The 57671-nt window shown below is 68.2% G+C and carries 42 protein-coding genes (2 of these 42 running past the window's edge); 25 read left to right on the top strand and 17 right to left on the bottom strand.

All coding sequences use genetic code 11. The features are described 5' to 3' along the window. The 3 genes from KF715_13690 to KF715_13680 all read right to left on the bottom strand — a co-directional run. Window positions 1–712, bottom strand: partial view of a 2-oxo acid dehydrogenase subunit E2 gene (locus KF715_13690; protein MBX3737745.1) — the 5' end (the start) only. The gene continues 2477 nt to the left of window position 1, outside the view; the window shows 712 of its 3189 coding nt (coding positions 1–712); the start codon lies at window positions 710–712; the stop codon falls past the left edge of the window. Between the two features lie 104 nt (window positions 713–816). Next, on the bottom strand, window positions 817–2823 hold the full coding sequence (locus KF715_13685) for an enoyl-CoA hydratase/isomerase family protein (GenBank protein ID MBX3737744.1): 2007 nt from the start codon (window positions 2821–2823) through the stop codon (window positions 817–819). A 239-nt stretch (window positions 2824–3062) separates the two neighbouring features. Next, entirely contained in the window at window positions 3063–3860 is a 798-nt protein-coding gene (locus KF715_13680; GenBank protein MBX3737743.1) for an RNA pseudouridine synthase, read from the bottom strand. 136 nt (window positions 3861–3996) lie between these two features. Between KF715_13680 and KF715_13675 the strand changes: the two genes are divergently transcribed. Beyond that, entirely contained in the window at window positions 3997–5580 is a 1584-nt protein-coding gene (locus KF715_13675; GenBank protein MBX3737742.1) for a GH3 auxin-responsive promoter family protein, read from the top strand. A 271-nt stretch (window positions 5581–5851) separates the two neighbouring features. Here KF715_13675 and KF715_13670 read toward each other — a convergent pair whose 3' ends face one another. Together KF715_13670 and KF715_13665 are read right to left on the bottom strand one after the other, a co-directional pair. After that, window positions 5852–7531, bottom strand: coding sequence for a DUF4177 domain-containing protein (locus KF715_13670; GenBank protein MBX3737741.1), 1680 nt, complete (start codon window positions 7529–7531; stop codon window positions 5852–5854). A gap of 60 nt (window positions 7532–7591) precedes the next feature. Further along, window positions 7592–8752 (bottom strand): alpha/beta hydrolase, encoded by a 1161-nt coding sequence (locus tag KF715_13665; protein ID MBX3737740.1) that lies wholly within the window; start codon window positions 8750–8752, stop codon window positions 7592–7594. A 121-nt stretch (window positions 8753–8873) separates the two neighbouring features. On the opposite strand from KF715_13665, the gene KF715_13660 reads away from it, so the two are divergent. Then, window positions 8874–9569, top strand: coding sequence for an rRNA pseudouridine synthase (locus tag KF715_13660; protein MBX3737739.1), 696 nt, complete (start codon window positions 8874–8876; stop codon window positions 9567–9569). 18 nt (window positions 9570–9587) lie between these two features. Here KF715_13660 and KF715_13655 read toward each other — a convergent pair whose 3' ends face one another. Both KF715_13655 and KF715_13650 read right to left on the bottom strand, forming a co-directional pair. Further along, a complete protein-coding gene (locus KF715_13655) occupies window positions 9588–10385 on the bottom strand; it encodes an energy transducer TonB (GenBank protein ID MBX3737738.1) in 798 nt (265 codons plus the stop codon). Window positions 10386–10632: 247 nt separating this feature from the next. Further along, complete coding sequence (locus KF715_13650; GenBank protein ID MBX3737737.1) at window positions 10633–11424, bottom strand: TonB family protein; 792 nt, start codon at window positions 11422–11424, stop codon at window positions 10633–10635. Between the two features lie 304 nt (window positions 11425–11728). Between KF715_13650 and KF715_13645 the strand changes: the two genes are divergently transcribed. Next, window positions 11729–12037, top strand: coding sequence for a YhbY family RNA-binding protein (locus KF715_13645; GenBank protein ID MBX3737736.1), 309 nt, complete (start codon window positions 11729–11731; stop codon window positions 12035–12037). Here the strand turns inward: KF715_13645 and KF715_13640 are convergent. From KF715_13640 to KF715_13630, 3 genes are all read right to left on the bottom strand, one after another. Next, entirely contained in the window at window positions 12020–14401 is a 2382-nt protein-coding gene (locus KF715_13640) for an immunoglobulin domain-containing protein (GenBank protein ID MBX3737735.1), read from the bottom strand. The genes KF715_13645 and KF715_13640 overlap by 18 nt on opposite strands. 246 nt (window positions 14402–14647) lie before the next feature. Further along, window positions 14648–16411, bottom strand: a complete 1764-nt coding sequence (locus KF715_13635) for a PQQ-binding-like beta-propeller repeat protein (protein MBX3737734.1) — start codon at window positions 16409–16411, stop codon at window positions 14648–14650. A 177-nt stretch (window positions 16412–16588) separates the two neighbouring features. Beyond that, the gene (locus KF715_13630) at window positions 16589–17446 is read right to left on the bottom strand and encodes a TonB family protein (GenBank protein MBX3737733.1); all 858 of its coding nucleotides are present in this window, start codon (window positions 17444–17446) and stop codon (window positions 16589–16591) included. A gap of 113 nt (window positions 17447–17559) precedes the next feature. On the opposite strand from KF715_13630, the gene rsgA reads away from it, so the two are divergent. Continuing rightward, complete coding sequence (rsgA, locus tag KF715_13625) at window positions 17560–18639, top strand: ribosome small subunit-dependent GTPase A (protein ID MBX3737732.1); 1080 nt, start codon at window positions 17560–17562, stop codon at window positions 18637–18639. A 104-nt stretch (window positions 18640–18743) separates the two neighbouring features. Beyond that, window positions 18744–19604, top strand: coding sequence for a DUF4339 domain-containing protein (locus KF715_13620; protein MBX3737731.1), 861 nt, complete (start codon window positions 18744–18746; stop codon window positions 19602–19604). Window positions 19605–19656: 52 nt separating this feature from the next. Here KF715_13620 and KF715_13615 read toward each other — a convergent pair whose 3' ends face one another. The 3 genes from KF715_13615 to KF715_13605 form a co-directional block, all read right to left on the bottom strand. Next, window positions 19657–21444, bottom strand: coding sequence for a thioredoxin domain-containing protein (locus KF715_13615; GenBank protein ID MBX3737730.1), 1788 nt, complete (start codon window positions 21442–21444; stop codon window positions 19657–19659). A gap of 116 nt (window positions 21445–21560) precedes the next feature. Further along, a complete protein-coding gene (locus KF715_13610; GenBank protein MBX3737729.1) occupies window positions 21561–22022 on the bottom strand; it encodes a DoxX family protein in 462 nt (153 codons plus the stop codon). Window positions 22023–22200: 178 nt separating this feature from the next. Next, window positions 22201–22740 carry a GNAT family N-acetyltransferase gene (locus KF715_13605; protein ID MBX3737728.1) on the bottom strand — a complete coding sequence of 180 codons (540 nt, stop codon included), beginning with the start codon at window positions 22738–22740 and terminating at the stop codon, window positions 22201–22203. Between the two features lie 133 nt (window positions 22741–22873). Between KF715_13605 and mgrA the strand changes: the two genes are divergently transcribed. Continuing rightward, complete coding sequence (mgrA, locus tag KF715_13600; GenBank protein MBX3737727.1) at window positions 22874–23869, top strand: L-glyceraldehyde 3-phosphate reductase; 996 nt, start codon at window positions 22874–22876, stop codon at window positions 23867–23869. A gap of 143 nt (window positions 23870–24012) precedes the next feature. Here the strand turns inward: mgrA and KF715_13595 are convergent, their stop codons facing one another. Continuing rightward, window positions 24013–24936: a response regulator gene (locus tag KF715_13595; GenBank protein ID MBX3737726.1), complete on the bottom strand. Its 924-nt coding sequence runs from the start codon at window positions 24934–24936 to the stop codon at window positions 24013–24015. Continuing rightward, window positions 24933–28817, bottom strand: coding sequence for a response regulator (locus KF715_13590; protein MBX3737725.1), 3885 nt, complete (start codon window positions 28815–28817; stop codon window positions 24933–24935). Before KF715_13590 ends, KF715_13595 begins: the two co-directional genes overlap by 4 nt. A gap of 188 nt (window positions 28818–29005) precedes the next feature. Here KF715_13590 and KF715_13585 point away from each other — a divergent pair, with 188 nt between their 5' ends. The 17 genes from KF715_13585 (at window position 29006) to KF715_13505 (ending at window position 53463) form a co-directional block, all read left to right on the top strand. Then, complete coding sequence (locus KF715_13585; protein MBX3737724.1) at window positions 29006–31036, top strand: M13 family metallopeptidase; 2031 nt, start codon at window positions 29006–29008, stop codon at window positions 31034–31036. A 136-nt stretch (window positions 31037–31172) separates the two neighbouring features. After that, the gene (locus tag KF715_13580) at window positions 31173–31412 is read left to right on the top strand and encodes a hypothetical protein (GenBank protein MBX3737723.1); all 240 of its coding nucleotides are present in this window, start codon (window positions 31173–31175) and stop codon (window positions 31410–31412) included. Between the two features lie 151 nt (window positions 31413–31563). Further along, a complete protein-coding gene (locus KF715_13575; protein ID MBX3737722.1) occupies window positions 31564–32541 on the top strand; it encodes a D-2-hydroxyacid dehydrogenase in 978 nt (325 codons plus the stop codon). 175 nt (window positions 32542–32716) lie between these two features. Next, window positions 32717–33634 carry a LysR family transcriptional regulator gene (locus KF715_13570; GenBank protein ID MBX3737721.1) on the top strand — a complete coding sequence of 306 codons (918 nt, stop codon included), beginning with the start codon at window positions 32717–32719 and terminating at the stop codon, window positions 33632–33634. Window positions 33635–33852: 218 nt separating this feature from the next. Continuing rightward, the gene (locus KF715_13565) at window positions 33853–34758 is read left to right on the top strand and encodes a LysR family transcriptional regulator (protein MBX3737720.1); all 906 of its coding nucleotides are present in this window, start codon (window positions 33853–33855) and stop codon (window positions 34756–34758) included. Between the two features lie 9 nt (window positions 34759–34767). Then, a complete protein-coding gene (locus KF715_13560) occupies window positions 34768–35688 on the top strand; it encodes a LysR family transcriptional regulator (protein MBX3737719.1) in 921 nt (306 codons plus the stop codon). A gap of 274 nt (window positions 35689–35962) precedes the next feature. Beyond that, on the top strand, window positions 35963–41254 hold the full coding sequence (locus tag KF715_13555) for a hypothetical protein (protein MBX3737718.1): 5292 nt from the start codon (window positions 35963–35965) through the stop codon (window positions 41252–41254). A gap of 270 nt (window positions 41255–41524) precedes the next feature. Further along, the gene (locus tag KF715_13550) at window positions 41525–42190 is read left to right on the top strand and encodes a histidine kinase (protein ID MBX3737717.1); all 666 of its coding nucleotides are present in this window, start codon (window positions 41525–41527) and stop codon (window positions 42188–42190) included. Continuing rightward, entirely contained in the window at window positions 42187–42987 is an 801-nt protein-coding gene (locus tag KF715_13545) for a response regulator transcription factor (protein ID MBX3737716.1), read from the top strand. The genes KF715_13550 and KF715_13545 overlap by 4 nt, the downstream gene beginning before the upstream one ends. A 163-nt stretch (window positions 42988–43150) precedes the next feature. Next, window positions 43151–46090 carry a TonB-dependent receptor gene (locus KF715_13540; GenBank protein MBX3737715.1) on the top strand — a complete coding sequence of 980 codons (2940 nt, stop codon included), beginning with the start codon at window positions 43151–43153 and terminating at the stop codon, window positions 46088–46090. Window positions 46091–46344: 254 nt separating this feature from the next. Beyond that, a complete protein-coding gene (locus tag KF715_13535) occupies window positions 46345–48024 on the top strand; it encodes a transporter substrate-binding domain-containing protein (GenBank protein MBX3737714.1) in 1680 nt (559 codons plus the stop codon). Window positions 48025–48266: 242 nt separating this feature from the next. Then, a complete protein-coding gene (locus tag KF715_13530; GenBank protein ID MBX3737713.1) occupies window positions 48267–48590 on the top strand; it encodes a hypothetical protein in 324 nt (107 codons plus the stop codon). A gap of 152 nt (window positions 48591–48742) precedes the next feature. Beyond that, the gene (locus tag KF715_13525) at window positions 48743–49615 is read left to right on the top strand and encodes a DUF692 domain-containing protein (GenBank protein MBX3737712.1); all 873 of its coding nucleotides are present in this window, start codon (window positions 48743–48745) and stop codon (window positions 49613–49615) included. Then, window positions 49615–50547 carry a putative DNA-binding domain-containing protein gene (locus KF715_13520; GenBank protein ID MBX3737711.1) on the top strand — a complete coding sequence of 311 codons (933 nt, stop codon included), beginning with the start codon at window positions 49615–49617 and terminating at the stop codon, window positions 50545–50547. The genes KF715_13525 and KF715_13520 overlap by 1 nt, the downstream gene beginning before the upstream one ends. Before the next feature lie 63 nt (window positions 50548–50610). Continuing rightward, entirely contained in the window at window positions 50611–52029 is a 1419-nt protein-coding gene (locus KF715_13515) for a hypothetical protein (protein ID MBX3737710.1), read from the top strand. A 97-nt stretch (window positions 52030–52126) separates the two neighbouring features. Further along, window positions 52127–52897 carry a hypothetical protein gene (locus KF715_13510; protein ID MBX3737709.1) on the top strand — a complete coding sequence of 257 codons (771 nt, stop codon included), beginning with the start codon at window positions 52127–52129 and terminating at the stop codon, window positions 52895–52897. After that, a complete protein-coding gene (locus KF715_13505; GenBank protein MBX3737708.1) occupies window positions 52894–53463 on the top strand; it encodes a hypothetical protein in 570 nt (189 codons plus the stop codon). The genes KF715_13510 and KF715_13505 overlap by 4 nt, the downstream gene beginning before the upstream one ends. Window positions 53464–53467: 4 nt before the next feature. Here the strand turns inward: KF715_13505 and KF715_13500 are convergent, their stop codons facing one another. Continuing rightward, complete coding sequence (locus tag KF715_13500; protein ID MBX3737707.1) at window positions 53468–55888, bottom strand: ABC transporter permease; 2421 nt, start codon at window positions 55886–55888, stop codon at window positions 53468–53470. A 220-nt stretch (window positions 55889–56108) separates the two neighbouring features. On the opposite strand from KF715_13500, the gene KF715_13495 reads away from it, so the two are divergent. Further along, window positions 56109–56483, top strand: a complete 375-nt coding sequence (locus tag KF715_13495) for a hypothetical protein (GenBank protein ID MBX3737706.1) — start codon at window positions 56109–56111, stop codon at window positions 56481–56483. Between the two features lie 15 nt (window positions 56484–56498). Here KF715_13495 and KF715_13490 read toward each other — a convergent pair whose 3' ends face one another. Next, window positions 56499–56771 carry a hypothetical protein gene (locus KF715_13490; protein ID MBX3737705.1) on the bottom strand — a complete coding sequence of 91 codons (273 nt, stop codon included), beginning with the start codon at window positions 56769–56771 and terminating at the stop codon, window positions 56499–56501. Window positions 56772–56899: 128 nt separating this feature from the next. On the opposite strand from KF715_13490, the gene KF715_13485 reads away from it, so the two are divergent. Further along, window positions 56900–57671 carry the 5' portion of a hypothetical protein gene (locus tag KF715_13485; GenBank protein ID MBX3737704.1) on the top strand. 680 nt of this gene lie beyond the right edge of the window, so the window shows 772 of its 1452 coding nt (coding positions 1–772); it begins with the start codon at window positions 56900–56902; its stop codon lies off the right edge, out of view.

Genomic DNA, 57671 nt, shown 5'->3' with positions numbered 1-57671 from the left:
CGACCTTGGCCCAGAGAAACACCGGCCCCTCGCCCGCGCGGAGCTGCGCGATGGCCTTCCGCGTCTCGGCGTGCACGACCTCGAGGTCGGAGCCGTCGATCACGCGCCACTGCGACTTGTTGAGCACGTCGATCGCGAGCGGGTTGGTTTTCCGCGTCGGCGTCGAGATGCCGTAGGCATTGTCCTCGACGATGAAGAGCACCGGCAGCTTCTTCTCCTGCGCGAAGCTGATCGCCTCGTAGAAATCGCCCTGGCGCGACGCCGCATCGCCGATCGAGGTCACGACCACGCTGTCCTTGCCATCGAGCTTCATGCCCCAGGCCACGCCGCACGCCGGCAACAGCTGCGCGCCGAGCGGCGTCGGCACGCTGACGATGTTCAGCGGACGGGAGGAAAAATGCGACGGCATCATGCGTCCGCGCGACGACGACTCGCGCTTCGCGAAATACTCCAACGCCAGTTCGCGCGTGTTCATGCCGCGCCCCATGCACAGCCCGCGGTCGCGGTAATACGGCACGATGAAATCGCCGTCGCGCAGCTGCGCGCCGAGCGCGCTGAACGCCTCGTGGCCGCGGCCCGAGACGTGGAAATGCCCCTTGCCCTGCCGATTCAGACTCTCCTCGCGGAGGTCGCCGTGCCGGCTCTCCAGCATCGTGCGCAGCAGGTGGCGGCGCTGCTCCTTGTTCAGAGTGGAGTTCGTGGCTTTGGCCATGGCGAGACGTGGGGTAGGTTTCGGAAAACGATTCCTGCGGCAACGGCAATTCTGGATGCCGCGATGCAAGGTTGCGTGGAGGAACTGTGCCGCTAAGCGCCGCGTCAGCCGCGTCGGTGTGCGCGCGCGTAGCGCATCAGGCCGCCGCGGAACGCCGGGAATCCCGTGCCCATCAGCAGCGCGAAGTCCGCGTCGTCCGCGGTCTTCAACACGCCTTCGTCGAGCACACGCTTCGTCTCGGCGATCATCACGCCGTTGAGATGTTCCGCGATCGCCTGCGCGTCCATCGTCTTCACCGCGGCCGGCGCGAACGACGCCATCGCCGGATTCAACGCCTCCTTGCCGCCGTCGTAGACGTAGAAGCCGGTCGACGCGCCGTTCTTCCGGCCCTTCATGCCGGCGGCGAGCATCTGGCCGCACACGCTCGTGCTCCCGAAACGCGCCGGGAAATAGTGCTTCATCTCGCCGTAGATGAAATCCGTCACGTCCACGCCGACCTCGTCGATCAGGCGCATCGGGCCCATCGGCCAGCCCCAGTCGCGCATCGCGCGATCGATCGTGTCCGTCGGCACGCCTTGCTCCCAGAGTTCGCACGCGGCGTTGAGGTAGAAGAACAGCACGCGCGTCACGAGGAAGCCCGGCGAGGAGCGGCAGATGACCGGCGTCTTGCCGAGGTGCTTCGCGAACGCCAGCACGCGGTCCGCCGTCTCGCGCGTCGTGTGCGGCGAGAGGACCATCTCGATCAGCGGCATGCGGCTGACCGGATTGAAGAAGTGGATGCCGATCGTGCGGCCGGGTTGCGTCGCCGTCGCCGCGAGTTCCTCGATCGGCAACGCCGAGGTGTTCGACGCCAGCACGCAATCCGCACGCACGACCTTCGACAACTCCGCGAACAGCGCCTGCTTCGCGGCGACGTTCTCGACGATCGCCTCGACCACGAGGTCGCAGTCGGCGAATGCCGCCAGCTCCGTCGTGCCCTGCACGCGCGCCGCGCCCTGCGCCGCGGCGTCGGCGGACATCTTGCCGCGCTTCGCCGCTTCGTCGAAGAGGCCCTTGATCACCGCGAGGCCGCGCTCGACAAACTCCGGTTTCACGTCGCGCATCACGACGCTGTAGCCGCGCGCTGCGCACCACTGCGCGATGCCCGAGCCCATGACGCCGGCGCCGATCACGCCGATCTTCCGGAACGGCGCGGGCGCGACGGCCTCCGCCGGTTTCTGGAACCATGCGTCGACCGTGAGCTTCTTCACCGCATCCTTGAGGAAGAACACGTGCACCATGTTGTGCGCCACGTCGCCGGCGGCGATTTCGCCGAAGAGCGACGCTTCGATCTCCAACGCCGCGTCGAGGGAAACCCCGGCGCCCTTTTCCACGGCTTCGAGCACCGCGGCCGGCGCGGGTTGCCCGCGCATACGCGAAGCGGCAATCTTGCGCTGCTCCGCGAAAAACGTCGCGTCCGCGGTCGGCGCACCGGCGCGCGCGGGCTTGCCGTTCGCGGCAAGCTTCAGCGCGGCGGCTTTCGCACGCGCCTTCAACTCGGTTGCCGGCACGAGTTCATCGACGAGTCCGGCCTTGTGCGCCTCGGCGGCGGGCAGCAGCTGCGCCTTCAGGATGTGATCGACCGCGGCTTTCGCCCCGATCAGTCGCGGCAGGCGCGCGCAGCCGCCCCAGCCGGGAATCAAACCGATGCCGACTTCCGGCAGGCCGATGACAGTTTCCTTCGCGTCGCTCGCGACGCGCCAGTGACACGCGAGCGCGAGTTCGTAGCCGCCGCCGGCGCACGCGCCGTGAATCGCGCACACGACAGGCACCTTGAAGTTGTCCAACAAGCCGAACAGTGCGTGCCCTCCGCGCGAGGCGTCCTTGCCCTCCGCGGGCGTCGCGATCTTGCCGAGCCATTTCAGATCCGCGCCGGCGATGAAGATTTTCTCTTTCCCGCTCGTGACTACGACCGCCTTTACCGGCTGCGCCGCGAGCGCCTCGACTGCGGCGCGCAGTGCGGCCTGGGTCGGGGGATTGAAGACGTTGGCGCGACTCGTGGGGTCGTCGAAAACGATCCAGCCGATGCCGTCGGCATCGACGGAGTGGGAAACCGTAGCGGGGTTACTCATGGGGGAAAGAGTGGCGCCAAGGAACTCCGCACCACGACCACTCGCAACGCCAAGGCCAGCGCGCCCGCCAACTATTAGCCGCTGTATGACAAATGTAAGCCCGTCCGCCCACCCCGCATCGCACCACAAAGTTCTTAATGGATAACAAAAACTTCGCGCCGACGCCGGAGCTTTCTCGGCATGCGGCTTTGCGCGGTGCAACGCTGCCACGGGGCGATGGGCCCGGCCCGCGCGACCACTCAACGCCGCCGGGCGCCTGGACCGGCGAATTTGCGGAGGTATTTCTGCGCGATCTCGAAATCGTGCGGCAACGGCGCGGAGACCGTGACGCGTTCGCGCGAGAGCGGATGCGTGAACGTCAGCGCGCGAGCGTGCAGCGCGAGGCGCGCGATCAGCGGACGCTCGTCGTCGCGCCCTTTGTAGCCGCGCTTCAGGTCCGAGAGCAGCAGCCGCGTGTCGTTGCCGTAGAACGGGTCGTTGAGGATCGGCCAACCGCTCGCCGCGAGATGCACGCGAATCTGGTGCGTGCGACCGGTCTGCGGCCGGCATTCGAGCAGCGTGAACGCACCGAAGCGCTCGCTGACCTTGAAGTCCGTCACCGCACCTTTGCCGTGCTTGCGCACGACGCACATGCGTCCCGGCTGGGCGTCGTCTTCCTTCAATACGAGTTCGACGGTGAACGCCTCCGGCAAGCCACCCGTCGCGTCGGCGATCGGCGTCGTGCCCCCCGCCCATGGCGCGGCGCACGGGCCGGCCGCGACGACGAACGCGAGATAGAGCTTTTCGACCGTCTTCGACTGAAACTGGCCGCTCACGAAATCCAGGGCGGGCTTCGTCTTGGTGCATAGCACGACGCCGCTCGTGTCGGCATCGATGCGATGGACGTTGGCCACGCCGTGCCCGAGCGCCGCGTGCACCTGGTCCATGAGGTTCGCGCGCGACTTATCCCAGCGATCGGGCGCGATGAGCAACCCGCTGGGCTTGTCGAAGGCGATGAGCGCCTCGTCCTCGAAGATGACCGGCGGCAACGACGGCATGCGGCGCGTGTTGAACGGCAACGCCGCGGGCGCGGCAACGTTTATCCGCGCCGCAAACCGGCGCTTTTAAAAGAATTTCGCCGACCATCCCCGCTCCACTCTGGCTTCGCGCCGCGTAATCCCTTCACTTGCCGCCATGACGCTCGCGCCGCGCTTCCTCGTGAAACTCATCGCGAGCTACCGCATGCGGCACCTGCAACGACGCCTGCGCGGCCGCGACAGCGCCGGCCAGCAACGCGCCTTCGCCGCGCTCATGGCCGCGCACGCGCACACGGAGTTCGGCCGCCAGCACGGCCTCGGCCCGCGGACCGCCTACGCCGACTATCGCACACAGGTGCCGCTGCGCACGCCGGGGGATTTCAAGGGCTGGGTCGAGCGCATGGCCGCCGGCGCCACCGACGTGCTCTGGCCGGGCCGCTGCCGCTTCTTCGTCTACACCGCCGGCACCGTCGACGGCACGCCCAAGCCGCTGCCCGCCACGCCCGCCATGCTCGCGCACTACCGCGCCGCGCTGGGCGACGCCCTGCTGTTGCACGCCGCGCAAACCGGGCAACCCGAACTCTTCGCCGGACGCCATCTGCACATCGGCGCGAGCACGGCGCTCAACGAATCCGGCGGCGCCTACGCCGGCTACCTCGACGCGATGGTCCCGCTGGCGCTCAGCGAGTGGAGCGAGAAGAATCTCTACGCTCCGCCGCGCGCCGTCGCGCGTCTGCCAGAAGGCGAGGAAAAGATGCGCGCCGTCGCCGAGAAATGTTCGAACTGGGACGTGCGCCTCGTCGCGGGCACTCCGTCCTCGCTCGCCGCCCTCGCCGAGGCGACACGCGCACACCATAGCACCGACAAGCGGCGGGTGCAGCACCTCCGCGCCGTCTGGCCGAAGCTCGCCTGCTGCCTGCACTCCGGCTCGATCCTCGGCATTTTCGCCGACGACCTGCGCGCGAACCTCGGACCCGACGTCGCGTTGCACGAGCTTTATGCGGGCGCCGAGGGCATCTACGCCGCGCAGGATGGCGACACAGGAGCCGGACTCCGTCTGCTCACGGATCACGGGCTGTTCTTCGAATTCCTCCCGGCGCGCGAACTCGCCGATGCCGACCTCTCGACGCTCGGCAACCGATGCGTGTCGCTGGCCGACGTGCAGCCCAACGTGGAATACGCCCTCATCGTCTCGACGCCCGCCGGCCTTTGCCGCTGCCTCGTGGGTGACACGGTGATGTTCGTCTCCACCAAACCCGCACGCCTCGTCTTCACCGGCCGCACGAAACTCCAGTTGAACTCCTTCGCCGAACGGGTGAGCGAACGCGAAGTCACCGCGGCGCTGCTCGCCGTGTGCGCGCGCAACGAGTGGACGCCGGTGAATTTTCACGTCGCGCCGTATTTCACCCGCATGGTGCCGCGCCCGCAGGGCTGTCACGAATGGTGGATCGAACTTCGCCCGGGCACCGTGCGCACGCCGACCGGCCCGCTGCTCGCCGCGGAACTCGATCTCGAACTCAGCCGGCACCAACTTGACTACACGGGCCGTCGCGCGAACGGCGCGCTCGAAGCACCGCTCGTGCGCCTCGTGATGCCGGGGACGTTCAACGAATGGACGCGCCTGCACGGCCTGCGCGAAGGCGCGGGCAAATTCGCCCGCTGCCGCAGCGACCGCCTCGTGGCCGACCAGCTCGCCGGCATCGCCCGCTTCCACACGCAGCCGCCGGTTCGCTCGAGCTGAGGACGCGCGACTGGGCGCCGAGGGCAAAAAGCTTTCCGGGCGGCGGAGATGAATCCGTCGCCCGGCGTTTCCCTGGGGTCCTTGAAACTTGCGCACACCGCGGACCCCGACCCCTAAGGCGTGCGTGCGCCGGGATTTTCCCACATCGGGCCGTGAGCCGCTCCGCGTTTCTTGCCGGGCGGCCCGGGCCGTTTGTAACCAACAAATGCGCGGCGAAAAAAAAGCGGAGCCGTGCGGGCTCCGCTGAAAGAGGTGCGTAGTCGCGAATCGCTCAGTCTTCGCTGCTGCCGTCGTCGTCGGACGAGTCTTCGCCCTCGTCCTTCTTCTTCGAACGGGCGCGTTTCGCCTTCGAATCCTTGGCATTGAGCCAGAGGTCGCCCTTGGCGTTGCGATTCAGCCAGAAGATCTCGCCGTTGCGCTCGCCGAAGGTGGGCTTCGCCTTGGCGTCATCGGGGACATTGAGCCCGGCGGCGACGAGCGCCTCGAGAATCTCGATCGCGGGGCGGCCGATCTGCGTGGAAAGATCGTCGATCTTCGCCGTGACGCCGTCGCCGCGTTTCTTCGGTTGGAGGAGCAAACGGAGCGCTTCGAGCGTGTCGGCCCGGACGCGTTCGGTCGCCGGAACGGGAGCCGAAGCCGGTTCGGGCGCCGTGGCGGTGGATTCGACCGGCGCCGGTGACGCTGTGGCCGCGGGCGCGCCGGTCGGCTCGACGGCCGACTCGGGCGCGCCGGGTTCGGCGGCTTCATCGCCGCCGGCGTCGGTGCCGTCGGGTTTCTGGCCGCCGCGATTCTTGCGGGCGTTGATCCAAATTTCACCGCGCTGGTTCTTGTCCATCCAGTAGAGGAAGTCGCCCTCCTCGTGGAAAAGCGGCTTCTCGACGCCGTCGTCCTTCATCTTGAGGCCCTGCTCGGCGAGTTGCGCGAGCAAGCCCGCGTCGTCGGTGCGGAGCGCCTTCGTGAGGAAGCCGAAACTGCCCGACCAACCGTGGCCACGGCGATTGCGACGCATGAGGCCGCGGACTTTGTCGAGGAAGGTCTTGGGCGCAGGCGGCTGCGTCGGTGCGGCACCTTGCGGCGCGGCATTCGGCTGCGACTCGCGCGGCTGGGCGGCAACATCGGATTGGCGCTCGGCGCGCGTCTCCTGCTGCTGACGGCGTTCTTCACGCTGCGCAGCGGCGGGGTCGATCGGCGCCTCCTCGTCGCTGAGGCGCTTGCCGGCGGCGATGCGGAACACCGGCTCGGGTTTCTCGCGGGTGTTGATCCAGATCTCGCCGCGGCGATTGATGTTCACCCAATAGATGTCGCCTTCGAACTCGACGTAGACGGGCTTGGCGTTCTCGTCGGCGGGAATTTGCAGGCCGCACTCGACGAGCGCGCCCTTGATGTCCGACTCCTCCATCTTCCACTTCTTGGCGAGGTAGTCGACGCCCACGCTCATGCCCGGGCCGCGCTGGTTCTTGCGCATGTGCGGACGCATGGCGTCGAAGAACGTCGGCAACTCGTCCTCTTCGGCGAGCTTGTCCCAATCGTCCTCCTTCTCGCCACCCTCTTCTTCCGCGGCGTCGCGGTCGTCGTCGCGCGAGGTGTCGCGGAGGCGGCGCAAACCGTCGTCGGCGCCGACCTTTTCCTCGGCGAGAAACGTGTCGCCGGCTTCCTCGGCGGATTGGGCGGGGGCGTTGCTGTTGCCCGCCTTGAACTTCGCCTCGAACTCCGCGCGCAGCTTGTCGGCCTCGGCGCGGGCCGCGGCCGCCGCGGCATCCTCGAGCGTCCAGTCCCGTTGCGTCGTGCGACGCACGAGGCCGGTGAACGCCAGCAGATTGTCGGGTTGCGTGTGAAAGTTGATGATTTCCCAACCTTCCTGACCGAGATCGTTGAGAAATTTTTCCAGCAATGCCGGCGACGCGAAGCCGCCCTTGCCGCTGGTGATGACTTTATATTCCCAGTTGGACATGTGAGCGGCCATCAACCCGGAACCGCCGCACCGTGGCCAGCCTAAACTCGGCGGCGGCCCTCAGTCGCGCATCACCGCGCGCAGGAAAAATCCGATCGCGTGGTCCGCCAGCTGCCCGCCCGGCCCATCGGGGTTGAAGTCGAAGGCGTGCGTCGCCCACGGCAGCGAGAGAAAATAGTGCCGCACGCCGGCCGCCTGCAGCGCCGCGGTCAGCCGCTCGCTGTGCCGGTGCCAGACGAGCGTGTCGGGCGCGCCGTGCAACAACAGCGTCGGCGGCGTCTCCGGACCGATCATCGCCTGTGCGCTGGCGCTCAGGTAGCGCGCTATGCGCTCCGGCGAATCGGGCGGACCGCCGAGATACTGGCGCATGAGATTCACGGAATTCAGCGCATCGTCCTCGCGCGACACGCCCCACGCGAACTCCATGTCCTGCGGCGCGTAGAACGAGACCACGCCGCGAATCGCCGGATCGTGCGCGCCGTAGGCCACTGCCGTGGCGATTTGCCCGCCAGCCGAGCGGCCGAGCAGAACGAACCGCGCCGCATCGACGCCGAGTTCGCGCGCGTGCGCCTTCAGCCAAGCGATCGCCGCGAGCACGTCTTCGCGCTGCGCCGGCCAGATGAATTTCGGCGCCAACCGATACGAGATCGCCGCCACGGCGTAGCCGCGCGCCGCCCAGCGGTGATCCCACTCGGGAATTTGCTGCCGGTCGCCGCCATCCCAACCGCCGCCATGCACGACCACGATGCACGGTGCGCCCGCCGCACCCGACCGCGCCGCGCGATAAAAATCCAGTTTCAACTCCTCGCCCGCCGGACGCGCAAAAACATGCGTCTCCACCGGCACCATCGGCTGCTCCGGATGAAACACGAGCCGCACCGGCGAAAACGCCGCGCGCGCGCCGTCCCCATCCGGCACACCGAAGGCCGCCGCCAGCTCCCGCGGCAAGCGTGCACCGATCGCGAGCGCACCCGCCACCGGCCGCAGCAGCGCCACGACCGCGAATCCGCACAGCGCCACGAGAGTCACCCGCAGCCCGTCACCCGTCGTCGCCCACGCGATCGCGCCCAGGCCAAACGCGAGCGGCAGGAACCAGACGCCGTATTCGCCCACCGCGAGCGCGACTTTCCAAATCCACGACCACAGCGGCGCGTGATGGAGCGTGAACGACGCCGCGTAGGCGCCGGCGACGATCACCGCCGCGAGCAACAGCTGAAACATGCCCCTTGTTACGCGGGAAGCCGGCGCGCGGACGACATTATTTCAGCCTCGCCCCGCCCGCCCCGTCTCCTGTCCTCTTTCCTCCACCTCCGGTTCTCCGTCCTCAGTCTTCCGCTCTCCGATGCTCCGCCGTCTCGATCAACTGCTCGCCAACCTCGGCTACTGTTCGCGCCGCGAGGCGCGCGATTGGATCGACGACGGGCGCGTGACGATCGCCGGCCAGACCGCCGACGATCCGGGCGAGAAAACCTCCGCGGCGCTCGTGCAGGTCGACGGCGAGCCGCTCGACCATCCCGACGGCTTGCTGCTGCTCATGCACAAGCCGGTCGGGCTCGTCTGCTCGCACGACATCCGCGAAGGCCCGAGCGTCTACAGCCTGCTGCCGCCGCGTTGGCAGCGGCGCAACCCGCAGCTCACGACCATCGGCCGCCTCGACAAGGATACGAGCGGCGTGCTGCTGCTCACCGACCAGAGCGACCTCGTCCATCGTCTCACTTCGCCCAAGCACAAGGTCCCGAAAATCTACCGCGCCACCGTCGACGCCGATCTGCCGCCCGGCCTCGCTGAGCTTTTCGCGAGCGGCACGCTCGTGCTGCGCGGCGAAACCGCGCCGTGCGCGCCCGCCGAGCTGCGCGTGCTCGGCCCGCGCGAGGCGGAGCTCACGCTGACCGAAGGCCGCTATCACCAAGTGCGCCGCATGTTCGCGAGCCAGGGCGGCGAAGTGCTCACGCTGCATCGCGCGCGCTTCGGCCATCTCGAACTCGGCGAGCTCGCGCCGGGCACGTGGCGCGAGCTGCCGTTGAACACGTTCGCGTGAGCGACGCGACGCGCGCGCCTATTCGCGCGCGGTGAGGTCGAACTTCAGCGGCACGGACATCCGCGTCGCCACCTTGCGACCCGACAGGACGCCGGGGCGGAATTTCCACCGCGCGACGCCGGCGAGCGCAGCGTGGTCGAATTCGTGGGCGTTCGAGCTCGCGATGCGCGGCTCGAGCACGCGGCCTTCCGCATCGACGATGAATTCCACTTCGACGACCACCCGATCGATGCCGACAAGGCGGACGCCTTTCGGGAACGCCGGCATCGGCTGCGCGATCGGCTCGGGCACACGGTCGAGTTGCGCGAGGTTGAAAATGGCGCCCGCGCCGCCGAAGCCGGCGCCGCCGCGTCCGCGGAGAACGGGAATCGTCATCGACTTCAGCGCGCCTACGTCCGCGTCCACGCGCGGGCGCAAATCGACCGTCTGCGTGAAATCGCTGAGCGCGACGCTGGTGGGCAACTCCGCGAGCTGCGGCACCGCGACCGCCGCGGCGGATTGGTCGACGAGTTCGCGGGGCGCCTCGTCGGCTTCCTCCGGCGGAGGTGGCGGCAGCGCGATCTGGATCGTCGGCTCGGTGTTCGTCACGACCGCGCGGACGGCGCGCGGCGGAGGTTTGGGCAGGGCGTAGAACATCGCCGCGTGCAGGCCGAGCGCGGCCAGCGCGCCGACGACGAGCGCGCCGCCAGTCTTCGGCGTTTTCGGGTAGCGCCAATCGCCGCGAGCGGAGGAGAGCGGGACTCGCGCGTCGAGCGGAGCGAGCGGGAAATGAGCGCGCACACAGCGCGTGGAACGGAGAAGATCGTGAGTTTTCATAGGCATTCGGGAGGCGCCGGGATTCCGGCAGCGCACACAGAGGGATGAACGGAACGAAACTCAAGTGACCTCCCCCGCCGTCACCGAATCTTCGCAAATCCCGCCGCAATTTACCCGCGGTCGCGCGACAGGGCGGCGCACAATGTGACTTTTCCGCAACGCCTGCGTGTCAGGCGGAACCGTCGCCCGGATAAAAGAAGCGCGCGCCGGCGTTCGCGGCGCGCGACCCATTTCCCGGTGGGAAAACTCAGCCCTGCGGATCGGTCAGCACGAAGCGGATGGGCACTTCCATCAGCGTCGCGACCTTGCGGCCACCCTTCATGCCGGGGCGGAATTTCCACTTCTTCACCCCGCTGATCGCCGGGTTCTCGAACGCGTGGTCGGTGGCGTCGACAATCTTCGGGTCGCGGACGTTGCCGTCGACATCGACGATGAAGCTCACGCGCACGACGCCGCCTTCGAGTCCTTGATCCTGCGGAAACTGCGGCTCCGGTTGCGCGACGACCTGGGGCACGCGATCGAGATCGGACAGCTTGAAGATGTCGCCGCCGTGCCCGAGGCCGTTGCCGCCGCGGCCGTGATTGACCGGGATGGTCATCGAGCGGAGCGCGTTGGCGTCGACTTCGGTCTTCGGGCGCAGATCGATCGTCTGCGTGAAATCCGTCAGCGAGACGCTGGTCGGCACCTCGGCCAGCTGCGGCACCGCAACGGTGGGAGCAGATTCCTCGGCGAGCTCGGTGGGCTTGTCCTCGGTTTCCTCGGGCACGACCGGCGGCATCTCGAGCTGGATGACCTGCTCGGCCGTTTGCGGCGCCGCAGCGCGCGGGCGCACGGGCTTCGAGTTGAAACCGTAGAACATCGCGGCGTGCAGGCTGAGCGCGGCGACGATCGCGAGCGCGAGACTCCAGTGCGCCTTCGGTGCGGACGGATAGCGCCAGCTGCCAGCCGGCGCGGGCGTCATCGGCAGCGCCGTGGAGGCGCCGCGCGGAAAATGCGGACGGGCCGGGCGGGATTTGCGGAGCGTGTTCGTGGTCATCATGGGAAAAGTGGGCGGGAAGTCTTGTTGCTAGTCTCACCCCGCAAGCGGCGCGGAAGTTTCAGAAACTGAAAAGCGCGGCGCGGGCGGATGGTGCGCTTCCCTTTTGCAATGGACGTGCCAACGCGCGGCGACGGCTGGAAGCGCACGCGCGCTCAACGAGTTAAATTTCCGCTTCGCCTTTCGGCCCCCGGCCGGAATCCGCGCGCACGGGAACGGTCCGTCCCGCGTGTGGGAAAATCGCCGCGCCGACCGGCACCGTCATTCCGGGCTTTTCATGCGCGACTGTTTCGCCTCTGTTGCGCGCATGTCTCTCCCTGCTCTCACCGGCGCGCAAAAGACCCAGCTCCGCGGTCGCGGCCAAACGCTGCCCGACCACGCGTGGCTCGGCCGCGACGGCGTGACGACGGAGTTCCTCGCCGAGCTGCTCCGCCAGCTCGACGCGCGCGAACTGGTGAAGCTGCGCTTCACCGGCGGCCAGGATCGCCACGAACGCGCGGCGCTGTGCGAGGTGATCGAGCGCGACGCGGCGTGCCTGTGCGTCGGCGCCGTGGGTCACACGGCGCTCTTCTGGCGGCCCGGCCCGGAAGGCTCGAAGCTACTCGCCGCAAACTGACGCACGGCGCCGCTGCCACCAGCGGGCGAGCGCGAGCATGCCGCAGGCGGCAAGAAAGAAGTCCGACGGCGCACCGCCGCCGCCGCTCGCGACACCCGTTCCGCTCCCGCTGCCGCCTCCGCTCGGCGCCGCGGTCACGGTGAGCGCGGCAGTCGCACTGGCGACGGAGTCGAGTTCGTTGGCAACGACGACGTGATAGTTGCCGGCGTGCGCGGACGTCGCGGCGGCGATCGTGTAGCTGCTGCTCGTGGCGCCGACGATCGCCGTGCCGTTGAAATACCATTGGTAGAGCGGCTCCGGCACCGCGGCCGCGGAAACCGCAAACGTCACTGCTGCGCCACTGGTCACCGATTGCCCGGCTGGCTGGCTGAGAATGCTCGGTGCGGAGGCCGGCACACCTTTGCGCACGGTGTCATCGTCGTCCGTCAGGTAGATCGCTCCCTGCCCGTCCACCGCGATGCCGGTGAGCGAGTAGAATCGGGCGCGCGTCCCGACAGCGTCGTGATGTCCGAACGCGTAGCGGGCACCGCCGATCACCTCGAGTTGTCCACCGGCGGTGAAGCGCGCGACACGAGTCGCCCCGTAGGCGCGATCCTCGGTCATGATCAGGTTGCCGCCGCTGTCGACCGCAAGTCGCCGCGGAAAAAATTCATCGGTGCGAATCCGCTCGCCCGTGCCTTGCGGCGGGACCTTGACGATGGAGCCGTAGATCGGGTCCGCCGCGTAGAGCACTCCGTCACGATCGAACGCGAGGCTGGAGAAATACGTGTGCGGATTGACGGGGAGCGACGAGATCGTGGTCACAACGCCCGTCGGCGTGATGCGCCGCAGGCGGGCCCAGACCGATCCATAGGTCGCCGAGTAGCCCGGCGCCTCGGCCACGTAGATATCGCCCGCTGGCGAAACCGCGATGCTCGTCAACACGCCGAATTTCGCGGCACTGCCCTGCCCATCCGGGGCCGGCGCGGTGCCCATCGCGGCTCCGCCGGTGAGCGTCGACACATCGCCGCTCGGCGTGATTTTGCGGACACCGCCGCTGCTCTCGATCACATAGACATTGCCGGCGGCATCGACCGCGAGATCGCTCGGAAGATTGAAACGTGCCTCGCCGGCCGGGCCGTCGACGTAGCCGGCCTGGCCGGGCGCGCCGGCGAGTGTCGTCACCGTGCCGTCGGCCGCGATGCGGCGGATGACGTGGTTCGAACGATCGGCGACATAGACGACGCCGTTCGCCGCCAGCGCGATCGCGGCCGGCCCATTGAAGCGGGCGGCGCTGCCGCGCGCATCGAAGTGACGGGCGCTGTCCTCCGCAGGAATGCCCGCCACCGTGCTCACGACACCCGCCGACGTGATGCGCCGGATGGTGTTGTTCATTTCGCAGACGAAAAGGTTGCCGGTGCCGTCGAAGGCGAGACCCAGCGGGTTGTTGAAGAGCGCCTGCGCCGCCGCGCCGTCGCGCGCTCCGACACTGCCGGACATGCCGGCGTAGACTGAGAGCTGTCCGCCCGAGATACGGAAAATGGCACAGCTCGAAGCTGCGGCGTAAACTGCGCCTTGGCTGTCGACCGTGAGGCCACGAATGTGGCCGACTCCGGCGAGACCATTGGTTTCATCGCCGATCGCCGCCATGGACCCGCCCGGCGCGATGCGGTAGACGCGTGCCTGATTCTGATTGGAGGAGCCATTCGAGCCCGGCACGACGCCATTGATCGCCACGAAAATATTGCCTGCGGTATCGTGCGCGAGCGCGCCGATCGAAGCGGTCGCGGCGCTGGACGGACCGGACCAAATGTTCGCCACATTGTAGAGTGTCACGGCTTCGCCGAGCAGGGTGACGCGCACAATGTGCGACTGGTCGGCGGCAAGGAGCGTCCCGGTTGAATCGCTGGCCAATGCGATGACACCATTGGGGAAAACGGTTGTGCCGAGCAGATTCGTGACCCGACCGTCGCGGGTCACACGACTGATCCCCGTGGCTTCGCCCACATAGAGGTTGCCGTCGGAATGCAGCACGACCGCCTGCGGCATGTTAAGCAGCGCCGTCGTGCCCGGGCCATCGTTGCGCCCCGCCTGTCCCGGCGTGCCGGCCAGCGTGCTCACCACGCCCGCCGGCGTGACGACACGCAGCGTGTGGTTGCCCGTGTCGGCGACATAGAGATTGCCGCCGGCATCGGCGGCGAGCGCTGCGGGATTGTAGAAGCGCGCCACGCTGCCGGCCCCGTCGGCCGTGCCGCTGCTCGAGGTGCCCGCCCAGGTGCCGAAATAATAGGCGTTCGCCGCCAGGGTGGTTTGTGTCAGCGCAAAGAGCGCGACGAATGCGCCCCCAAACAGGCAGCTGATGCGACGAGAAACGGTCCGGTTCATGCCCCCCGCGACAATCCATCTCGGATTTCCCGCTACTCGCGCGCACCTCCCGCCACGCCGCTGCGCATCGGGGGAATCCCCGAAGCGTTAAGAGATCCTCAAATGCAGCGCGGCCTCGCCTCCGCGATTTCGGAGTGCGAGGCCGCAGTATTGTGGATCTGAGCTGGCGGGCGCATGTCCCCCGCTCGCGTTCAGGACAATGGGTTCGGACGCGTCTGACGCACGCGCGCGGGAAAGGTTCCGCGCTCAGTTGAACGCATAGGCGACGATGGTGTCGTGGTCCTTGAAATAGTAGACGCGGCCGGTCTTCTCGTCGGCGAGGTAGTCGGGGTCCTTCGCGCCGAGCGCGATCTCGCGGTCCGTCTCGCCGCTGGCGAGGTTCACGCCGTAGAGACCGAGGCCGGATTTCGGCAGCTTCGTCACGATGTAGGTGTAGCTCTCGGTGGCCTTCGAGCCGCCGGCGCGAGCGGCGCGTTTTTCAGTGTAGGAGTTGTAGCGGTCGAGGGCGGACTGGATGTTGTTCATGCCCTGCTGGCCGCCGCTGTTCAGGATGCCGCCATTCTGCGCGACCTGCATGTTGCCTTGCGCGGAGGCGAGCGCGGTGACGGCGAACATCGCGAGCGTCGCGAAGGCGTCGCTCGGCGCGGCGTAGTAGAGCGACCACTTCTGCTGCTTCGCGAGCGGGTCGAAGCCGAGGAGGTGCTGCTTGCCTTGCACGACGATGTGCCCGTTCTGGCGCGTGATCGCGACCGGCACGTCGAGGCGGGCCTTGCTGGAGGAGCTGACGGCTTTGATCGTGCCCATGAGGCCGCCGGTGAGGCCGAGACCGATCTTGGCGACGTCGCTGCCGCCCATCTTGCGCTTGAACTCGATCGGCACGCGGAACGTTTCGGTGACGGTCGCGCCCTGCGTGGAGAGGCCGACGAGTTCCTTGCCGTCGGCGAACATCACGGCGTGCGCCTCGGGCAGCACCATGAGGTTGGTGAGGCCGCCTTCGATTTTCTGGTCCTTGTAGATGGGGTTGCCGGTCGCGCCGTCGAGCACGACGACGCCGAGCGGTTCGCGAAGGAGGACTTGGTTGCCGTCGGAGAAGTTGCCGCCGAAGCGTGCGAAGATTTTTCCGTCTACGACTTCGAGCTGGGAGACGATGGCGTTGTCGCGCGCCTTGAAGAGGCCGGCGTATTCGGAAATGCGCTCGCTCTTCCAGACCTGCTGGCCGGTGCGGCGATTGACGGCGACGACGCTACCGCCGCCGGCACCGTAGATCATGTCGCCCTCGAGGCGGAGCGGCGCGTAGGTCTTTTTGAGGCCCTTGGCACCGGGCGGGAAATCCACGCCCCACTTGATGGCGCCGGTGTTGAGGTCGATGCAGTGGATGCCGAGGTAGCCGAGGAACATCTCGTCGCCGTCGAAAACGGGATCGTGGTAACCGGAGAGATCCATCGTCGGCATGAACTTGCCGCTGCCGTCGGCGAGGTGGAGCGGGATGCCTTGGGATTTGCAGAATTTCACCGACCACTTCGCCGCACCGGTCGCGAGGTCGTGGGCGCGGAGGTAGATGCCGTCGTCTTTCTCGCCCCAGGTTTGGAGGACGAAAATCACGAGGCCCTTGTGCGGCGCGGCGATGGTGTCGAGGTATTGGCCGTTCATCTGGGGCGTCTTCCAGACGGTCTCGCCGGTGAGGAGATCGAGCGCCTGCATCGTGACCTTGGAGTTGCCCAGGCCGGCGAAATTATTGGCGACGATCCAAGGCGTGCCGGCGATCTCGACGGCGTTGTTGCGGGTGGATTTCGCGATGTCGGCGCGCTTCCAGAGCACTTTGCCGTCGTCGGGATTGACGGAGACCAAGGCCTCCGCGGTGCCGACCAGGAGCGTGCCGGCCGAAGTGAGCTGATACCATTTGGCGTCGGCGCCGAGGGCCTGGGTCCAGATGGATTTCGCGGCGGTGCCGGCAAGGAGCGAGGTGGCCAACGCAAGCCACAGCGCGAGGAGCGGGGTAAGTTTCTTCATGGAGCGCAATCTGCGCTCCCAACCTAACAGCGCCTCGGCGCGAGGCCCATACGCAGAGCTGCGTAGGTGGCCCGCACCCGTGGCGCGGCCCCGCGGAAAAACCACACGCGGGACCGGCCCGGATGCTCGACCGGGCGGCGGGCAAATATCTCCCGCTCACCCGGCAAATTCAGATTCTCACTCGTCGCCGATGGTGAAGTTGATCACCTGGCGGACGCGGGTATTGACCTTGCGACCGGCCTTCATGCCGGGGCGGAACTTCCACTTCGAGACGCCGACCATCGCCGCCTCATCGAAGCCGTGGTGCGAGGAGTCGGTGACCATGGGGGCGACGACTTCGCCGTTGGAGTCGACGATGAACTCGAGCGTGACCTTCGCCTCGGAGACTTGCTGGCGCAGGGAATACGGGAACGCGGGCGGCGGTTGCGCGATGGGCGAGGGTGCGCGGTCGAGCTGGGAGATTTCGAACACCTTGCCGAGGTTGGCGATCTTCTGGGCGCGGGTGGCGCTGAGCGGGATCTTGGCGACCTTGGCGGCGTTGAGGTTCTCCGCGATCTGCGGCTGGACCTGCAACGGCTGCACGAACTGGTTGACCGAGACCGAAGAGGGCACGTCAGCCAGTTGCGGCACGGCGATGGCCGGGGTCTGGTCGTCGGACGAGTCGCCGAGCTCCTCGACCTTGTCGGGTTCATCCTCCTTCAGGTCCGGCATGGCGATCTGGATGATCTCCTCGACCGGAGCCGCGGCCTTGACGACCTTGGCCTTGTGATTGAACCCGTAGAGGAACATCACGTGCATGCCGACGGAGACGAGGATCGCGATGATCAACGTGCCGCGGGGATTGGAGCATCCGTAGTAACGCCAGGAACCGGCCGCATAGCGCGGACTGGCGAGAACAGAAGCGGGGAGGCGCCGAGCTGTAGTGGTTTTCATTACATCCGTCGCCGGGGATAGAGCGTGGATCGTGTCGAGCATGTCCCATGATACGACCTTCCCGCTTTTCAGCCCCTGCATCGCTTGCCCAAGGGTGCGCATGCCTTGAATGCCCCCATTACGCCAAAAAGCCTAACTCCATCGGCTAGCGTCGCGCGACCGCGTCCAAAGTGCGGCGTTGCACCGGCGCGACCGCGGCGCAATTTCCCAAGTCCATGACGCTTGCCGACCTCGGCTGGACCGACGCCCTCGCCGCCGCCTTCGCGCCGCACGCCGCGGGCGGGCTGCTGGCTGCGCGCGTCACGCTCCAGTTGAAAGGCTTCTGGGAAGTCACCACGCCCGACACCGCGCGCCTCGCGCAATGCACCGGCAAGTTCCTCGCCGAGACCGGCGCCATCTCCGACATGCCCGCCGTCGGCGATTGGGTCGCCATCGAGCCGCTGCCCGGCGACGACACCCGCGCGCTGATCCACGCCGTGCTGCCGCGCCGCACCAAGTTCTCCCGCAAAGCCGCCGGGCTGCAAGTGATCGAGCAGGTCGTCGCCGCGAACATCGATACCGTCTTCCTCGTCAGCTCGCTCGACGCCAACTTCAACCTCCGCCGCATCGAGCGCTACCTCGCCGCCGCCCGCAGCAGCGGCGCGCAGCCCGTCATCGTGCTCAACAAATCCGACCTCACCCGCGAAGCCGCCGCGCGCCGCGCCGAGGTCGACGCCATCGCGCCGGGCACGCCCATCGTCGTCACCAGCGCCCTGAAACGCGGCGGCACCACGCCGTTGCGCGAGTGGCTCCGCCCGCGCACCACCGTCGCGTTCCTCGGCTCCTCCGGCGTCGGCAAATCCACTCTCATCAACGAACTCGTCGGCGACGACCTGCTCGCCACGCAGGAAGTCCGCGACATCGACGGCAAGGGCCGGCACACCACCACCCTGCGCGAACTCGTCGTCTCCCCCGAAGGCGTGCTCATCATCGACACGCCCGGCATGCGCGAACTCCAGCCCTGGCAGGCCGACGAAGCGGTCGAAGACGTCTTCGCCGACATCCGCGCGATCACGCTGCGCTGCAAATTCACCGACTGCTCGCACACCACCGAGCCCGGCTGCGCCGTGTGCGCCGCGCTCGCCGACGGCACGCTCGAACTCTCCCGCTGGCAAAGCTACCAGCGCCTCCAGCGCGAGACCGCCTTCGAGGTCCGCCGCGTCGACCGCCGCGCCTCGCAGAAGCACAAGACGGAGTGGAAAAAGGTCACCAAGCAGCTCCGCCAGCGCGTCCGCGAGAAACGCGGCGACGAGTGAGCACATGACCCGTCGGCGGCGCGTCGCCCCCGCTCGTCACCCGGGTAAACCGCTCACCGCCGCATCGTTGACCTCCCGGCCGGGCCCTCTAGCCTCCGCCCACCATGTTCACCATCATTGGCGCCGACGGTAAGGAATACGGGCCGGTTTCGGCCGACAAGCTGCGCGAGTGGATCGCCAGCGGACGCGCAAATGCCCAAACGCAGTGCCGCCGCGACGGCGAAGCCGCGTGGAGCACACTCGGCTCGCTGCCGGAATTCGCCGACGCCTTCGGCGCCCCGCCGCCTCCGCCGCCGCCCCAGCGCGACGCCTGGGGCCAGACGCCCAAGCCCGCCACTCCCGCGCTGAATCCCGACCCCAAGGCCTACGCCGACACCATCCTCGCGCGCGGCGCGAAACTCGACTTCGGCGCCGCCCTCAGTCGCGGCCTCGACCTGCTCAAGACCGATTACTGGACCTTCGTCGGCGTGACGCTGGTGATGACGATCGTCATCGCCGCGGTGAACTTCATCCCGCTCGCCGGCCTGCTCCTCTACGGCCCGCTCGTCGGCGGCCTCGAGTATTACTTCGTGCGCAAACTCCGCGGCGAGCGCCCCGAGTTCGGCGATTGCTTCATCGGCTTCAACACGATGACCGGTGCGCTGCTCCTCGGCAGCCTCGTCAGCATCGTGCTGACGCTGGTCGGCCTCGTCTGCCTGATCCTGCCCGGCCTCTATCTCTATATCGCCTACAAGTTCACCTACCTGCTGATCCTGGACCACAAGCTCGACTTCTGGCCCGCCATGGAAGTCAGCCGCCGCATCATTTCGGCGAACTGGTTCGCGTTCTTCTTCCTCGTGCTCGTCGCCGCGATCGCCTCCTCGCTCGGCACCGTCGTCCTGCTCATCGGCGTCGTGCTCACTGCGCCGTTCTTCTACGCAGCCCTCGCGGCCGCCTACGAACAGCTCGTCGGCCCGCGCCAATAAGCACGGCGAAGCCGCCCCCGCTTTCGACGGCGCCCTTCCGCGGGCGCCGTTTTCATTTCGGCGCGAGCCCGAGCTTCGCCAGGCGCCGTTGCAATGCATCGGGCGTCTCGAGCGGCGACGAGCATGCCCCTCCTGCGCACAGAAACGCCGCGGCCCGATCGAGCGCCGGGAAAATCTCTTCGCCGCGCGGAGCCGGCCCGGCCGCCGGGTCCCACCACTCGACGAGCTTGTGCGTCTCGGGCATCCGCAGCGCCAACGCAAAAAGCCCGCGCGCCACCGGATCGTCGCGCCGCCCCACGATCGTGACGTGCGCCGGCTCGGTGCGCACTTCCTCCTCCGCCAGCAGCAGGCCGCCCACATAGAAAAAGCGCTCTCGTGTCACCTCCGGCGCGTTGAGCCAACGCAACGCGCACTCCGCCAAATCCAGATAATCCCGCCGTCCCGTCGCCCGCGCCAACGCGGCCCCGAAACGCGCCACGCCCACGTTCTCGTCGAACTGCGGCTGCGGCGCGATCGGACCGGCGCCATCTCCCGCACTAGAAACCAACCCCGGCGCGCCCGGGCGTGCGAAATTCCGGGCAATGAACATCGCCGCCGCCTCGGCGTGAGCGAGCCACTCGGGTTCCTGCGTGAGCTGGTGCAGCGCGAGAAACGCCCGCCCCGCCGCCAACGTGTCGCCGAGGTAAGGTCCGGCGCTGTCCCGCTCGTCGTGGCGAAACCCGCCCGCCGGCAAGGCGCGATGCTCGACCAGCCAGCGCGCCGCCCGCTCCGCATCCGTGCGCGCCGTCGCGTCGCCGGTCACCGCGGACCATTGCGCGAGAGCGGCGATGACCCAGCCGTTTTCCCGCGCATAGAGATGGCGATCCACGCGCGGCACACCGCGCGCCCGGCGCGCCGCATCGTCCAACGCAAAGTAGTCCGCGCTGTGTTCGCCGGGCACGAGGTCCGCGTCCTGCGACACGTAGAACGCGCCCTCCGGTCCGCGCAGGAATGTCCGCAAGTAGCGCAGGATGGCCTCGCCCATGGCGCGATCCGCCGGCTCGCCGTCGCGCGCGTAGGCGAGCGCGTAGAGCCGCAGGTTCTCCGCCTGCATCTGCACGAGCTTCTCGAAGTGCGGCTCATGCCAATCGCCGCCGACCGAATACTGGTAAACCCCGCCCCACACCGGATCGAGCAGCTGGCGCTGCAAATCCAGCGTCGCCCGTGCACGGCGTCCCGCCTCGGCATCGCCCTGCCGCGCCGCGCGCAACGCGAACTCGACCGTGTCCCAGTCCAGCAGCTTGTGCGAAAACCCCCAGCCGCCCGCGCGCTCGTCGTAGCCATCGCGCCATTGCTGCACCAGCTCCGCGCGTCGCGCCGCCTCGAGCGTCGGCGCACCGGCCGGCTCCGCGGCAACCGCACTCGGCCGCGCCTTCGGCGGCGTCGGATCGGCCAGCACGTCGCGGAGCAGCTCCTCCATCGCCCGCGGCGCGATGTAGCCCTGCTTCTTCACGCGCTCCGCGCCGTCCGGCGCGAAGATCACCGTCGCCGGCCAGCCGTAATCTTCGTAGCGGTTGGCGAGATCGGGACGCGACTCCTGATCGACCCGCACGAGCAGGAAACGCTCGCGCAACAGCTCCACGACCGCCGGATCGCGATAGGTCGTCGCGTCCATCACATGGCACCAGTGGCACCACACCGCCTCGAGATCGAGCAGCACGGGTTTGTTCGTTCGCCGCGCTTCGGCGAAAACCTCCGGCGACCACGCGCGCCACGGCAGCGGCGACGGCGACGGCGATTCGCCGGCGAACGCGGCGGCCAGCAGGACGAGGAACAACGAACAACTGCGCATCGACTTCATGAAAAGTAAACGGCGAGGCGCGCTCTCCCAACCGAGTCCTCCAGGCAGTGTGACCGGTTCTGAACGCACCTCGCCGTCCAATCTACGCCGCCGCCAGACAGGCGGACGCGATGAAGCTATTTTGCCGCCGGCTGGCGCACGCGGCGCCAGTGATCGAGCGACCACTTGCCCGGCCCGAACGCGAGCACGAGCAGCGAAACCACCAGAAACAGAAACGGCGCCGCGCCGGTGAACATGTCTGGATCGCTGAAGATCGCCTGCACCGCCTCGCGATCGGCCGTGAGATACGCCACGATCATCGTGAACGTGAGCGGCACCGCCGCCGGGCGGGCGAACAATCCCAGCGCCAGCAACGCGCCGCCGAGCATCTCCGTCGAACCGGCGGCGATCGCGTTGAGCTTCGCCGCGGGCAACCCGAGCGAGGCAAAGAACTCCGTCGTGCGCTCCAGATGCATCAGCTTGCCCCAGCCGGTCTGCGCGAACGACACGCCCCAGTAGACGCGGAGCAAAAACAGCAACGGGGCCTGCAGGTGCGAGGCGGAGCGGTCGAAGGTGTCGAGGAGCGTGCGCGGATTCATGGCTCATGGGAGCCGGACCGCGCCGGGTTATTCCCGAAAAAATCCCCCGTGCCCCGCCTTACCCTTCGTCGCCGTTCCGTCGCGGAATTCGCAGGAATTCCGCCTTCTCCCGCGCTCCTCGCGAAACTCCCACGAATTCCGCTACCAGGCTGCGTGGTTCATCCGCGGACGCCGCACGCTATGTCCGTCGCGCCGGATTTTTCTTCCGATAGAGGATGTGCCGCCGCAATGGATGCCCCTCGGGCAGACGCGGATGATCGAAGTCCCCCGCCAAATCGCGCGCGAAACCCAGTCGCTCCATCACGCGCCACGACCGCTCGTTCGCGAGCACCGTGAACGACACGATCTCGTCGAGCTGCAGCGTTTCGAAGCCGTAGCGCACCGCCTCGCGCGCCGCCGCGGTCGCGAGGCCGCGCCCCCAGAATTTGCGCCGCAGCCGCCAGCCGACCTCCACGCACGGCGTGAAGTGCGCCGTCCACGGCGGCGGATTCAGTCCGGTCCAACCGGCCAGTTCGCCGCCGACTTCCACCGCCCACAAACCCCAGCCGCGTTCCGCGATGCCGTCGCGCACGCGCGCCAGCGTCGCCGCGGCCTCGTCGCGCGTCAGCACGGCCGGCATGTGCCGCATCACTTCCGGATCCGCGTTCATCTCGGCGAACGCATCGAGATCGTCGTCACGCCATTGGCGCAGGGTGAACGCAGGCGGCAACGGTTCCATGCGGCGAATCTGAAATCCCGTCGCGCCCGCGCGAGTCGATTCTCCGCGCGGTCCGCGCCGGCTCGCGCCATCCAAGCGTCATCTGGCGAAATCCCGTTGAGCCGCGCGCCGGGTTCGCGCACGTTTCGCCCCGATGTCGTCCTACACCCCTGCCCCGAATCGCTACGAAGCCGGCCGCTACGCGCGTTGCGGCCGCTCCGGCCTGAAGCTTCCGCGCCTCTCGCTCGGCCTCTGGCACAACTTCGGCCACGTCGACGCGCTCGAGAACCAGCGCGCGCTCCTGCGCCGCGCCTTCGACCTCGGCTGCACGCATTTCGACCTCGCCAACAACTACGGCCCGCCGCCCGGCAGCGCGGAGGAGAATTTCGGCAAGTTGCTCCGCGAGGACTTCGCCGCGCACCGCGACGAGCTGATCGTCTCCACCAAGGCCGGCTACCTCATGTGGCCCGGCCCCTACGGCGAATGGGGCTCGCGCAAATACCTCCTCGCCTCGCTCGACCAGAGCCTCCGCCGCATGGGCCTCGCCTACGTCGACATCTTCTACTCGCACCGGCCCGACTACGACACGCCGCTCGAGGAAACGATGACCGCGCTCGCCGACGCCGTGCGCAGCGGCCGCGCGCTCTACGCTGGCATTTCCAACTACGACGCGAAGCGCACGCGCGAAGCCGCCGCAATTCTGAAATCCCTCGGCGTCCCGCTGCTCATCCACCAACCGGTCTACAACATGTTCAACCGCTGGGTGGAGCCGGAGCTGTTGCCTGCGCTCAACGACGTCGGCGCGGGCTGCATCCCGTTCTCGCCGCTCGCGCAAGGCCTGCTCACGAACCGCTACCTCCACGGCATTCCCGCCGACTCGCGCGCCGGCCGCGGCGTGTCGCCGTTCCTGCCCACCGAGCGCATCACGCCGGAAGTGCTCGCGAAAATCCGCGCGCTGAACGACGTCGCCACCGCCCGCGGCGCCACACTCGCGCAACTCGCCGTGCTGTGGCTCTTCCGCCGCCCGGAAATCACCACCGTGCTGATCGGCGCCAGCAAAGTCTCGCAACTCGACGACCTCCACGGCGCGCTCGCCCAGCCGCCGCTGGGCGCCGAGGAACTGGCGAAGATCGAAGCGATTCTCGGGTAAACGATGCGATGGTGCGAGGCGTGGAGCCAGAGTAGCGGGAGCTTCCAGCTCTCGTTGTTCGAGGTGTTTCGACTCGGGAGCGGGAAGCTCCCGCCTCTCTCTCGCAGTGCGGATTTGCGGTTAAAGCACCGCGTTACACCAACCTATCGCGCCGTCGGGCGCAGCACGTCGTTCGCACGCGCGGCGGCGGCGAGGCGGTTCTCCACGCCGAGACGCTCGAGCAGCTGCTCGACGTGCTTGTCCACCGTGCGCGGACTCGTGCCGAGGATGACGGCGGTCTCGCCGTTCGTCTTGCCCTGCGCGATCCAGTAAAGCACCTCCGCTTGCCGCGGCGTGAGCCCGAGCGCGACGAGCGCCGCCGGACCGGGCGGCGCGAATTCCTCCGCGAGATGCACGACCTGCAGCGGCTCGCCGCCGTGGCCGCCGCTGAAACGCTGCACGAGCAGCGTGCCCGCGGGCCCGACGATGCGGTCGCTCGCGCGCAACTCCGCCGGCAAGCGCCCGGCCGGCGGTTGCGGCAGGTGTTTGTGCAGGAGGTGCGTCGCCGCGAGCGTTTGGAATACCACGCGGCCGTCGGCGTCCGCGATCAACACCGCACGGTCGAGCGAGTGCGCGAGCTGCGCCTCCGCGTCGAGACGCACGGCCATTTCCGCTTCGAGCTTCGCGTTCTGCCGTTCGAGCTCGCGCCGCGCGGCGCGGAGCTCGAGATGCGTGCGCACGCGCGCGAGCACCTCGGGCGGATGGACCGGTTTCGAAATGTAGTCGACCGCGCCGGCATCGAGCGCGCGGACTTTCTGCGCCGGCTCGTCGACCGCCGTCATGAACAGCACCGGGATGTCGGCCCACTCCGCATGGCGCCGGATCTCGGCGAACGTCGCGAAACCATCGCGGCCGGGCATGATCACGTCGAGCAGCACGAGATCGATCGCCTGCCGTCCGAGCAATTCGAGCGCGCGCTCGCCGCTCTCGGCCATGAGCACGCGCAGACCGGCGCTGCCAAGGGATTCGAGCACGACGCCGACATTGGCGGGCGTATCGTCGACGACGAGGACGGTGGGGCTTTTCATGCGAGCGCGGTGCGGAGCAGCGAGCGGACCTGCTCAAGCTGGTAGGACGCCGCCGCCGTTTCAACCTGCCCGAGCGTCACATCGTGCGCGTGGGTGCGCCGCGCCTCGGCCAGTGCGGCGCGCAACGCGGCGATGTCGCCGCTGTCGGCGAGCGCGAGCAGCTGCTCGAGCAGTGCGCGTGGCAACGCCGCCGCGGACGGCGACTCGCGCACGGGTGCAGCGCCGTGTTGCCACTCGAGTTTCAGCAGGCGCAGCAGGAGCTCGTTCAGCTGCGGCTCGGCGAACGGCTTGGGCAGAAAATCCGGACAACCGATCGCCTCCGCGGCAGCGCGATCGAAAGTGAGCACCGACGCCGAGGTGAACACGATCGGCATCGCGCGCGAGTCGCCCCGCGTGCGCAGCCGACGCGCGAGTTCGAGGCCGTCGATGCCCGGCAGTTTCACGTCGAGGAACGCCAGATCGCCGCGCAGCTCGCCCGGTCCGGCCGCGAGCATTTCCTCGGCGCTGGCGTATTCCGCGACGACGAAGCCGAGCGGCGTGAGCAGGTCGGAGAGGAGCGAGCGGTTCACCGCGTTGTCGTCGACCACGAGGATGCGGCGGCGCGGTCCCGCGTAACCGGTCAAGGGCTGCGCCGGACGCGCGGCCGTCTCGGGGGTCGCGACGGCGGGCAATGCGAGGACAAAGGAAAACTGGCTGCCGCGACCGGGCTCGCTCTCAAGTTGGAGTTCGCCGCCGAGCAGTTGCACAAGGCGCAGCGTGATGGCGAGGCCGAGGCCGGTGCCGGGCTCCGCCGGACGTCCGCTGCGCGCCTGCTCGAACGGTTGAAACAGCCGCGCGCGATCCTCCGGGCCGAGGCCGACACCGGTGTCGACGACAGTGAACCGCCAGCTCGGCGCATGTAGGGCGGGGTCTCCCGACCCCGCCGTTCCGACGGCGGCGCGCGCTGCGGCGGGGTCGGGAGACCCCGCCCTACAAGATTCGAGGCGCTCGACCCGCAATGTGACGCGGCCCTGCGGCGTGAACTTCACGGCGTTGGAGAGCAGATTGTCGAGGATCTGGCGGAGCTTCTGCGCATCGCCGCTCACGTGGCTCGGCAGGTCGGACGGCGTCTCGAGCGCGAAGGTCAGGCCGCGCGCGTGCGCGGCGGCTTCGTGCGCGACGGCGAGCTCGCGCAAGAGCTGGCCGAAGTGGAACGGCGCGTCGTGCCGCTCGATCTTGCCCGCCTCGATCTTCGAGAAATCGAGCACCTCGTTGATCATGCGCAGCAGGTGCAGGCCGCTCGCGTGGACGATGTTCACGCGTTCGCGCTGGCGCCCGGCGATGGCGGCGTCCTTGAGCAACACCTGAGCGTAGCCGATGATGCCGTTGAGGGGCGTGCGCAGCTCGTGACTCATGTGCGCGAGGAAGGTGCTCTTCGCGCGGCTGGCGGCCTCGGCCTCGTCGCGCGCCGCGGCGAGTTCGCGCGTGCGCTGCTGCACGATGCGCTCGAGCCGCGCCTGCTCGCGCCGCGACGCAGCGAGGCGCCAGCGGATGAAGGCGGCGATGCCGGCGACGAGCGCGACGGCGTAGAGCGCGTAGGCGAGCCGCGTGCGCTCCCATGGCGGCAGCACGACCAGCGTGAGCTCGACGGGCGGGCTCACCGTGCCATCCGGCGCGACCGTGCGGACCTGGAAAGTGAAGGGGCCGCCCTCGAGGTTGGTGTAGACTGTTTCCGTCTTCTCCGTCGGCGCAGACCATTCGGGGTTGAAGCCGAGCAGGCGCACCTGGAAACGCTCGAGTGCGGGATCGGCGAACGTGCGCGAGGCGTAGGCGACGGTCAGTTGCTCGCGCGAGAAGTTGAGCAGAAGCGGGGCTTTGCGCGGCGTCCCGTCGAGCGGCACGATCTTCGTCGCGCCCTCAGCGGTGAAGGCCGTGAATTGCGGCGCCGGCAAGGCGCGCGCGGTCTCGTAGGCGGCGGTCTCGACGCGCAACAAGCCGCGCTCGCCGGCGGCCCAGACGATGCCGGTTTCCGGTTCGGCGAAAATCCGGTAGGCGCCGCCGGGCGCGAAAAATCCATGCACACTCACTGGCGCGCGCTGCAGGTCGAAGCCGCCATCGCGCCGGGCGCGGAGGCGCGCGAGCGGATACGGAATGTCGCGCGTCGTGAGGATGCCGTTGGTCCAAATCTCGCCGCCGCCGCCGGCCGCGAGGGGATTGAGCACGAGCTTGCGCGCGTCGAACGCCACGAGGGCGCGGTCGAACTCCATCCGCTCGTGCGTCGCGTCGTAGCGATACATGCCTTGCGCAGTGTCGAAGTGCGCCCCGAGCGAGCTGTGCCAGGCGTAGATCGCGCCGTGGTTCGCGGGCAGTCCGTCCTGCGCCGTGAATTGGCGGATGTCGGGCCGGAGCCATTGTCCCTCGTGGGCGCGGAGGCGGTAGACGCCCTTGCTGATCGTGCTCGCCCACAGCGTGCCGTCGGCATCGTAGACGAGGTCGGCGAGTTCGGCGTCGAAGCCCTCGAGCGGACCTTCGGCCTGCCACACGCCGCCGCGCAAACGGCCGGTGAGGATGCCGTGCGCCGTGCCGATGAAGAGCCGCGCCGGATCGTGCGTGGCCGCGACGACCGTCACTGCGCCGCCCTCGGGAGCCGCCAGCTGCCGTGCACCGTCCGCCCCGAGCAGATGCAGGCCATTGCGCGCGACGACGAGCAGGCCTTCCGCGTGGCTGAGCAACAACGTGGGCCGATCGATGGTCGCGCCGCGCGGATCGACTTCAAAGTGCGCGGGCCGCCCCGGCGCGCCGGGCACGAGGCGTTGCAGGCCGTCGCCGTTGAGCAGATAAAACGTCCCGTCGTGGCGCGCGATCGCGCGAATCCGCGTGCTGCCGAGGCCGCTGCGGCTGTCGAAACACGTCGCGCGCGCGCGCCAGTCGAGTTTGGTCGGTCCATTCGTGGTGCCGATCCAGAGCTGGCCGGCAGGGTCCTCGGTCAACGAGAGGATATCTGCATGCGGGAGACCGCTCTCGCGGGTGTGCAGCGCCAGCAATCCGCCATCGGCGGCGAAGATCGCGAGCACTCCGGCCTGCGTCGCGCACGCCAGCGCTCCATCGCGCAGCGTGATCGCCGCCGTGAACGCGGCGCCGCGCACGTCCTCGGGCAGCTCGGCGAGCCACGGCGTCAGCGCACCCTGCGCCGAGAGCCGCAGCAGCCCGTCGCCGGCCGATACGAGGAGCAAATCCTTCCCGCGCGGGGCGACGTGGATGATCTCGCCGCGCGCCACCAGCGGATCGCGCGCGAGCGGTTGGAACGCGCGGCCGGTGAACTCTGCCAAGCCCTCGCCGACGCGCTGCAGGAGCAATCGATCGCCGACGGCGAAGAGTCGCGCCGCCCCGGGAGCGGCGGCCGGCCAGACGTCGATTTTTTCGCCGTTCCACCGCAAGACCGCACTCTCGGCCGCGAACCACATCGCACCGCGCCAGCGGACGATGTTGCGAATCCGACCCAGCGGGCGGACCGTCGCGGGCACCTTCTCGGTCAGCGAAGTCCACTGCGGCTCGCCCGTGTCCGGTGTCGGGAAGAAACCCAGCGCATCGTCGTCGGCGGCGAAAATCTCGCCCGCCGGTCCCTCGGCGATCGCCCGGCAATAGCCCAACGTCGAGACGAGCGCCCGCCAGAAGCGCCCATCGAATTCCAGCAATCCGAGGTGATTCCCGAAATAGACGCGGCCATTGCGCGCGTGGGCAAAGCCCGACCAGAAATCCGACTGCGCCCGATATTCGGTCCGCGTGTAGATGCGGAGCAGCGGCAATCCTTCCTCCGGCTGCGGCGCAGCGACCGCGACCGCAGACAGGGCGACGAACCCGACCATCGCGAGGAGGCGGGAAAAAAACGGGGGCAACGCCATCGGCCTCCACTCAAGGGAAGCGCAGCAGCCGGGTCAACCGGAGCGTGCCGGCGCAGCCTACGCAGAGTTGCGTAGCTGGTCCCCTCCCCACCGCCCGCCCCGCGAAAAGACGCGTTCGTCGCACGCCTTCCCCCGCTGGTCAGTGCGGCATTGCCGGTCGTCCGGCGGACCGCCAACGTCGCCGCTCGATGAACACACCCCGCCTCCTCCTCGCCGCTCTGGTCGCGACGCTGGGCGCCTCCGCCGCGTCCGCCGCCGTCGTGCCAGCCGCCGACCTCAAATTCTCCGTCGAGCACATGGACCGCTCCGTGTCGCCCGGCGTCGACTTCGCCAAATACGCCTGGGGCGGTTGGGGCACCCGCACCGCCATCCCCGCCGACAAGGCCCGCTGGGGCTCCGGCGACATGCTCGGCGAAAACAACTGGGCCCGCGTCCGCAGCATCCTCGAGGACGCCGCCGCCAAATCCGGCGCACCCGGCTCCATCCAACAAAAGGTCGGCGACTTCTACGCCTCGGCGATGAACACCGAGGCGATCAACGCCGCCGGCCTCAAACCCCTCCAGCCCACGCTCGACCAGATCGCCGCGATCAAGACGGTCGACGACCTCATCGTCGCCGTCGCCGACGCGCAGAACCACATCGGCGGGCCGCTCTTCGGCACCGCGATCTACGCCGACTTCAAGGACAACTCGAAGATCTGCTTCTACCTCGCCCAAGGCGGTCTCAGCCTGCCGACGCGCGACTACTACTTCGACGAGAAGTATGCGAAGTTCCGCGACGAATTCGTCGTGCACATGGCGAAGATGTTCGAACTCGCCGGCGCCACGCCCGAATCCGCCAAGGCCGACGCCGCCACCGTCTTCGCGCTCGAGAAAACCCTCGCCGAGGTCTCCAAATCCCAGACCGAGCTGCGCAACCCGCTCGCGAACTACAACAAGATGACCCGCGCCGAAGCCGACGCCGCCATGCCGGGCTTCCCGCTCGAGCGCTACCTGTCGCTCGCGATGATCCCCGCCAGCGAGCAGGAGATCGTCGTCATGCAGCCGAAGTTCTTCGCCACGCTCGGCACGCTGCTCGAGCCGCGCCTCGCCGAGTGGAAGGTCTACCTCCGCTACCACGCGCTGAAGGATTCCGCGCCGTTCCTGTCGTCGGCCTTCGAGGACGAGAGCTTCCGCTTCTTCGGCCAGACGCTCAACGGCACGCCGCAACCGGAGCCGCGCTGGCAGCGCGTCGCCAAGCGCATGGACGGTCAGATCGGCTACGCCATCTCCGAACTCTACGTCGCGAAATATTTCCCGCCCGCCGTGAAGGCCCGCCTCGACGGCATGATCGCGATCATGAAGGATGTCCTCCACGACCGCATCCAGAAGCTCGACTGGATGACCGACGCCACCAAGGCCAAGGCGCTCGAGAAACTCGCCGCGTATCGCATCATGGTCGGCGCTCCGCCGAAGTGGCGCGACTACTCCGGTCTCTCGATCGCGCGCGACGACTTCTACGGCAACATCCGCGCCGCCTCCTTTTTTGAAGTGAAGCGCCAGCTGGCTAAATTCGGCCAGCCGTTCGACCGCGACGAGTTCCTCGCCTCGCCGCACCAGGTCAACGCCTACAACCAGCCCTCGGCCAACCAGCTCGTGTTCCTCGCCGGTATTTTGCAGCCGCCGTATTTCGACGCCGAGATGGACGACGCCGTCAACTTCGGCGCGATCTGCGCCGTCATCGGCCACGAAATCACGCACGGCTTCGACGACCAAGGCCGCCTCTACGACGCCTCCGGCAACCTGAAGGACTGGTGGACCGAGAAGGACGCCACGGAATTCAAGGCCCGCTCCGACAAGCTCGTGAACCAGTTCGGCGCCTACGAGGCGCTCCCCGGCCTCAAGGTCAACGGCCAGCTCACGCTCGGCGAAAACATCGCCGACCTCGCCGGCGTCTCCATCGCCTACGAGGCGCTCGAGCGCTCGCTCGTCGGCAAGGAGCGCAAGCTCATCGACGGCCTCACGCCCGAGCAGCGCTTCTTCCTCTCGTGGGCGCAGGTCTGGAAGACCAAGACCCGCGACGAGCGCATGAAGTTCTACCTCCAGGCCGACCCGCACTCGCCCGGCGAATTCCGCGCCTACGGTCCGCTCGTGAACTTGCAGGAGTTCTACGACACCTTCGGCATCAAGGAAGGCGACCCGATGTGGATGAAGCCCGAGCTGCGCACCAAGATCTGGTAAGCGCGCCACGCCCGACCCGCATCGCCCGACCCGTTTCAAGCCCGCGACTGATGTCGCGGGCTTTTTCTTTCCCGGCGCCGTTTCGCCGGCCGAGGCTGGACAAGGCGCGCGGACCGTCCTCTCTTCGCTCATCCCCATGGTCCTTCTGATCGGCACCATCGTTCTGCTGCTCCTCGTCTACTCGCTCATGAGCGCCCGGTCCGGCCGCCGTGCCCCAGGGCAACCTCCGAGCTCCGGCGACACGGACATCCTGCTCCCACCCGATACCGGCAGCGACAGCCACCATCATTCCCACGGCGATTCCGGCGGACATCATTCGTCGCACGACGCCGGGAGTCACGATTGCGGACACTGCGACTGCGGCGGTCATCATTGACTGGCGCGGCCACCGCCGCCGCACGCGCGACCAATTCCGCAAAACCCGCGACGAAAATCCCCGCGTGGGCTGGATTACCTAGACCCACGCTTCGCGCTTGCCGCGCGTGCGTCGCATCGCCGCAATTCCGCGTTATCTCTCCCCGTTTTTCATGAGTCTCACGGTTTGGGCCAACCACGAGCTCCGTCCTGGTGCGCGTGAACTATTCTACGACAGCCTCGCCCGGCTGGGCTGTCGCGTCATCCAATCGGAAAAATCCTCCCGATCGGTCCTCACCCCCGGCGCGCCCGACCCCACGCTCCTCGAAGCCGACATCGCCTATGGCCAGCCGGCGCCGGACGACATCCTGCGCGCACCGAAACTGCGCTGGGTCGCGCTCTCCACCGCCGGCTACACGCGCTACGATCGCGACGATTTCCGCTCCGCCATGCGCACGCGCGGCACGATCGTGACGAACGCCTCGAGCGTGTTCGCCAATCCCTGCGCGGAGCACGCGCTGGCGATGATGATGACCTTCACCCGCGAGCTCCCGCGCTACATCGCCAACAAGCACGCCGCCCGCGAGTGGAACTACACCGACGGCCGCTATTCCATCGAGACGTTGCAGGGCAAAACCGTCGTCATCCTCGGCTACGGCGCCATCGGCCAGCGCCTGCACGACCTCCTCACGCCGTTCCGCTGCCGCGTCATCGGCGTGCGCCGCCAGCCGCGCGGCGACGAGGGCATCGAGATGGTCCGCGACGCCGAGGTCGGCACCGTGCTCGGCCTCGCCGATCACGTCGTGAACTGCCTGCCCGACGCGCCCGGCACGCAGCGCTTCTGCGACGCCGTGTTCTTCGCGCAGGTCCGGCGCGGCGCCTATTTCTACAATGTCGGCCGCGGCTGCACCGTCGACCAGGTGGCGCTCCAATCCGCTCTCCGCAGCGGCCAGCTCCGCGGCGCGTTCCTCGACGCGCTCGATCCCGAGCCGTTGCCGCCCGACCACGCGCTCTGGGCCGAGCCGAACTGCCACATCACGCCGCACCTCGCCGGCGGACACCGCGAGCAGGACGAGAGCCTCGTGCGGCATTTCACGGGCAACCTCCAGCGCTTCGTCAGCGGCCTGCCGCTGCTCGATCGCATCGTCTGACGCGGTGGCGCGGCACGGCCCACACCGACGCCGCGGCGCGCAGGGTGGCCGAAAGACGAAGGCGATCGCTGACCCCTTCGCCCGACGATTTGCTTGTCAAAAACGCCCCGACGGCGTTTGACCGCGCGTGCCCCTCGCGCCCGCCCAGCGCACCGCGGGCCTTCCCTTTTCGCCGATGGAATTGCGCCACCTCAAGACCTTCCTCGTGGTCGCGGAGACCTTGAACATCTCCGCCGCCGCGCGGCGTCTGCACGTGACGCAACCCGCGTTGAGCCGGCACATCCACCTGCTGGAACATCAGGTCGGCCACCCGCTGTTCGTGCGCCATCGCTCCGGACTGCGCCTCACGGCCACCGGCATGACCTTGCGCGACTACGGCCTGAAAGCCGTCGAGGCGGCCGACACCGCGCTCCAGCACGCCCGCGGCGCCGGCTCGAAGGAGGGCACCGTCGTGCGCTTCGGCTACTACGGCATCAGCGTATGGGAAAACATCCTCGCCCCCGCGATCGAGGAGTTCGGCCGCCTCCATCCGGCGGTGACGCTGAACATGGTCGAGGAATCCTCCGTGCACCTCGCGGCGGATTTGCAAGCCGGGCAACTCGACGTGGCCCTCCTCGGCGAAGGCGACTACCGCGCCCTGCCCGGCGTGGTCACCGAGATCGCGTGCACCATCCCCTCCCTCGCCGTCGTCGCGCCCGACCACCGACTCGCGGGCCGCCGCTCGGTGTCGCTCGCCGATTTGCGCGACGAGGAGATCATCGGCTTCAAGCATCAGGATGCGCCGGGCAAATACCGGCCCTTCCTCGAGGCGTGCCGCGTGGAGGGCATCACGCCCCGCGTGTCGCACGTCGCTTCGATTTTCCCCGAGTTGTGCGTGGCGGTCCGCAAGCGCCGCGGCGTGGCGATCCTCAGCGCGTTCGTGCGCGCCGTGTCGCACCCCGGCGTGGTCTTCCTGCCCTTGAAGCCGCCCGGCGTGCCGGTGTCCCTCTACACGGCGCACGCCGCGCGCGCGTCGGCGGCGGCGCGCGATCTGGTGCGCATCCTCGCCGGCCACGCCCAACAGGCCGCGCGCGACACGTTCCGCGCGAAGTAATCCGTCCGCCACGCCGGCGCGCGGAGTCGTCCCGGTGCGGCGGGCAATAACGTTCCGGCATGGGCTCCCCAACGACATGGTATTAGCGCGGGTCGCGGCCGTTTGATATTTTCGGGGCTCTTTCGCCCCCATGATCGCCCCGACCGTCCGGCTGCTTCCGTCTCCTCTCCCGTCCCCGGCCCGCGCGCCGCGCCGCTGAACGCCCGCTTCGTCGCGCCGTGGAGTTGCGTCATCTCAGAACCTTTCTCGCCGCCGCCGAGACGCTCAGCATCTCCGCCGCCTCGCGCCAGCTGCACGTGACGCAGCCCGCACTCAGCCGCCAGATCCGCGAGCTCGAGCACGTCGTCGGCCAGCCGCTCTTCGTGCGGCACTACAAGGGACTGCGCCTCACGGCCGCCGGCGAGGAGCTGCGCACCCGCGGCGCGAAGATCGTCGCCGCGCTCGAGGAGACGCTGCGCATCGTCCGCGGCGACGCGCAGAGCGGACCGCCGCTGCTGCGCGTCGGCTACTACGCGACGATGGACACATGGGCCAAGATCCTCGCGCCCGCCATGGACAAGCTCGCGCGCCGCGTGCCGGGGTTGAGCTACGCCGTGACCGATCGCAGCTGCGGCGAACTGCTCGGCGATTTGCGCGAGGGCCGGGTCGACGTCGCCCTGCTCGGGCCGGGCGAGTATCCGCGCATTCCCGGCGTCACGATCGGCGTCGCCAGCGGTTTCCCCGCCGCCGTGCTCGCGCCGATCAACCATCGCCTGGCGAAAAAGCGCCAGCTCGCGCTCGAGGAATTGCGCGACGAGGAGATCGTGACGCTCACCGAGGAGTCCGCGCCGGGACGCGACCGGGCGTTCGCCGAGGCGTGCCGCGCGGCGGGCTTCGTGCCGAAACTCCTGCCCATCGGCCGCAACATCCCCGAGGCGATCACCGCGGGCATCCAGCGGCAGGCCCTCGGCATCGCCGGCAACTTCGCGATGACCGCGCCGCACCCCGGCGTCGTCTTCATCAAGCTCAAGCCTCCCGGCGTGCGCCTCGAATTGCACGTCGCGCACGCCGAGACGGTGCCGCTCGCCGCGCCGCTCGCCGAACTCATCGCCGCCGAGGCACGCCGCGTGATCGAGCGGCTCTGAATTTTTCGCGTGGAACTACGACACCTCCGCACCTTCCTCGCCGCCGCCGAGACGTTGAGCATTTCCGCCGCCGCGCGCCGGCTGAACGTCACCCAACCCGCGCTCAGCCGCCAAATCCGCGAACTCGAACGCGAAGTCGGCCACTCGCTCTTCGTGCGCCATCCCGCCGGACTCCGCCTCACCGCCACCGGCCAGGCCCTGCGCGAACGCGGCGCGCCCGCGCTCGCGAAGATGGAGGCCGCGCTCAGCTTCGCCCAAGGCGAGGCGGCACGGGAGCCCGCCGTGCTGCGCGTCGGCTACTACGGCACGATGGTGATCTGGAGCCGCGTGCTCGCCCCCGCGCTGGAGAAACGCACGCGCCGCCAGCCGGAAGTCACCTACGCCGTGCAGGAGCTGACCAACGCGCAGATGATCGTCGCGCTGCGCGACGGCGCGCTCGACGTGGCCGTCCTCGGCCCCGGCGACCTGCCGAACGCGCCCGGCGTGACCATCGAGACGGCCTGCGAGTTTCCCGTCTCCGTGCTCGTGGCTCTCGATCATCCGCTGGCCAAGAAGCGTCAGCTCGCGCTCGAGGAGTTGCGCGGCCAGGAGATCGCCAGCCTCTCGCCCGAGAGCGCGCCCGGCCGCGACCGCGCGTTGATCGCGGCGTGCCGCGCGGCGGATTTCACCCCGCGGATTTTCTCCGCCGGGGCCACGTTCCAGGAAGCGCTCCTGCTGGGCGCCCAGCGCGGCGCAGTCGGCCTCGCCGGCACCTTCGGCGCCGGCATCCGCAGCACGCTTTTCCCCGGACTGGCCTGCATACCGCTGAAGCCACCTGGCATCCTGCTCCCGCTCCACGTCGCCCACGCGAAATCCTCCGTCTCCGCGCGCTTGCTCGCAGAGACCATCGGAGTGGAAGCCCGCCGCGCCGCGGCGACGAAGCGCGCCTGAGCCGCATCGCACCCCGGCGGCGACGCGGGCGATTCCCTCGCGCGACCACCCGCGGAAACTCGCGCCGAATCGCGGCCGGGCGCGGCGCAACGGCTGCGATGCTCCCCGCGCATAGGGGGTCAAAGGACACGGCATTAGCCACGCCGACGCGCTGTTGCTAATCTCCTGCACGAACCGGGCGCGACCGAAGGCTACGGCCCACGTGTCCTCGACCGCACACCGCAGCGCTGCACCGCACCGCGACCGGCTCGCTCCTTTCCCAAAACGAACCAACATGAAACCAAACCGCCTGCTCAACCCGCTCGCGCGCGTCGCACTCCTGTGCTGGACGGCGCTGATCGTCGCGCTGCCGTTCGCCCGCGCCGTCGATACCACGAAACCGCCCACCATCTGGGCGTTCAACATGTCCGGCTCCGGCACCATCAACGCCGGCGAATCCGTCGACCTCAACTGGTCCGTCAGCAACAACGCCGAAACCGTCACGCTCTCGCCCGGCATCGGCGACGTCACCGGCACCACCTGGATCACGGTCAAACCCGAAGCGACCACGACCTACGTGCTCACCGCGCGCAACGCCGCCGGCGCCGTCACGAAGAGCCGCAAGATCACCGTGATCGTGCCGCCCGCGATCACGTCGTTCACCGCCACGCCGGAGAGCATCGCGCCCGGTCAATCGGCGCGCCTCAAATGGACCGCGCCCGGAGCCACATATTATTACCTCGCCGCCGACAACGGCAACGACCCCGGCCGCTTCTTCACCACGAGCACGACCGTGCGCCCGCGCACCACCACGACCTACACGCTCACGGCCTACAATCCCGCCGGCTCCACCACGCGCACGCTCACGCTGCCCGTCGGCACGGTCGGCGCGAAGCCGGTCATTTCCTCCTTCACCGCCACGCCCGCGTCCGTGACTCAGGGTGATGCCACGACGCTGGCGTGGGCGGTGTCCGGCGCCACCTCGCTCGCCCTCTCGCCCGACGTCGGCGCCGTCACCGGCAACAGCGTCACCGTGACGCCCGACTCGAGCCGCACCTACACGCTCGCCGCCACCAACGCGAACGGCACCACCACGCGCACCGTCGACGTCACCGTCACGCCGCGTCCGCTGCCGCTCCCCGAGATTTCGTCATTCACCGCCTCGCCCACGACGATCATCCGCGGCCAATCCACCACGCTCACCTGGTCCGCCACCGGCGCCGAGCGCATCAACATCTCCGGTCTCGGCGACGTGACGGGCAACAGCGTCACCGTCTCGCCGCTCGCCGACACGACCTACACGCTCACCGCCACCAACAGCACTGGCTTCGTCACGCGCTCTGTCTCGGTCGTCGTGCGCGCGCCCGCGCCCGTGATTCACACCTTCATCGCCACGCCCGCGATCATCGAACGCGGCGGCTCGACCACGCTCAGTTGGTCGGTTGAAAACGGCGAAGTCGTCTCCATCGCCGGCCTCGGCGTGGTCAGCGGCAACAGCGTCTCCGTCTCACCTGTCGCCACCACGAGCTACACGCTCACCGTCAGCAACGAATCCGGCAGCGTGTCCGCCACGACGCAGGTCACGGTCAACGTCCCGCCGCCCTTCATCCAAGCCTTCCAAGTCTCGCCCGCCACGATCACGCAGGGCGAGAGCGCAGAGCTGACCTGGTCCGTCGACGGCGCCACGCGCGTCAGCATCGCCCCGGGCCTCGGCGAGGTCTCCGGCAACAGCGCGACCGTCACCCCGAGCCAGACCACCACCTACACGCTCACCGCCGAGAATGACGGCGGCAGCGTCACGCGCTCGGTCACGCTCACGGTCAACCTCCCCGAGCCCGCGCCGACCATCAACTCCTTCACCGCCACGCCGGCTTCCATCACGCTCGGCGCGTCGACCACGCTCGCGTGGGACGTCACCGGCGCCGCCTCCGTCACCATCACCGCCAGCACCGGCGCCAGCCCGGGCAACGTCACGGGCAACACCGTCGTCGTCAGCCCGACGGTGAACACGACCTACACGCTCACCGCCGCCAACCAAAACGGCGACGTCACGATCCGCAGCGTAGCCGTCACCGTCACGGCGCCCGCGCCCGTGATCAACTCCTTCATCGCCACGCCCGCGAACGTCAGCCCCGGCACGAGCGCCACGCTCGCCTGGTCCGTCACCGGCGCCACGCACCTCACCGTGCTCGCCGACGTCGGCACCTCGCCCGGCAACGTCACCGGCGAGAGCGTCAGCGTCAGCCCGACGCAGACCACGGTCTACACGCTCACCGCCACGAACGACGGCAGCTCGGTCACGCGCACCGTCACCGTGACGGTCTCCGATCTGCCGCCAGTCATCGGCTCCTTCGTCTCCTGGCCCAACGTCATCGACTACGGCCAATCCACGAAACTCTACTGGGATGTCCGCGGCGCCGCGACGCTCGTCATCACCGCCGAGCGCGGCGAAAGCCCCGGCACCGTCACCGGCGCACAAGGCAACATCACCGTCACGCCCGTCACTTCGACGCTCTACACGATGGTCGCGACCAGCGCGGGCGGCTCCGTCACGCGCTCCGTCACGCAGGTTACGGTCAACGCCGCCCCGCCGCCGCCGGTGCCGGTGATCGACTCCTTCCTCGCCACTCCGTCCACCATCAACCTCGGCGATTCCGCCACGTTGAACTGGTCCGTCACCGCCGCCGACACGCTCTCGATCTCGCCCGGTGTCGGCACCGTCACCGGCACGAGCGTCACCGTCAATCCGACGCAGACCACCACCTACACGCTCACCGCGTCGAACCAATACGGCCCGGCCACGCGCACCGTCACGCTGAACGTCACGCAGCCCGCGCCGCCGACCGTCAACTCGTTCACCGCCAATCCGAGCACGATCCCGCTCGGCGGCAGCACGACGCTCAACTGGGTCGTCACCGGTGCCACCGAAGTCAGCATCGCCGCCGACGTCGGCGCGAGCCCGGGCGTTGTCACGGGCAACAGCGTCAACGTCACGCCGACCGAGGACACCATCTACACGCTCACCGCGCGCAACCAATACGGCGAGACCACGCGCACCTACCCGGTCGTCGTTACCGGTCCCACCGCGCCCGTGATCGCCTCGTTCAGCGCGTCGCCCGCCTATCTCGAGGCCGGCTCCGGCGCCAGCGCCACGCTCTCCTGGAACGTCTCCGGCGCCGACACCATCAGCATCGCCGCTGATGTCGGTGCGAGCCCCGGCGTCGTCACGGGCAACAGCGTCAGCGTCACGCCCACGCAGACCACCGTCTACACCCTGAGCACACAAAACGGCGTCGGCACCACCACGATGACGACCACCGTCATCCTCTACACGCCCGGCAACGGCAGCGTCGCGCACCCGCGCGTGTGGCTCACGCCCACTCTCGTCGAGCAACTTGTCGCCCGCGCCCGCGCCAACGATCCCGCGTGGATCGCGTTGCGCAACGCCTGCGACCAGTGGGCCACGATGCCCGTGCGCTGGCCCGACGAGTCGTCCGCCAGCGGCACCATCAACGGCGGTTATCAATACTTCGACTACTACCGCCCGGTGGCCGACCTCTCGCTCGGCTTCCAGATCGCCGCGCAGATCGACCCGACGCGCGCCGCCGCCTACGGCGCCAAGGCCCGCGAGATCGTCCTGAAGATGTCCGACCCCGTGCGCCACGGTCGCGAGTCCACCGACTCCGGCTGGAGCATCCGCGCCTACGTGCCCGCGCTCGCGCTCGGCTACGACTGGCTTTACCCGATCCTCAGCAACTCCGACCGCGCGCAGATCTTCTCCGAGATCAACCGCTGGGTGGAGTGGTATGACGTCAGCGGGTTCAGCCGCACCTTCCCCGTCGGCAACTACTTTGCCGGCTACTACGCCGCCAAAGGCCTCGGAGCTCTCGCCACCGAAGGCGACAACCCGAAGGCCGACGCGATGTGGAACGATTGGCTCAATCGCCTGCACTTCAGCATGGTCGTGCCGTATCACCAAGCCTGGCTCACCGGCGGCAGCGCCACCGACGGCTGGAACTATGGCCCGAACGAGACGCTCAACATGGTGCGCCCGCTCGTCGCCGCCCGCACCGCCAAGGGCCTCGACCTGATCAACCATCCGCAGCAGCCCTTCGCCTATCCGAACGGCCACGCCCGCTGGATGGCGCACTTCACCTGGCCCGACCTCACCTCGGTCATGGATCGCGGCTTCCTCTACTCGAGTTCGAATCCCACGCCGGCCTCCGCCGCCTGGGCCACGCAATACGCCGGCCTGCTCCGCATGGCCAACGGCGCCGACGCGCCCATCGCCCAGCAATACGCCCTCGACCTCCGCGCGCTCCCCAACCGCGACCGCGGCGAGGCGTGGGTCGAGTTCCTGTTCTTCGACGCCGCCGCGCCCACGCAAAATTACCGCACCGCCCTCAGCTACCGCACCGGCGGCGACGGCCAAGTCTCGATGCGCCAATCGTGGAACGCCGACACCGTGTTGGCCGCCTTCCAAGCCGGCCCCTACACCGGTTCGCCCGACTCGTCGGAAATGTTCTACGACCAAGGCGGCCTCACCATCCAGCGCGGTAACGTCCGCTTCGTCGTCAACGCCTGGGGCGAAATGCTCCGCCACACGCCGGGCACGACCGACGGCGAGGATCGCGACCCTGTGACTGGCGAGCGTCCGTTCAACCAGCTCTACACCGAGCTCTACGGCGACTCCGTCCCCGAGGGCTATCGCCAGGCGCGCCGCCTCTTCAACACGTTCTACTCGCACCGCACCATCCGCGGTGAACTCGTCGGCTTCTTCAGCGAAATCGGCGTCGGCCCCGAGGCCGCGCACACCACGCTCTCGAAGTTCGAGGAGGGCGGCCGCCACGTGATGATGCGCGCCACCAAGCTCGAAGACCTCTACTGGGACCCCGAGCCCATCGTGAAGTGGGAGCGCTCCGTCGTCTACGTGCGCCCGCAGGTCTTCGTGGTCTATGACCGCACCAAGATGTCCAGCGCCAGCGTCGATAACTGGATGTCGTGGACCATCGCCAACGGCCCCGAACTCGTTTCGAACACGCCCGCCGCCACGGTCTTCAACGTCGTCGATCGCCGCGCCGCCTACGGTGGCAACCTCTATCGCGGCCGCATGACCGCGCTGCTCCCCGTCGGCCGCGTCGTCACGCCGGTGAACATGTTCAACCGCAACAAGGTTCACCGCATGGAAATCCGTCCCGGCACGCCCGCGACCGACACCACGTGGGTCACCGTGTTCGATGCCGCCGGCTCCGAATCGACCGCCGGCAACGCCACCGCGCTCGCCGCCTCCGCCGGCAACGTCACCTCCGGCGACGTCGAGGGCGCGCACATCGCCGCTTCCGCCGGCGGCACGAATGCCGCCGTGCTCTTCAGCCGCACCGGCCTGCCGGTCACGGGCGCGATCGAGTTCCGCGTGCCGAACGCCGCGACCTACGTCGTCGTCAACGACCTCACACCCGGTGCCGGCTACGACGTCGCGACCACCGTCGTGGACGGCCAGCTCGTTGTCCGCGTCACCGCGGGCGGCAGCCGCGCGGCCTCCGCCGAAGGCGTCCTCGCCTTCGACGCCGCTCCCGCCGCGCAGTGATTTGACCGCCCCGCGCCCGCGCCGTCACCGGCGCGGGCGCTTCGGGAGGGCCCGAAGCGTCAAATCCGCGGCCCTTCGCGCCCCTGAAATCCGTATATCAGTTAGCCCGCCCTAACCAAATGCATCGGGGACGACTCCACGCACTCTGCGCTCGCCCCCTTTCCCGGTTCGGGCTCGGGCGGTTTCCCTCGGAAACCGGCCGGACGCCTGCGCTCCACGCACCGTTTCGGTCCAACTTTTCCTCCACTCTCCAACCGATCTTCCGCGTTCATGCATTCCGCCACCACCCTGCTCAAACCTGCCCTCTACCGCAGCGTTCTCTTTAGCGAGCCAGGGACTGTCTCCGTCGCCCCCAGCACCGCCGCCCCGACGCGGCCGGTCGCCCGCCTGCACGCACACTTCCTCTTCAACGCCCTTCACGCCGTCGGCACCCTCGTCCGCCTCCAGCGCAACGACGAGGCCGCGCGCGCCATCTTCCACCTCGCCGAACTCGAACGCCATCTCGTCGAGAAAGACGATCGCACCTTCGTGCCGCTGAGCGAGGAGCTCGACCTCATCCAACTCTACCTCGGCTTCGAGCGCATCCGCTTCGGCGACAGCCTGCGCGTGGTCGTCGAATGCGATCCGGAAGTGCGCGACCTGCCCGTGCCCAACCTGATTCTGCTCCCCCTGGTGGAGAACGCCGTGAAGCACGGCATCGCGCGCCGCGCCGGACAGGGCCGCATCGAGGTGTTCGCCGGCCGGCGTGACGGCGCGCTCTGCCTCGAAGTGCGCAACGATCCTCCGCTCCGCGACAAACCTGTCCCCGCCGGCCTCGGCTACGGCCAGCGCGCCACGCGCGAACGCCTCGCCGCCCTCTACGGCGGACGCGCCACCTTCACCTTCGCCGCGCAGCCGCCGCACGGCCTCGCCGCCACGCTGCAGCTCCCCGCATGAGTCCGCTCAACATCCTCCTCGTCGACGACGATCCCCTCGCCCGCGCCAATCTCTCCCGCCTGCTCGGTGCCGAGCGCGACATGTGCGTCGTGGGCGAAGCCGGCGATGGAGCCTCCGCCCTCTCGCTCCTCGAGACCGCCACGCTCGACCTCGCCTTCGTCGACGTCGAGCTGCCCGACATGACCGGCTTCGGCGTGCTCGCCCGCCTCCCCGCCGCTCGCCGACCCGCGATCGTCTTCACCACCGGACATCGCGAGTTCGCCGCCGAGGCCTTCGAGATCCGCGCCCTCGACTACCTGCTCAAGCCCTATACCGACGAGCGCTTCCGCAACGCGCTCGATCGCGCCCGCCGCCACCTGCGCCAGCCCGCCCTCGAGTCGATCGCCTCGCAGCTCCACAGCATCGTGCGCCATCTCGGGGATCAGCCGCCGAGCAGCGCGACCAATTCCCCCCTCGTCGGAACCTCGTCCGAACCCCAGTTCATGGCCAAATCGGGCAACGACATCCACGTCTTCAAACCCGACCAGATCAAGTGGATCGAGGCGCAGGGCGACTACCTGAAAATCCACAGCACGCTCGGCAACGCGCTCGTGCGCGAGACGATGAAGGGTTTCCTCGCGCGCGCCACGCCCGGGATTTTCGAACGCGTGCACAAATCCGCAATCGTGAATCTCCGCTACGTGCGCCGCCTCGTGCCGCTGAACTCCGGCGACTACCGCCTCGAACTGCTCGACGGCACCCCCGTGCGCGTGAGCCGGAACTACTTCGGCCAGCTCAAGCACGCCCTCGCACGCTGATTCCCGGTCGTCGCACCTCCGCGCAGGTTATCCCGTCAACCCGCGCCGTGTCGCCGCACCATTGAGAGAATTTCCCTTCGCCCCAGCAAAGGGACCACCCTGCGGGCCTCCGTCAATCGGGAGCGCCGCAACACACTAACACCCGATCAAACCCATGATCAAAATGAAACCATGCAACTCGCATGCGGCCCGCGCGCGCCTTCTCGGCCTGCGCCTGTCCGCATTGCTGGCGCTCCCCGCCCTGGCCTTCGGCCAGACCGGAACCTCCACCGACAACGCAGCCAAGCAGGATGAGCCCCTGAAGCTCGATAAGTTCGTCGTCACCGGTTCGTTCATTCCACAGGCCAGCTCCGAGCCCGTCGGCCCGGTCGCGGTCTTCACGGAAAGCGACATCCGCTCCACCGGTGCGTTCACGCCCATCCAGGCGCTGCGCAGCTTGCCCTCCTTCATCGGCAATCCCGGCCCGACCGAAAACGACTCGAACGGCGGCAACGGCTCGACCGCGGTCAGCCTCCGCGGTCTCGGCGCCGGCCAGACGCTCGTCCTGATCGACGGCCGCGTCACGCTCCAGTTCGCCAACATCCAGCTGCTCCCGATCGAAGCGATCGAGCGCGTCGAAGTGCTCCGCGACGGCGCGGGCGTCATCTACGGCTCCGCGGCCATCGGCGGCGCGGTGAACATCATCCTCAAGAAGAACTATAACGGCTCGACGCTGAACGTCAGCGCCGGCGGCGCCACGCGCTCGCCCGGCGGCCGCGAGACCTACCAGGTTTCGTTCGCCACTGGCGTTTCGAACGAGAAGACCTCGATCGTCGCCACCGGCAGTCTCTTCCACAACCGCACGATCTACGCGAACAACCGCCCGAACAGCGCGCAGTCCGACAACCGCCGTCTCGGCGGCACCAACGGCGGCTCGCCCACGTTCCCCGGCGTGGTCAGCATCGGCGGCGCTCCCAAGATCCTGCGCCCGAACTTCCCGACCAACGCCACCCCGACGGCCGCGGACTACATCGATTTCGACACGAACGGCTTCAGCTCGAACCAGCTGTTCAACTTCCGCCAGTATTCGCCGTCGGCGCCCGGACAGGACCGTCAGTCCTTCATGGTCAGCATCGATCACGCGATTGCCGGCGACAAGCTGAAGCTCTTCGGCGGCTTCCTCTACTCGCGCCTGAAGACCGAAAACGGCCTCGCCCCGGCGCCCTTCGCGCTCGACGTCGACCCGGCCGGTCCGGCCGTCGGCAGCGCGACGTCCTTCGGTCCCTATAACCAAGGCATCCTCAACCCCGCGACCGACTTCTTCCGCTACCGCTCGGTCGAACTCGGCAACCGCACGAACGAGCAGACCTTCACCGACTATCGCTGGCAGGTCGGCCTGCGCGGCCAGATCTCCGACAAGTGGTCGTGGGAAAGCGCGATGACGATCGAGCGCGAGGATTTCGAGCAAATCGACGGCGGCGTGCCGTCGCTGCCCGCCCTCGACGCCGAGATCCAAGCCGGACGCTTCAATCCGTTCGCTCCCGCGTTTTCCAAGGGCACGGCCACCATCGGCGGCCAGACCTACACGTGGGACAACGAGAAGGCGCTCCAGGCTTCCGCCATCAAGGCCCGCCAGGTGAACCCGATCCGCAACCGCTTCTACGACTTCCGCGTGACCGGCGCCCTCTGGGAACTGCCGGCCGGTGACCTCGGCTTCGCCGCGGGCTACGAAACCTACACCAGCCGCAATACCTTCGATCCGGACGACCTCTATGCCTCCGGCAGCGTGCTCGGCCTGAACTCCTTCTCCGACTCCTTCACCAAGCAGCAGAGCGATTCGCTCTTCGCCGAAGTCAAGGTTCCCATCATCGGTGAAAAGAACCGCCTGCCGCTCGTGCACAGCCTCTCCGTCGGCGCCCTGGCGCGTCGCGAAGATCAGGAGATCGGCGACGGCACGGACTCGCGCAGCTACACCAAGACCAACCCGAGCGTGAACCTCCACTGGGCGCCCACGGCGGACTACCTCGTCCGCGCGAGCTGGAGCAAAGGCTTCGTCGTGCCGATCCCGGGCACCGTCTTCGGCACGCCCGGCACGAGCAACCCGACCCTCGTCGACCCGCTCGGCTTCCCCTATTCGGCGCAGACGCAAATCGTGATCCGCACGAATCCCGATTTGCACCCCGCCGAGTCGAAGGCCTTCTCCGTCGGCCTCGTCGGCTCGCCGCGCAACCTGCTCAAGAACCTGAGCTTCTCGGTCGACTTCTACTCGATCGATGTCAGCGGCATCGTCGCCAACAACGCGGGTGCGATCCTCGCCGCGAATGCCGCGGGCCAAGGCCCCGGCTTCGTCCCCGGCAACGCCGCGACCATCAACCCGAACGCTCCGTTCGCGAACCTGATCCGTCGTTCCGCCAACGGCCGCCTGAACAGCAGCGGCAGCTTCGCGGCCGACGGCATCATCTCGAAGGGCGCCGTGCTCTCCGACTACCTCAACATCGGTTCGCGCAAGGTGCAGGGCCTCGAATATACGGCCACCTACCTCTACAACACGACCGACTGGGGCCGCTTCAAGTTCACCGCCGCCGCGAACCAGTTCCTGAAGTTCGACCAGAACTCCGGCCCCGGCCTGCCGACGGTCAGCTACCTCGGCCGCTTCGTCAGCACCGTCGGCGACCCGATCTCGCCCGGCAGCATCCCGCGTTGGAAGGGCAACTTCTCCACCGGCTGGACCTACGGCAACTGGTCGAGCACCGCGACGTTCAACTACATCGGCTCGTATCAGGACGACCCGCTCTTCGTGCTCACGCCGAAGATGCAGGCCTTCATCGACGCGGGCACCCCGAAGTCTGATCCGCTCTTCGCGGCGTTCCTCTCCGATATCTCGCAGCCCAAGGTCGGCGGCTACCGCCGCATCGCCGCGTTCAAGACGGTCGACCTCCAGACGACCTACAGCTTCCAGAGCGACAACGTGTTCCTCGAGCACCTCTCCGTGACGCTCGGCGCCACGAACGTGTTCGACAAGCTCGCTCCGTTCGCCGCTGGCGCGTTCAACGACAGCTTCGACACGCGCACGCACAACAACATCGGACGCTTCGTCTACCTGCAACTGCGCAAGCAGTTCTAAGCTTTGGGTAGCATCTGAACCTCTCACGGCCCTGCTCCTTTCCGGACAGGGCCGTTTTCTTTTCCATCGTCAGACCGGGCCGCGTTTTTGTTGTCCCTCGCGCTCCCGGAAAAGCGTATATTTCAGCAAGGCGGCGCCCCAAATCAGCCCCGCGCGGTCACGCTCCGGTCGACCAAGCCCCCCGGCGGCACTGCGCAGAGCCAGCCGCCCTCGTGCGCCCTCCTCGGTCACTCTCTCGCCTCCTCCCTCGATCGGTGAAAACTCCGCTCGCGCGCCTGCGCGCCCCCTTGCTCGGTTTGCTCGTCGTCTCAGCCGGCCTTGCCGCCCCGCCCGCCGGCCTCCCGCTCTCTCCTGCCGAACAGGCCTGGATCGCCCAGCACCCGGTCGTCCGCGTCGGCCACCTCGACGGCGCCGCGCCGTATTTCGTCCGCGACAGCCACGGCGAACCCTCCGGCTTGAACGTCGACTATCTCGCGCTCATCGCCGAGCGCACCGGGCTGCACTTCGCCCACGACGCCGATCGCGTCTGGTCCGAGATTTTCACCCGCGCTGCAGACGGCCGCCTCGACCTCGTGGCCGGCATCGGCCGCACGCCCACCCGCGAACGCAGCCTCATCTTCGGCCAGCCGTTCATCTTCTCGCCCGACGTGATCGTCACTCGCGTGCACTCGCCCGTGCTGGTCGACATGCGGCAGCTCGATGGTCTCCGCGTCGGCATGGCGCGCTCGAGCCCGCCGATCGCCCGCGCGCCCGCCGCCCAAATCGTCGGCTTCGACAACATGCGCGACGCCATCCGCGCCGTCGCCCGCGGGCAGGTCGACGCCGCCATGGTCGACGCCCTCGTCGCCATGCACGCCATCAAGGCCGACGGCCTCTCCAACGTGAACATCGGCGTCATCTACGACGAAAACGCCGACGTTTACCTCGCCTCCACCCGGCGCCATCCCCTGCTCGCCTCGATCATCGACAAAGCCCTCGCCTCCATCACCCCCGAGGAACACCGCCGCATCCGCGACCGCTGGCTCTCCGTCGACTACACGCAAGACCGCTGGTGGCTCATGGCCTTTCGCGCCGCCTCCATCTGGGCCGCGTTCCTCACCGCGCTGGCTTTGTTGTTCTTCCTGCAACGCCGCCGCCTCGCCCGCGAACTCGCCGAGCGCCGCCGCATCCAGCGGCAACTCGAGGAGGTGCGCGACCGCCTCGCCGCCGCCAGCGAGGAGAAATCCGAGCTCATGCGCATGCTCGTGCACGATCTCCGCAATCCCCTCGCCTCCTTCGTCATGGGCGCGAACCTCCTCCGCGTCGGCGGCCTCTCTCACGAGCAGTCCTCCGTGGTCGAGGGCCTGCGCTTCAACGCCGCCAACATGACCCGCCTCATCGACGACCTCATGGACGCCGACGTCATCGAATCCGGCCACCGGCGCCTCCGCTTCACCTCGATCGATCTCACCCGCACGCTCGCCCAAGCTCGCGACGCCTTTCTGGAAATGGCCGGAGCCAAAGCCCTCCAACTCCGCTACCTGCCACCGGTGCAACCCGTCTTCGCCGTGACCGACGAAGGCGCCTTGCGCCAGATCGTCGACAACCTCCTCTCCAACGCCGTGAAATACTCGCCTCCCGGCCGCACCATCCAGCTCACCCTGCAGGCGGAAGCCGGCCAGGCGACGATCGCGGTCCACGATCAGGGGCCCGGCCTCGCGCCCCGCGACATCGAGCTGCTCTTCCGCAAATTCTCCCGCGGCCCCGCGCGCCCCACCGGCGGCGAAAAGAGCATCGGCATCGGCCTCTGGATCGTGAAACAGATGACGGCCGCCCTCGGCGGCGAGATTCGCTGCGAAAGCCAGCTCGGCCAAGGCACGCGCTTCATCCTCGTCCTCCCCCTCGCCGGTCCCCCGCCCACCGCGCCCCAGCCGTCGCCCGTCGCCACGCGTTGAACCGCTTCCGCCGGCCACGTCGCCGCCCTTCCAACGGGTTCCTCGCGCCACACCGGCATTTGGTCGCAAAACCCTCGCCCACCACCATCCCGGTGCCTGGATGCGTCCATTCCCGGCCCCCGGCCGTAATTTTCGGGAATATCTTCCGCCCCCTTGGCTCCAACCCGCCGTAATCCATGCCTTTCCCGAACACTGCGGCACAGTGCCGCAATGTTCCTGAAAACAACCCCCGTATCACTGACATGAACAAATCCACCCGCACCATCATCGCGGCCGCCGCCATGGCCGGCCTCTACGCCGGAGCCCTTGCCCTCAAGGCCTCCGCTTCCACCAACGTCAATGCCGGCACCCAGATCGTCGGCGACGAAAAGGGCAAAGACTCCTGCAAGGGCAAGGACGGCTGTAAGGGTAAAGACGGCTGCAAGGGCAAAGAGTCCTGCAAAGGCAAGGACGGCTGCAAAGGTAAGGAGTCCTGCAAGGGCAAGGACGGCTGCAAGGGTAAGGAATCCTGCAAGGGCAAGGATGGCTGCAAGGCCAAGGACAAGAAGGACGAGCCCGCTAAGTAAGCTTTTTCACGCCGGGTGGATTTAATCCGGCTTTTCAGTGTGTGTCTCCGGAGGCCGACGCCACGCGCGTCGGTCTCTGTTTCTCCCGAAGGTTTGCTTCGCCCTGCCTCCGCGCCACGCTCCGGGCGCAGAGCCAAGCCCGCCCCCCGCAAATGCCCGCCAACAAATTCAACGGCTACACCGACTACGGCATCGGCATCGGTCTGCGCGTCCCGCACTACGACCACATTCTCTCGGAGAAACCGACCGTCGATTGGTTCGAAATCATCTCCGAGACGTTCATGGTCGACGGCGGCCGCCCGCTCGAAGTGCTCGATCGCATCCTCGCCCAATACAAGGTCGTCCAGCACGGCGTCTCGCTCTACCTCGGCTCGACCGACTTCCCGAACAAGGATCACCTCAAGAAACTCAAGGCGCTCACCAAACGCACGAAAACGCCTTGGATCTCCGATCACCTCTGCTGGGGCAGCGTCGACGGCACCGTCTCGCACGACCTGCTGCCGATGCCCTACACGCTCGCCGCCGCCAAGCACGTCGCCGCCAACATCCGCCACGCCTCCGATTACCTCGAGCTCCCCTTCGCCGTCGAAAACGTCAGCTCCTACACCGAGTTCCACGCCTCCGAGATGACCGAGTGGGAATTCCTCACCGAAGTCGTCGAGCGCGCCGACTGCGGAATCCTGCTCGACGTAAACAACATCTACGTCTCCTCGAAGAACCACAGCTTCGACCCCTACGATTACCTGAACAACATCCCACACCGTCGCGTCGCGCAGATGCACATCGCCGGCCACACCAAATTCGAGAAATACATCCTCGATACGCACGACCATCCCGTGCTCGACCCGGTGTGGAAGATGTATGCGCACGCCACCAAACTCTGCGGCGTCACCGCCACGCTCCTCGAGTGGGACGACAAGATTCCCTCCTTCCAGGAAGTGCACGACGAGGCCCTGAAGGCCAACGCCTACATCGCCGAAGCCCGCGCCGCGCTGGGCGCGAAACCCGCGAAATCCGTCCGCTGATGCCGCGCCACGCCGCGAAATCCTCCAGGGAAAAACTCACCGCCCGCTCGCGCGCCGAGCTGCGCGCGCTCCAGCGCGCCACGCTCGCCGTCGTGATGAACCCACTCACGCGCGCCAACCGCACCGCACCGCGCCTGCGCGACGGCCGCGCCACCAAGTCCGCTGTCGCCGCCATCGCGAAGCCCAACGACCGCCTCACCGCCTTCGAGCGCCTCGAAATCTACAACCGCATGTATTGGTTCCGCGTGCTCGACAGCCTGCACGAGGACTGCCCGGGTCTGCGCGCCGCCCTCGGCGAACGGAAATTCATGCGCCTCGCCGAAGCGTTTCTCCTGAAACACCCGTCGAGCTACTGGACGCTCCGCGACCTGCCGCAACGCCTCGCCGACTTCATCCGCCGCACGCCGCGCCTGACCGCGCCGCACACCGCCCTCTGCGAAGACATCGCGCGCTTCGAATGGGCGCAGGTCGAAGTCTACGACGGCGCCGCGCGCCCCGTGTTCACCGTCGACGACCTGCTCGACTCCGATCCCGCCAAACTCCGTCTCGCGCTCCAGCCTTACCTGCAGCTGCTCGAGTTACGCTACCCGGTCGACGATTACCTCATCGCCATCCGCAAACGCGAGTCGCTCCTCCGCGGCGACGCCTCGAACGCGCCCACCGCGCTCCGTGTTCGCGCCGACAGCAAAGTCCCGCGCCCGCGCCGTGCGCCGTGCCGCGTCGCCGTGCACCGGCACCACGGAAAAATCTACTTCAAGCGTCTCGAGCCCGCCGCCTTCAAAATCCTCGCCGCCATCCGTTCCGGCCAGCCGCTCGATCGCGCGCTCGCGGCCGGCATCCCGCGCGCGAAGCGTCCGCGCGAGGATTGGGCCGCCACCGTGCAAGGCTGGTTCCGCAGCTGGATGGAGCTCGGCTGGTTTTGCCGCGGCTAGGAAGTGCGGGCGGCAGCCCGCTTTCTGTTCGCCAGACCGTCCGCGCTGCCTAGCTTCCGCCCCATGTTGCCCCGCTTACTCGCCACGCTCGCGGCGCTCACGCTGGCTCTGCCGGCCCTCCGCGCCACCGAACTCTCCGCCCAGCAAAAGACCTGGCTCGCTGCGGCCCAACGCCACGAAAAAGCCGGCTGGATCTACCTCCACATCGAAGGCGAGCCGCGCGCCCGCGGCTTCCAACACGGCTATCTGCTGGCCAAGGAAATTGCCGAGTCCATGCGCATCACCGCCGCCGATTGGGAGCACACGAGCAGCTTCGACTGGGCTTGGCTGAAGGAGCAGACCAACGGCTTCATCGGCGCCGGCGTCGACCCCGAGAACCACGCCGAGATGGAAGGCATCGCCGAGGGCATGAACGCCGCCGGCGTGCCCACGACCTACGACGACATCCTCGCCTACAACGCCTCCATCGACACCACCGGCTACTGGTGGCCCGAGGTCGCGAGCAAATTCTCCGGCAGCGCCACCGTCGTCACCACGCCGAAGGAAATGTGCTCCGCCTTCATCGCGACCGGCAAGATGACCAAGGACGGCAAAATCGTCCTCGGCCACAACACCATGTCCGACTTCACGCTCGCGCTCTACAACGTCGTCCTCGACGTCGTGCCGGCGAAAGGCCACCGCATCCTCATGCAGACGCAGGCCGGCTGGATCCACAGCGGCACGGATTTCTTTATCACCGACGCCGGCCTCGTCGGCTGCGAGACCACCATCGGCGATTTCAAGGGCTTCACCGAAAAAGGCGTGCCCGAGTTCATCCGCTTCCGCCGCGCCACCCAGGACGCCGGCTCGCTCGACGAGTGGTGCGAGATCATGAAACGCGGCAATAACGGCGGCTACGCCAACTCCTGGCTCGTCGGCGATATCAACACCGACGAGATCGTCCGCCTCGAACTCGGTCTGAAATACATCGGCTTCGAGCGCACGAAGGACGGCTACTTCGTCGGCTCCAACATCGCCGAAAACCTGAAAATCCTCCGCCTCGAAACCGAGATGCACGACACCGACATCCGCACCTCGCCCGTCGCCCGCCGCGTCCGCTGGAAACAGCTCATGAAAGCCAACGTCGGCCAGATCGACCTCGCGAAAGCCAAGGAATTCGAGGCGGACTGCACCGACGCCTGCTTCAACACCACCGACCGCCCGGCCGCGCTCGCCCTCAACGCCCGCGGCGACCTTGGCGCGCAATTCGTCAATCCCCGCCGCGAGCCCTTCAAGCCCGCCGGCACCTGCGACGCCAAGGTCGTCGACGCCGCCATGGCGAAGGAAATGCGCTTCGCCGCCCGCTGGGGTTCCGCCGACGGCCTCGCGTTCGACGCCGACCAGTTTCTCGAAGCCCACCCGCAATACGACTGGATGACCGGCCTGCTGAAGAGCCGCCCGAGCCAGCCCTGGGTCGAGTTCCGCGCCGGCGAGCGGCCCTGACCGCGCTCGGCGAGTTCGCGACTTGCTCGCGACTCGGCGGGCGGCTATCGGAATCGCGCGGGCCCATCCACTCCACGCGACTCCACGTCATCCGCCCATGAGAATCCTGCTCTGCCTGCCGGCTCTCGCCGTGCTCGCGGCGGCGTTCGCCACCGCTCCCGTCTCTGCCCCATCGGTCCGCTTTTCCGAGAAGGCGCAGAAGAACATCTTCTCGGTCAAAGCGCTCCTCACCCACGGCCCCAAATCCGGCGCGCAACCCCTCACGCTCGCGTGGGGCGGCGCCAGCGACTCGCTGACGCAGATCGCGCTGAAAGTGCCGGGCGACATCCCCGCCGATTACCTCGCGGAGATCGAGGACAACAGCCGCCGCCTCCGCCAGATCGCGCTGCACGCCGCCGCGCGTGAGTTCGCGAAGACCAACCCGAACACCGGAAATCCGTTCGCCTCGGCCGAGTCTCCCGGCGAAGGCGACACCTGGAGCAAAGCCTCCGGCGCGTTTTCCACTTGGAATTTCAACGCCGACGAACGACTCCAGCTCGCGGCGGTCGCCCGCGACATGACGGTGAAGCGCCGCCAAGCCGAGCAGTTCACCGGGGATTTCGCCCAGCCGATCGACGTTGAAGTGCACACGCGCGACGCGACCGGCGCCGAAGTCCCGAACCTCGAAGTGCACTATCGTCGCGCGCCCGACGAGATCGAGAAGGCCAAGCGGTTCGATCTGCGCAGCAGCCCCACCACCCGGCCGATCCGCGCCGGCGCCTACATTTTCTGGGCTGTCGCTCCCGGCGAGCATCCCCGCAAGGGCCCGGAAACTCCGATCGACGTCCTCGGCACCGGCACCAAGTCGGTCGATATCAGCGCGCCATGAATTTCCTCAAGGTCTTGAAGAACCACTGGGCGGTCGCGACGCAGGCCGCGCTGTGGTTCCTGTCGGTGTTCGCCACTTTCATCTACCCGCCCCCGGCGAACCTGCTCGATCTCGAGCAGCAGCAAGGCGGCACCGGCTACAACTTCGCCCGCTTCGGCCTCACGCTGATCGTCGCCGTGCTGTTCTTCGTCGCCCGCAATTTCTGCCGTCACCGCGGCCTGTGGCTCGCTGTCGGCCTGCTCGCGCTCGTCGGCGGCGGCGCGCTCTATTTCAGCTACGTCGGGCGCCTGTCCGACTGGACGGCTTCCTACAACCACGGTCGCGCCGTGCACGGCGAACAACTGACCGCCCCGGCGCGCGCCTACGCCGAGCGCACCGGCATCCGGCTCGATCCCATCGACCACGCGACCCTGCTCATGCAATACGCCGGCGCGGCCGCCGACGTGTGGTCCGACACCGCGGTGATCCACCGCCGCTGGTGGCTCCTGCTGCTGCTCTACTGCGGCACGACCGCCGCGTTCGCCCTGGCGATCACGGCGATCCTGCAAGCAACGCAGCGCCGCTGACGCATCACTCGTTGCGCAGCGCCACGACGGGATTGACGCGCAGCGCCCGCAACGCCGGCACCAGCGTCGCAAACACACCCGCCGAACCGAGCGCGAGCACTGTTCCGATGAACGTGCCCGGATCGCGCGGGCTGACCGCGTAGAGAAAACCCGCCATCAGTTGCCCGGCGAAAAACGACACGCCTATTCCCAGGGCGAGGCCGAGCCCCACCTGCCAGCCGCTCTGCCGCAGCACGAGTCCGAGCACGTCGCGCGGCGTCGCCCCGAGCGCCACGCGCACGCCGATCTCGGACGTGCGTTGCGCCACCGAGTAGCTCATCACGCCGTAGAGGCCCACGCCGGCAAGCACGAGCGCCACCGCGCCGAACACGCCGAAAATCCACGCGATGATCCGTTTCGAGAAACGCGCCTCCTCGAGCATCTGGTCGAGCGTCTGCGCGAAATAGATCGGCAAATCGTCGTTCAGGCTGCGCACCGTCCGCCGCAACACCGGCGCGAGCGCCGCGGCATCGCCGCCGCGCGCCTTCGCCATCACCGTCATGCGCCGCACGTCGCTCGCCTGCGTGAACGGCACGTAAGCCTGCGGCCCCGGCTGCGAATTGAAACGGCCTTCCATGATCGGCGTCACCACGCCGACGACCGTCAGCCAATGCTCGTCCTCGCCCGGCTTGCCCGCACCGAGCCGGAAACGCCGCCCGATCGCGCTCTGGTTCGGCCAGTATTTCTGGCCGAACGCGGTGTTCACGATCGCCACGCGCGTCGCTTCCGGCGCGTCCGCGTCGGTGAAGTCGCGGCCTTGCAGCAACCCGATGCCGAGCGTGGAAAAGAAATGCGGCGCCACCGACTTCACGCTCGAGGCGAGCGGCGGCTTGCCGTCCGGCTCCGGCGCGCGGCCCTCGATGAGGATCGGCTGGCTATTGTCCCACGTCGGCTGCATGTCGCTGATCGTGAAGTCCGCGATCTCCGGCCGCTCGCGCAGGCGCTCGATCAACCGCGCGAAAAACTGCTTTTGCTTCGCCACGTCGTCGAACTCGCGGTCGAGCAGCGCCACGCGTCCCGAATAGACGCCCGCCGACGTGAAGCCCATCGGCAGCGATTGCGTCTGGATGACGCTGCGAATCGTCAGGCCGGACAACACCAGCAGCAGGCACGACAGCGCCACTTCGCCCACGATCATCATCCGCGCGAACCGCCCCACACCCGCGCTGGTCGAGCCACGCCCGGCATCCTTCAGCACGGAATTCAGATCCGGCCGCGAGTGCCGCCACGCCGGATAAAGCCCGGCCAGCAAACACGACGCCCCCGCGAGCCCGATCGCGTAGAGCAAGGCCGCGGCATCGAGATCGAAATGCATCCAGTAAGGCGGATGCGCATCCACCACGGCGCGCCGGAACAGCGCGAGACTGCCCGCCGCGACACCACAACCGAGCACCGCCCCCGCCACCGAGAGCAACATCGCCTCCGTGAGCAGCAGTCGCACGACGCGCGCGCGGCCCGCACCGAGCGCGGCGCGCACCGCGAGCTCCTTCTCCCGCACCGACGAACGCGCGAGAAGCAGGTTGCCGACGTTGGCGCACGCAATGAGCATCACGAGCAGCACGGCGCCCAGCATCACGCCGAAAAGCTGCCGGTCCTCGTCGCCGGAAAAACGCGCAAACAGCGTCTGCGCCCCGAAGGTGATGCCGCGATTCGTGTCCGCATGATCCTTCGCCAGCTGCGCACCGAACGCCGCGAGCTCCGCGTTCGCCTGCACGAGTGTGACGCCCGGCTTCAACCGGCCAAAAACCGTCAGCGCGCGCTCGTCGCGTTTGTCCTTCAAGCGCAGGTCGCGCAGCGGCACGAACGCCCCGCCATCGTCCGGAAACCGGAAACCCTCCGCCGCGACGCCCACCACCGTCGTCCACTCGCTGTTCACCTTGATCGACTGCCCGACGATCGCCGGGTCGGCCTTGAAACGATTCGTCCACAACGCGTGGCTCAACACGATCGCGCCCGGCGCGCCCGGCTTGTCATCCTCCGCCGTGAACCAGCGCCCATGCGCGAGCGGCCCCGGCAGCATCGTCATGCCGGCCGCCGACATCGCCGTGCCCGAAATCCGCTCCGGATCGCCGCCCGGTCCGCTCAGCGTCGTGGTCCGGTCCTCGTAGGCCGCCACGTCCACGAACGAACGCTGCCCGCGGCGGAAGTCCTCGAACTCCGCCCACGACATCCCGAAGCGATCGCGCGGCTGTGCCTCGTTGCGCCCCACCGCCGCCACGATGCGCTCCTGTTCCGGAAACGGCAGCCCGCGCCACAGGATGCCGTTGATGATGGAGAACATCGCCGTGTTCACGCCGATGCCGAGACCGAGCGTGACGATGGCCACGACGCAGAACAGCGGACTCTTCACGAGAGTCCGCGCGGAAAGGCGGAGGTCGGAGAACATGGGGGAACGTGGGTGTTGCAGCCACAACCCCGCCCGCCCCCGCCAAGTCGCAGCAAAAATCGCCGCGCGACCAAAGCCCGCCCACGCCGCGCACTGTCTGCCGCGATCGCAGCGAAAAAAGGCGGGCGATACTCCCGCTTCGCCGACGCTGCCGCGACATCCCCGCGACCCTCCGGCGGAAAAATCTGGCGCCCGCGCGGCCCGCGCCGATGCTGCGCGCGTGAACCCGCTCGCCCTGCTCGCGCCGCTCTTCTTCGCGTTCGAGCTGTGGCAACTGTTCGTCGGCGAGCGCTATCTCGGCATCCGCCGCATCCGCGCCAACGCCGACCCGCGCGAGCTGCCGATGTCGAGCGCGATGGCCGCGACGTGGGCCGGCGGGCTGATCGTGTATTTCGTCTGGATGGCGACCCTGCTCCTCCACCCGGTCGGACGCGCGCAGGGTTTCGTGCTGCTCGCCACCACTTGGATTGGCTACGGATTGCGCGCTGCCACGAGCCTCAAATGGACGCTCGTCATCCTGACGTTTGAAGGGGCCGTGCGCATCGGCATGTTGCTCTCACTCGCCATCACGACGTGGCGCGCGCTCGCCCGCTGAACTCCCGCGGCGGCGTCAGCCCTGCAACCGTTTCGGCGCGGGGCCGCCGCCCGAGGCAACGAAGAACTCCTGCGCCTGCGTGAGCAGCTTCGCGTATTTGCCGTAGTCTCCCGCCCACGAATTCGGCACGCACACGCGCTTGATCACGCCGCCGCCGACCTTGTCCGGCGCGTCGCGGTCCGGCGTCAGTTCGACGGTGAACTGCGGGTTGTGCGTGTGCACCACGAAGTGGCGTCCGGCAGCGGCGTTGCCATCCCGATCGATGCGCACGAAATGCGGGGAACTCATGGGGACCGCGCGACGATGCGCCGAAGCCCGCGCGGCACAAGGGCGGATTTCACTCGGGCGCGCGGCCGGTTTAGCCTTGTGAAGCGGCGTTCTCCGAGGGAAAACGAGCCCAGCGCTCGAATCGCCCCATGAATCTCGAACCCGCTCCCCGACTCCCGAAGTGGATCTTCCTCGCGATCGATGCCGGCCTGCTGCTCATCGCGTTCGTCATCGTCTATTTTGCCAAGGACCCCTACGCGCCGCTGCCGTTCGTCAGCGCGGTCCTCTGCGCCGCACTCGCCGCTGTGATCGGGCTCGTGCCGTTCCTCGTCGACTACGCGGCCGACACCGCCGAAGCCATCGAACGCGAACGCGAGCGCGTGAACGACCAGGTCGCCCGCCTCCACGCCGCCACCGAGAGCCTCGCCCGCGCCGCCGCACAGATCAAAGCCGTCGAGGAAGCCGTCCACAAATCCGCCCGCGACGCCGAGACGCTGCCGTATCGCATGCAGGAGAAATTGGCGGAATTCAACGAGGCCCTCGCCGCCAAGGAGGAAAGCGATCGCGAAGCCCTCGAAACCGAACTCGAGGAACTGCGCGCCGCCAACAGCGACCACCTCAAAACCACCGCCGAAAAGATCGCCAAGGCCGCCACCGACTGGTCCGCCCTCGAAGTCGCGACGCGCAAACAGCTCACCGCCGCCGAAGCTGCGCTGGCCAAACTGCACGCCGGCTCCGGCGAGGCCGCCACGGAATTCCAGACGAAGGTCAGCAGTGCCTTAAAGGAGCTCGACGCGAAAATCGCCGACCTGAAGCAAGCCGCCGCGAGCGTTCCCACCACCATCACCGTCGCCGCTGCCGCCGCGCCCGCCGTCGCCGCCGCGGCGAAACACGCGATCGCCGAGCCGCCCGCCCCCACTC

This window comes from Candidatus Didemnitutus sp. (assembly GCA_019634575.1).
Classification (GTDB): Bacteria; Verrucomicrobiota; Verrucomicrobiia; order Opitutales; family Opitutaceae; genus Didemnitutus.
This window is presented reverse-complemented; position numbering and strand designations above follow the sequence as displayed.

What these genes read in the sequence shown, in the direction of transcription:
- KF715_13635 (MBX3737734.1), bottom strand. Translation starts at nt 16,411, where the DNA reads ATGAAGAAACTTACCCCGCTCCTCGCGCTGTGGCTTGCGTTGGCCACC.
- KF715_13555 (MBX3737718.1), top strand. Translation starts at nt 35,963, where the DNA reads ATGAAACCAAACCGCCTGCTCAACCCGCTCGCGCGCGTCGCACTCCTG.
- KF715_13670 (MBX3737741.1), bottom strand. Translation starts at nt 7,531, where the DNA reads ATGTCCAACTGGGAATATAAAGTCATCACCAGCGGCAAGGGCGGCTTC.
- KF715_13590 (MBX3737725.1), bottom strand. Translation starts at nt 28,817, where the DNA reads ATGGCGTTGCCCCCGTTTTTTTCCCGCCTCCTCGCGATGGTCGGGTTC.
- KF715_13500 (MBX3737707.1), bottom strand. Translation starts at nt 55,888, where the DNA reads ATGTTCTCCGACCTCCGCCTTTCCGCGCGGACTCTCGTGAAGAGTCCG.
- KF715_13540 (MBX3737715.1), top strand. Translation starts at nt 43,151, where the DNA reads ATGAAACCATGCAACTCGCATGCGGCCCGCGCGCGCCTTCTCGGCCTG.
- KF715_13595 (MBX3737726.1), bottom strand. Translation starts at nt 24,936, where the DNA reads ATGAAAAGCCCCACCGTCCTCGTCGTCGACGATACGCCCGCCAATGTC.
- KF715_13680 (MBX3737743.1), bottom strand. Translation starts at nt 3,860, where the DNA reads ATGCCGTCGTTGCCGCCGGTCATCTTCGAGGACGAGGCGCTCATCGCC.
- KF715_13650 (MBX3737737.1), bottom strand. Translation starts at nt 11,424, where the DNA reads ATGATGACCACGAACACGCTCCGCAAATCCCGCCCGGCCCGTCCGCAT.
- KF715_13620 (MBX3737731.1), top strand. Translation starts at nt 18,744, where the DNA reads ATGTTCACCATCATTGGCGCCGACGGTAAGGAATACGGGCCGGTTTCG.
- KF715_13570 (MBX3737721.1), top strand. Translation starts at nt 32,717, where the DNA reads ATGGAATTGCGCCACCTCAAGACCTTCCTCGTGGTCGCGGAGACCTTG.
- rsgA (MBX3737732.1), top strand. Translation starts at nt 17,560, where the DNA reads ATGACGCTTGCCGACCTCGGCTGGACCGACGCCCTCGCCGCCGCCTTC.
- KF715_13675 (MBX3737742.1), top strand. Translation starts at nt 3,997, where the DNA reads ATGACGCTCGCGCCGCGCTTCCTCGTGAAACTCATCGCGAGCTACCGC.
- KF715_13575 (MBX3737722.1), top strand. Translation starts at nt 31,564, where the DNA reads ATGAGTCTCACGGTTTGGGCCAACCACGAGCTCCGTCCTGGTGCGCGT.
- KF715_13545 (MBX3737716.1), top strand. Translation starts at nt 42,187, where the DNA reads ATGAGTCCGCTCAACATCCTCCTCGTCGACGACGATCCCCTCGCCCGC.
- KF715_13550 (MBX3737717.1), top strand. Translation starts at nt 41,525, where the DNA reads ATGCATTCCGCCACCACCCTGCTCAAACCTGCCCTCTACCGCAGCGTT.
- KF715_13615 (MBX3737730.1), bottom strand. Translation starts at nt 21,444, where the DNA reads ATGAAGTCGATGCGCAGTTGTTCGTTGTTCCTCGTCCTGCTGGCCGCC.
- KF715_13585 (MBX3737724.1), top strand. Translation starts at nt 29,006, where the DNA reads ATGAACACACCCCGCCTCCTCCTCGCCGCTCTGGTCGCGACGCTGGGC.
- KF715_13530 (MBX3737713.1), top strand. Translation starts at nt 48,267, where the DNA reads ATGAACAAATCCACCCGCACCATCATCGCGGCCGCCGCCATGGCCGGC.
- KF715_13645 (MBX3737736.1), top strand. Translation starts at nt 11,729, where the DNA reads ATGTCTCTCCCTGCTCTCACCGGCGCGCAAAAGACCCAGCTCCGCGGT.
- KF715_13630 (MBX3737733.1), bottom strand. Translation starts at nt 17,446, where the DNA reads ATGCGCACCCTTGGGCAAGCGATGCAGGGGCTGAAAAGCGGGAAGGTC.
- KF715_13605 (MBX3737728.1), bottom strand. Translation starts at nt 22,740, where the DNA reads ATGGAACCGTTGCCGCCTGCGTTCACCCTGCGCCAATGGCGTGACGAC.
- mgrA (MBX3737727.1), top strand. Translation starts at nt 22,874, where the DNA reads ATGTCGTCCTACACCCCTGCCCCGAATCGCTACGAAGCCGGCCGCTAC.
- KF715_13665 (MBX3737740.1), bottom strand. Translation starts at nt 8,752, where the DNA reads ATGTTTCAGCTGTTGCTCGCGGCGGTGATCGTCGCCGGCGCCTACGCG.
- KF715_13685 (MBX3737744.1), bottom strand. Translation starts at nt 2,823, where the DNA reads ATGAGTAACCCCGCTACGGTTTCCCACTCCGTCGATGCCGACGGCATC.
- KF715_13655 (MBX3737738.1), bottom strand. Translation starts at nt 10,385, where the DNA reads ATGAAAACTCACGATCTTCTCCGTTCCACGCGCTGTGTGCGCGCTCAT.
- KF715_13510 (MBX3737709.1), top strand. Translation starts at nt 52,127, where the DNA reads ATGAGAATCCTGCTCTGCCTGCCGGCTCTCGCCGTGCTCGCGGCGGCG.
- KF715_13660 (MBX3737739.1), top strand. Translation starts at nt 8,874, where the DNA reads ATGCTCCGCCGTCTCGATCAACTGCTCGCCAACCTCGGCTACTGTTCG.
- KF715_13490 (MBX3737705.1), bottom strand. Translation starts at nt 56,771, where the DNA reads ATGAGTTCCCCGCATTTCGTGCGCATCGATCGGGATGGCAACGCCGCT.
- KF715_13505 (MBX3737708.1), top strand. Translation starts at nt 52,894, where the DNA reads ATGAATTTCCTCAAGGTCTTGAAGAACCACTGGGCGGTCGCGACGCAG.
- KF715_13640 (MBX3737735.1), bottom strand. Translation starts at nt 14,401, where the DNA reads ATGAACCGGACCGTTTCTCGTCGCATCAGCTGCCTGTTTGGGGGCGCA.
- KF715_13610 (MBX3737729.1), bottom strand. Translation starts at nt 22,022, where the DNA reads ATGAATCCGCGCACGCTCCTCGACACCTTCGACCGCTCCGCCTCGCAC.
- KF715_13520 (MBX3737711.1), top strand. Translation starts at nt 49,615, where the DNA reads ATGCCGCGCCACGCCGCGAAATCCTCCAGGGAAAAACTCACCGCCCGC.
- KF715_13525 (MBX3737712.1), top strand. Translation starts at nt 48,743, where the DNA reads ATGCCCGCCAACAAATTCAACGGCTACACCGACTACGGCATCGGCATC.
- KF715_13515 (MBX3737710.1), top strand. Translation starts at nt 50,611, where the DNA reads ATGTTGCCCCGCTTACTCGCCACGCTCGCGGCGCTCACGCTGGCTCTG.
- KF715_13580 (MBX3737723.1), top strand. Translation starts at nt 31,173, where the DNA reads ATGGTCCTTCTGATCGGCACCATCGTTCTGCTGCTCCTCGTCTACTCG.